This is a genomic window from Lentzea sp., from assembly GCF_035525475.1.
GTDB lineage: Bacteria > Actinomycetota > Actinomycetes > Mycobacteriales > Pseudonocardiaceae > Lentzea.
Genome location: NZ_DATLEC010000108.1, coordinates 1 through 40995 on the forward strand (window position 1 = coordinate 1; position 40995 = coordinate 40995).

The window sequence follows — 40995 nt, forward strand, 5'->3', positions numbered from 1 at the left end:
ACACCGTCGGGCGAACGAGAACGCAGAACCTGTCCGGGACCGCGCTGGTGGGTCTTGAGCTCATCCAGCACGGTCTCGATCTCCCAGCGCTGGCAGTACAACGCCGCCAGCTCGCGTGCCGGGGCCCTGCGGTGGTCGAGGATCGTGGTGATCAGCCGGTAGGGCGCGCCGTGTCCGTTGCGGCCGGGATCGTCCAATGTGTACTCGACCACCCGCACCGTCACCGGATCGGCGCGCCGACACTGGTCGCCGGTGGCCACGATTTCCGACAGGTACGACCCGTCGGGCAACTCATGACGCACCGGCAGCACGACGTTGGCGCGCACCCGCCACAACAGATCCGTCCCGTTCGCTGACGCCGCCCGGCCACCGCTGGCCGCGGAACGGGCGTTGCCCGGACGCCCGAACCGCCCGGCGTTCTCCGGCGTGTCCGGCACGTCGAAGGGCGTGCCGTCGACCGCCGGCACCCGCCAGGTCCGATACCACGACCCCCGTGTCGCCGGCTCCGCCAACGGCTTCGCGACCTGCTCGGACAACGCCTTCAACGGCACCGCACCCAGCTTGACCCGAGCCCGCGAGACCGCCGCGGTGGTCGGCACCCGCCACGGCTTGGACCACCGCCCAGCCCCTCGGTCGACAACCGCGCGACCTCTTCGTAGCCCTGCCCGGAGAACAGGCACATCGCCAGCACGAAGCAGACCACCACCCGCGGCGGCAACAACCGATCACGCTGCCCCTCCCGGCCAGTCTCCGCGATCACCCGATCCACCAACTCCAGCGGAAACGACTTGGTCAACAGGTCGATCGCGATCCGATCCGACAACCGGGCATCCGTCTCGGGCTTGACCTGTCCAGGCCGCGGCATCCAGGCACCTCCTGGACGCTCAACCCACCGAAACAACCCTTGGGTCACCGGTATTGGGTCTGGACCTGGTTTCGTCCTCCGTCGACGAACAGGTCTGATCCGGTGATGTAGCCGGCGTCGTCGGAAGCCAGGAACAGCACCGCGGCGGCGACCTCCTCCGGCCGGCCCACGCGCGCCAGCGGGATGGTCGCCGCACCGGCCCGCAGGAACTCGCGGACTTCCGGGTCGCTGCTGGTGTCGATGTAGCCGGGGCTCACCGCGTTCACCCGCACACCCCGCCCGGCCAGTTCCACAGCGAGGGTGCGAGCCAGCGCGCGGGCGCCCGCCTTCGCAGCGGAGTACACGCCGAGGCCCGGCAGGCCGGCTGTGGCGGCGATGGAGGACATCAGCACGATCGACGCGTGCTCGTTCAGCGCCGGCGCCAGCGTCTGCACCGTCAGGTAGGGCGCGCTCAGGTTCCGGGCCAGCACGTCGTCCACCTCGTCCGGGCTGACCCGGCCGAACGGGGTGTGGGCGCCGCCTCCCGCGTTGGTGAAGAGCACGTCCAGCCCTCTCCCCGCTCGCGCACCGCCGCCAGCAGCGCAGCGAGGTGGGCGGGATCGGTCGCGTCGCCGCGCACACCGGTGGCCGACGGACCGAGCTCGGCCACGGCCTCGTCCAGCGCACCGGCACGACGTCCGGTAATCAGCACGTGGGCTCCCTCGGTGACGAACCGGCGGGCCGTGGCCAAGCCGATTCCGGCCGTGCCACCGGTGATCACCGCGGTGCGGCCCTCGAGCCTGCCCACCTCAGACAGCCAGCGGCGGGTAGTCGAGGAACCCCTGGTCGGTGCCACCGTAGAAGGTCGAGTTGTCCGGCTCGTTGTACGGGCCGCGCCGTGCGATGCGCTCGCCGAGGTCCGGGTTGGCGAGCCAAGGGGCACCTAGTCCGACCATGTCGGCCCCGGCGGCGAGGCCGTCGGCGACCCGGTCGTGCGGAGCCTCCGGTTCGGCGGTCCGATGCGGGTTCAACAGCAGCACTCCCGGCCAGTACTTGCGCACCAGCGCGGTCAGGTCACGGTGGCCAGGTGACTCCGAGACGTCCAGGAAGGCCAGCCCGTCGCCGGCCAGTTCCCCCAGCAGAGCTTCGTAGAGCTCCTCGGGGTTCCCCTCGTTGATGCCCTGGATCGTGCTGGCGGGCGAGATCCGCACCGACGTCCGGTCCGCACCGGCCGCACCGGCCATCGCACGGGCGGCCTCGACGACGAACCGGATCCGGTTCTCCGTGCTCCCGCCCCACTCGTCGGAGCGCAGGTTCGAGTCCTGGCACAGGAACTGCTGCGGCAGGTAGCCGTTCGCCGCGTGCAGCTGCACGCCGTCGAAGCCTGCGGAGACCGCCAGCGAGGAGGCCGTCGCGAAGTCCTGGAGCGTAGCCCGGATGTCGTCACCGGTCATGGCCGCGGGCACCGGGTGGTCCTTCATGCCGTCGAGCGTGAAGGTCTGGCCGGGTGCCGCCACCGCCGAGGGTGCGTGGCCGTCCAGCCCGCCCCGCATGCTCGGGTGCCCGGTGCGTCCACCGTGGAAGAGCTGCAGGTGGATGGTGCCGCCGGCCTCGTGCACGGCGTCGGTGACCTGCCGCCAGCTCTCGGCCTGCTCGGGCGTCGCGATGCCCGGTGTGGTCGGGTATGCCTTGCCGCGCAGGCTGATCTGGGTGGCCTCGGTGACGATCAGGCCGGCACCGGCGCGCTGCCGGTAGTACTCGGCGATCGAAGCGGTGGCCAGCCCCTCCTCGGTGGCCCGGCTGCGGGTCATCGGGGCCATGGCGAGGCGGTTGCGGACGGTCGTGGCACCGACCCGGAGGGGCGAGAAAGCATTGGTATCACTCATGTCCCCAGCTTCAGCCGGAGGCGCTCGCTTGCCAACTGGCCGGTAACGGACTTACTGTGGGTAAGTGACCAGGTCAACCGCAGCAAACCCCCAGGTGATCGACTCGTCCGGCTGCGAGGTCGCCGGCGAGATCATGAGCTTCGTCTCACGACGCTGGACCTCGGCGATCATGCTGGCCGGCGGCAGGGGCGCGCGGCGGTTCAGCGAGTACCGGCGCATGGTCGACGGCATCTCCGAACGCATGCTGTCGGTCCGCCTGAGCGAGCTCGAACAGCACGGTCTGGTGCGCCGCGAGGTGGTGCCGAGCATGCCGGTGCAGGTGCTGTACCACCTGACCGATCGGGGCCGGAGGCTGCTCAGCGCGGTGGACGCCATTACCCGCTGGGCGCACGACGCGGGCTGAGGCGCGGAAAGCGGGCCGGATGAGCGACGTTCGTCGTCGCAGCCGCCGTGACGCTCACCACCGAGAGTCAGACTCGCTGCCTGAAGTCCGACCGCCGGGAGACACGAACCAGGCCGCATCGGTCGATCGAGAAGCAGGAATGCGGCACAGCGAGGTGCAAGCATCAAGGTGACCGTCCGGGAATGCTTCGCCAGCCTGAACACAGAATTGAACAGCGATGGACTCTCGCCCGGATGTCGGGCGAGATGGCTCGCCGTGCTGATTTTCGTACCCCTCCACAAAGGACATGCAGGTCGCCCGGGATGAACGCGTCTCATCGCGTCTCGTTTGGCTGGCCCAAGATCACGGCTGGGGCACCATTGCCGCGAAATGACGTCGACATCGGGGGGTCCGATGAAAAGATCGATCGCTGTCCTGCTGACCGCCTTGGTGACGCTGGGGGCAGCTCCGGCGGCCGAAGCGACCAGCTCGACCTCTCTGGTGGTGCTCGGCGATTCATATGCCTCGGGCACCGGAGCGGGGTCCTACCAGGACGGGACCGCCGGCAACTGCTGGCGCAGCGACAACTCCTACGGTGAACAGGTGGCCGCTCGCCTGCGCGCTGCCGGCAGGCTCAGCTCGTTCACCAATGTGAGCTGCAGTGGCGCGGCCACCGCGGATCTCACACGGCGGTTCAAGGAGCGTCCGGCCCAATTGGACGCTCTCAAGCGGAGCACGAACCTGGTGCTGCTCACCGTCGGCACCAACGACATCGACTACGCGGCGTACGGCGGCACCTGCGTTCAGGCCGACTGCACGGGCGCTCCGACCGAGGCGATCCTCGCGAAGCTGCCGCAGATGGCCGGCAACGTCACGGGTCTGCTCACCGAGATCCACAAGCGCAGTCCGCACGCGCGGGTCGTCGTCGTGGGCTACGGCCGTCAGGTGTCCTCTTCGGACGAACTGCCGGCCATCCCGCTCGATCCCATCTGCGGTGAAGCCGTCCTCTCCGCAGCGGAACGCCGCGAGGGCAACCAGGTGACCGACGGCATCGATGCCGCCTTGCGTCATGCCGTGGCCAAGGCGCGCTTCCGGGGCGTCAACGCCGAGTACGCCAGCCCGTTCTCCCGGCCCGGCACGTTCGACGGTCACGCCCTGTGCGAAGCCGACACCCCGTTCCTGCGCGGGTTCGACGCGCTGGCGCCGGGTCAGGAAGGGCAGGAGGCCGTCTTCCACCCGAACCAGCGAGGACAGACGGCACTGTCCTCGCTCGTCCGGATCTAGCCGCCGAGGCGGTTGCTTCTCCTGATGGGGTGAAGCAACCGCCTCGGCGACGGACGAGGGTTGTGGCCGGCAGTCCGATCCAGGCACCAGCGCTCGGCAGGTGGGGCCGCCACTGGCTCACTGCGTGCAGGGCACCACGACAGAGGGCTTCAACGCCGAACCGCGAGATTCGTCAGCGCCGCGCTGGTCGAGCACAATGCCGTGCACCGCGATGAGCAACCAGCCGCGAACCGATCCCTTGCTGCCGTTCAGCACGTCCGGACTGCGCCACGCCCTGATGAACACCTCTTGGACGATCTCCTCCGCCGCCGCGCGACTACCGCACAGCCGGGTCGCGTAAGCCAGCGCCGCTCGGCCGTGTTCCGCGAAGAGCCAACGGATGAGCGCCTCGTCGACCAAGTCCCGTCCGCGGTTCATCGCCTCTACTTCCACACTTTTCCCGCAGCCGACCTGGCTCGGTATCTCCTGACTACTCCCTTCTCCGGCCGCAAATCCACCGCTGGCTTCGAGAAGACACCTGGGCCCCCGTTTCCGTTCCCGTTCAAGCGGAGAGCTGGGTCACTTCCGCCTGCTCAGGCAGTGTTGGGATCGGCGGTGGCGACGCTGGTGACGGAGAAATGAAGATCCACAAGACTGCCCCCTCACCGAACAGTCCACAGGCAGCGCCCGCGATCCCATCAACTTGTTCCGGAGCGGGTTCACGCCAGGCGGCTTGATTCCGGCATCACCGAAACCCGGAGCCATCAATGCGTGTTCTGTTCACGGTCGTGCCCGCTGTCGGGCACCTGTACCCGACTCTGCCGCTCGCCCGCCTTCCGCGGCACGGAAGAGTCGACCTCTCCCACGTGAACGGTGACATGCCGCCGGGCACGGAGGCGGAGCTCTTCGCCGGGGTTCGGGTGGACATGGCTTTCGACGACACCTCTGCCCGCCAGCGATGCAGCTCGACGAGTGGCAGAAGCCCGAGGGATGGCTGCCGATGCGACCGGAGGCGCATCATGCGCCCGAAAGGGCGGCACCGACGCCCTCCCAGACCGATCGGAGCGAACCGGAACGCCCACGGGTTCTGCTGACCTTCGGCACGCTGTACGGCGGCCCCGAGGCGCTGTCACCACTGATCGAGGAGAGCGTGGCACTCGACGTCGACCTGCGCGTGACCGTCGGAATCTCGGCTGTCGCGGAGGACTTCGACGTCGACCGGACTCGGGTCGCCTTCGAGCCGTTCACACCGATCTCGGAGCTGCTGTCCGGAGTAGACGTAGTCGTCTGCCATGCCGGGGCCGGTACCACGTACGCGGCTTTGTCCGCGGGCATCCCCCTCGTCCTGCTACCGCAGGGCGCGGACCAGTTCTCCGTCGCCGACCGAGCCGTGGCAGTCGGGCCGCGGTGCGGCTGCTGCCACGAGAGACGACCCCGGACAGGCTTCGACAGGCGATCGCCACCGTCTTGGCCGAGTCCCGCTATCGCGAGGCCGCGGCCGAGGTGGCCGGGGACATCGCGGGCATGCCGGCGGCAGCGGTCGCCGAGTCCATCGCGATGATCGTGAGCTGAACCCGCGGCATCCACATCGGCCAGGCGCCACCGGGGGCCTCGGACATTGGGGTGGAGCCGGTTCTCTCTGTGCACAGCGGACGAGTGCGACGGAGTCCGTTGGGCCGGGCTGAGAATTGCCCGGCCCAACGGCTCAGCCCGGCCCGCGTCCCAGAACCGGACCGGTCCAGCCTGGGACGGCCGACCACCAGCACGACATGATTGAAAACCCAGCACGACAACAATCCGCGGTCGAGCAGATCACTGACCCGACCGGGTAAGCCGAATTCGAGCTAGTCGTCGCAGAAGGCGCCTCGTGGAGGCAGTACACCCTCGGTGAGGTAAGCCGTGATCTTCTCGGCGACGCAGTTCTGGCTCTGGCCGAGACCGGTGTGGCCCTCGCCCCGGTACGTCAGCAGGTGACCGCTGCGCAACGTCGAAGCCAGCGCGACGGAGTCCTGGTAAGGAGTGTCCGGGTCGCCGGTGTTGCCGACGACGAGGATCGGCGGTGCGCCCGCCGCGGAGAACGGACCGGCGTAGCGGGACTGCGACTTGACCGGCCACTGGGTGCAGGCGGTGGCGTGCGCGTGGTCGTAGTTCGGCACCGCGTACGCGAGCGCAGGCCCTGTCAACGGCGCCACGCGTGACGCGATGGCAAGTCGCGCCTCGAGCTGTCCGCGTGGGAACACCCGGTCCGCGCATTCCACCGCCGTGTTCGCGGAGAGGAACGCCACCTCCGGCACGGAGAGGAGGAACCCCGTGCGGTTCTGGGCATCGACCAGGTCCGTGGCCAGGAGGGGCCACCCCTGCACGCCCGAACCCAGCGAAGCCTGCACGTTGTAGGTCAACGTGGCGCCGTTGCCGACGAACCTGCCGTTCTCGACAACAGGATCCGCGTCCAGCGCGTTCTGCAGTCTCACGAACGCGGAGCGCGGATCACCGCCGCCGAACTCGCACTTGGTGGCCACGCACCAGTCGAAGAACCGGCCGAGCGCCGACTCCACAGCCCGGTACTGGGCGAGGTCGTACTCGTAAGGCCGATTCGCATAGGTGTGCGGGTCATACGCGCCGTCCAACGCGAGCACGCGGATGTTTTTCGGGAACAGGTTGGCGTACACCGTGCCGATGAAGGTGCCGTACGACAGACCGAGGTAGTTGAGCTTCCGGTCACCGACGGCCTGCCGCAACAGGTCCATGTCCCGCGCGACGTACTCGGTACCCACGAACGGCAACAGCTTTGAGCTCTGCCGCGCGCACGCGTCCACGAACGCCTTGCCGGTTCGCAGCGCGTTGTCGAACGAGCCGCCGCGCGGCCTGGCAGCTGCCTTCGCCCACTCCGCCGCGTACTCGTCCTGGGTCTGGCAGGCGAGCGGCTGACTGCGCCCGACCCCTCGCGGGTCGAAGCCGACGATGTCGAACCGTTCGCGCAACTCCGCGGGCCCGTCGGTGCCGACGAAGCGCACGAGGCCGTCAACGGTGCCACCAGGGCCACCGGGATTGACGAACAGCGACCCGATGCGCCGGGAGGGGTCGGTGGCGGGCTTGCGCGTCATGCCCAGCTCAATCGTCTCGCCGGACGGCTTCCGGTGGTCGAGCGGCACCTCTGCCGTCGCACACTCGAATCCGTCACCGCAGTCCGACCAGGTCAACGACGGCACCTCCGCTGCGTGAGCAGCCGGCGCACCGCCGATCAGCAGCAGGCCCGCGAGTGCGGACATCACTATTTTCACGATCTGTCCTCATGAGTTGTCGAGACAACGCCTTCACATCTCACTTCGGCACCGAGCGGTGCTGTGCGGTGAGAAATTCGTGCGAATCCAGGCCGGCCGGTCATGCCGATGCGAAGAAGTCCGCCTCGATGACGCCGCTCGTCCGACGCGCCATCTCGGCAGAGAAGGCGAGAGCGGCGTCCAGCGGGCGGTGGTGGATCGCGGCTCCGGTGATCAGGCCGTCGCTGTTCCTGGTGAGGACGGTGACACCCCGCATCGCGACCCCGCCCAACCCCGCCGCGTCCCACTCGAGATACGTGCGGTCGCCGACGGAGACCTGGCTGGTGAAGGTCAGCGACTCGTAGATGCCGCTGGCCACCTCCAGCACACGTGCGACCCGATCGCGTCCCTCGACCGGGCGCCGCAGGACGCTCGCCTCCAGGACGACGTCCTCCGCGAAGGCGGCGCCGAACGCGGTGGACGACCGCGTTTCGAAAGCACTGGTCCAATCCGACTGCGGGACGCCTGGTGCCTCGTTCTCCTCATTCACCGCTTTTTCCTCACTGACGACCGGTCAGAATGCCCGCACATGGCCGCACGTCGAGCTCCGAGAAGCTGCGGTAGCTCCTTGCAAGCGCGAAGCCACCTCAGACGATGTCGTGCTCGATCACGCCCACGCCGTCGATGTCGAGACGCAGCGAGTCCCCTGTTTCCAGCCATCGGCCGATCTCCATGCCGGAGCCGCCGACGAAGGTGCCCGTGGCGAACAGCTCACCGGGGAGGAGCTGCTCGTCCGCTGACGCGTGGGCGAGCATTTCACCGAGAGACCAACGCGGCCGGGTCGCGTCTGGACTCGCAACTATTTCGCCGTTGATCGACACTCTCGCCCGCAGATCAGTCCAGTGTGGAACCACCTCCGCGGCGGTCACCGCCGTACCGGACAACGACGTGACGAAGTGTTTCGCCTTCTGCGGGCCGAAGCCGCTGTTCATCTCCGGGATCTGGACATCCCTGGCGCTGAAGTCGCACAGGACGACGAACGCGGAGATCGCCTGCTCGGCCTCGGCGGGCGACGCGTTGAACAACGGGCTGCGCAACACGAAGGCGAGCTCCAGCTCGTAGTCCAGCGCCTTCGTGTACTGAGGCGTCCGCACGGCGGTCCCGCTCGGCACGATGGTGGCGGCGTTGCTCATGTAGTAGACAGGCTGCTTGTACCACAACGGTTTGGGGCGGAACGCCGGGAAGACCGAGCGGGTGATGGTCTCGTACACCTGAGCCAGCCTCGACACACCGCGCCGATAACGCCTGACGTAACCACGGGCCGCGCCGATGTTGTGCTGCTCGTAGAGCATGAAGTCCCGGAAGGACAACGGCTGGAACGGCAGCACGAGATCTCCTTCGACGGCGCCGTGGGCGAGCGCTCGCTCCGCCTCCCACGACGGCGAGAAGGCGGACCGGAACCCGAACACCGCTGCCGCGTCACCGGCCTTCCACTCGTCACCGGGTCGCTCCCTGGTTTCGACCACGATCGACTCTTCCGCGGCAAGACGACGTCGAATCTGCATTGAACCTTCTTGAACGAAGTGATCGTCTGAGACGCTGCGAGGCTTGCCCGTGGTCGTGGCGTCTGCCGCAACAGCCCCCGCGACAGCCTCCCCGCACACTATGGATCTTCGTTCGGCGCATCACCTCGTGGATGACCGCAACGTGCATCAAGAGGCGCAGTTGTTGGCCTGCATGGGCCCCGGGAACGGTCATTCGCCGGCACCCGGCCACCGGACGGTCACCCCCGAGCCCGCGACTCCACCCCGGTGAACTCCTCGGCCAACAGGACCCGGTTCCTGTCCCGCACGTTGACCAGGTCGGTCACGACGCCGGCGTCCTCCAGCTCCGTGATGATCACGTCGAAGATCCTGACGCTCTCCATGAACCAGGCCGATTCCGGCAGGCCACCGCCCAGCATCGCGTCAATGGCATCCAGCAGCGACTGGAGGCGATCGCCGTACAGCGTCCACAACTTCTTGTCGTTCCTGAAGTTCGCCGCGAGGAACGAGCGCATCCGCGTGAACGCTTCTCGCTGAGCCGAAACGGCACGATCGTGGCGGCCTGCCAGGAAGAGAGACCGGGCGAGCACGAACATCGACAAGCTGATCGTCTCGCTCAGGAAGGTGGCGTGGAGACCACCGGAGATCTCGATCTCGCGGAGGAGCTCGATCTCCCGCTCCGTGGTCTCGGCAGCCTTCTCGTACTCGCCCAGGCAGGCCTGTGCGTCAGCCAGGAGGTCCAGGCTGAAGGAGAGCCGGACGACGGAGGTGGTGCCGTCGTCGAAGTCGGGGATCTTTTCGAGGACGTCGATCGCCTCTCTGTATTCTCCCGACCTCATCTTCGCGGCGGCGATGATCATCAAGACGGTGCATTCCGCGGAACGTGGCCCGGCTTCCCGGAACAGCGCGCTCGCCTGCGCGGCATGCGCGAGTCCGAGCTCGACCTGGCCAGTGGAGACGAGATCACCTGACAGCTGCAGATGCGCGTAGGCCTGAGCGCGGCGGTCCCGGCTCGACCTCAACGCGTCCACGGCCGCGTCCAGGTGCCTCACCGCGAGCTCCGTCTGCCCGGTCCGGGATGCCACGCGAGCCAGACAGCGCCGGGCGTGACCGGCACCGAGGTCGTCACCGGCTCGCTCCGCCCCGCGCAGCGCGACCTCGTTGATCCTGAGCATGGAGGTCCACAGGCCGTTCCAGTCGAGGTAGAAGCGGAGGTTCCAGGCGATCCGCCAGCAGTGCCCCTCGAACCCGGACTTCTCAGCGAGATCTACCAGGGCCATCAGGGTGCTCTGCTCCGCCGCGAACATCTCGAGAGCCGACCGGCAGTCGGAAACGAGCCTGGGTGACACCCCCGGCGCCAGTCGCGGCAAGTCCGGCAAGTCCTGAACGGACGACAGCAACGCGGTCGCGCCGCGAGTCACCACGAGGTGGTGGTCGAGCAGCCTGCGGCGCGCGGCCTGGTGTTCCTGGGCGTTGTCGGTGTCGGCGAGCAGTTCGGCGCTGTAGTCGCGCAGGAGGTCGTGCCAGCCGAACCGGCCAGGGCGGTCTTCCACGACCAGGCCGACCGCGATCAGCTCACGCACCAAGACCTGCACGCGAGGCAGTGGCAGTCCGATCAGACTCGCAGCGGCGGCGGTGCTGGTGTGGCTCAGGGGCAGCACGGCGAGAAGCCGGAACAACCTCGCCGCCTCCCGGCTCAACGCGTGGTAGGACCACGACAACACCGAACGGACGTCACTGCGAGGTTCGTCGGCGGCGAGGAAGTCCAAGCCGCGCTCCGCGTGATCGGTCAGCTCGCGGGACAGGTCGGACAAGCTCAGTGCCGGGTTCGTCGCGATCCTCGCGCTCGCCACGGCGAGAGCCAGCGGCAGATGTGCGCATGCCTGCGCGATCGACCGCACAGCCGCAGGTTCTGCCGCGACCCGGCGTTCCCCGAGCCGGGCTGCCATCAGCGCCACCGACTCCGACGTGGTCAGCAGGTGCATCTTCATCGTGCGCGCACCGGTCGACGCCACCAGTCCGGTCAGCTCGGACCTGCTGGTCACCATCACCAGGCACTGCGGTGATCCCGGCAGCACGGGCAGCGCCTGCCGGCTGTCCCTGGCGTTGTCGAGGACCACCAGCACACGGCGATCGGCCAGCACACCGCGGTACAGCGCGGCGAGTCCGTCCACCCCGTCCGGCCGTCCTGCTCTCGGCACCCCCAGACCGTCCAGCAACTCACTCAGAACGTCCACGGGCTGCCGGGTCGAGCCATCCGCGTCGAAGCCCCGCAAGTTCACGTACAGCTGCCCGTCGGGGAACCGCGAAGCGACCTGGTTCGCCCACCGGACAGCGAACGTCGTCTTTCCCACCCCTGCCGTACCGTGCACCACGATCGCCGGCGGCAGGGGGTCCTCGTCCAACCACGAGTCGAGTTCGCGCAGCTCGAGTTCACGACCGGTGAAAACCCCCAACGGCAACGGCAACTGCGCCGGATGCGCCCATCTCGGCACCGCTGCGGGCTCGGAAGCGCTGTCCGGTAGCAGAGCCGGATCAGCCCGCAGGATCCGCTGGTGCAGCTCCTGCAGGGCCGGCCCGGGGTCGACCCCCAGCTCATCTCGCAACGTCACACGCAATCGCTCATACGCCACCACCGCCTCAGCAGGACGACCAGACTGGTACAACGCACGCATCAACAACCCGTGTGACCGCTCACGAAACGGCTCCGCCTCCACGATCGCACGAAGACGCTCCGCCACCTCTGCGTGACCACCACGGTCGAGCTCCAGCTCCGCCAGCGACTCCACCGCCTGAACACGCAACTGCACCACACGACGTCGTTGTCCCTCAGCCCACGCGCCTTCCATTCCCGCGAGAGGCTCGTCGCGCCACTCGCCCAACGCCGCGCGCAACAACTCCAGGCGACGGCCGGGATCGTCCGCGGCGTCCGCGGCCCGCACAGCGCTCCGGAAGCGACCGATGTCCACCTGCCCGGTGGCGAGCCTCAGCCGGTAGCCACCTCCTGCCGATCCCAGGACGGCCTCACCGGACTCGTCGGCGCCGAGAATCCGCCGCAGTCGGTGAACGTACGTGCGCACCGTCCCGCGCGCCGCCGGCGGAGGCTCCTCACCCCACAGCGCCGCGATCATGTCGGCGACGGGCACCACCCGCCCTTCGGCCAGCAGCAGAACCGCCAGCGCGAGTTTTTGTTGAGGAGAGCCGAGATCGAGGTCGGCACCGTCCCGCCGAGCTCCTACCGCGCTCAGGAGGGTGAACGTCAAACCGGGAAAGTCAGGAATGAGCTCCTCGGCGCCGGCGGGCGGGAGATGTGCCATGCGGCGATGCTATCGACCGGAGCGGATCCGCTCGCGCCACTCCCGTTGAGACGAAGACACGACCACCGGGGTGGCGCGGCATCAGTTGGACGTCGCGTTGCGCAACGCCTGCAGCTCAGACCGAAGACCGCGGATCTCGGCGAGGACGTCCATCGTCACTTCGAACTCGTCACGGCCCTGCTCCGCGCGTTCTTCGCTCATCTGGCTCTCCATGGCGCTCACCGCGACTGCGATGAAGAGGTTCAGCACGGTGAAGGACGTGACGACGACAAATCCGACGAAGAACACCCACGCGAGCGGCTGCTGCTCCATGACCGCGCGCGAGACGTCAGACCAGGCATCGCCGGTCATGACCTGGAACAGGGTGAACAGCGAGTCGCCGAGGTCCCCGAAGTGCTCCGGCGCCACATCGCTGAAGAGCTTCGTCGCGATGATCGCCGACACGTACAACACCAGTGACAGCAGAGCGGTGATGGACGCCATGCCCGGCAACGCGCTCAGCAAGGCGGCCACGACCCGCCTCATGCTGGGCACCACGGACACCAGTCGCAACACCCGGATGACCCTCAGCGCTCGCAGCACCGAGAACGCGCCCGACGCCGCCGGCAGCAGGGTGACGGCGACGACCACGGTGTCGAACCAGTTCCACGGATCGCGGAAGAAGTCCGTGCCGTACGCCCAGAACCGGAGTACGAGCTCCACGACGAATACCACCAGCGCCATGCGATCGACCACGTGCAGCACATGACCGAACGAGGCAACCAGCTCCGGTGACGTCTCCGCTCCCAGCACGAGTGCGTTGGCCACGATCAACGTGGTGATCACCTTGGTGAACCACGGGTCGGTGACCAGGACGCGAAGCCTCGCATTGGGGAACACCGAGCAGCTCCTTCGTTCAAGCCGTCCCCGTGGTGGATCCGGGGATTCGGCGCCTGATCATTCTGCGGGCCCTTCGAATTCGAGAGGGACCACGATGTGCGGACGCGCCATGTTCGGAGCACCTTCTGCCACACAAGGGAATCAGGGCATTGACTCGTGGGCGGATGCGCTCGAACCAGCACGGCCGCGACGAGGAGGAAGCCCCGGCCGTACGCTGCTATCGGCTCGGCCGTGGTCAACGTCGATGCCGGGTTGCCGGATGAGATGCCGGCAGATGAGCGTCCACACCGAACAGTTTCTCGCACAACGTGCCCCGACTGTTCTCCTCCCTGAGCAGGCCGCGCTTCCTCAGTTCCGGCGGGAGGAGGTCGGCAACGTCGTCGAAGGTGTCCGGCCGGCCCGGTCGATCACCACCCGCGACAGCTGAGAAGCCCGGCGCACTCACAACCCGCCCGAGACCGATCGCGAGAGGAAAGCGGTCGGCGCCTTCATGCGGCGGCGAAGACAGGACGTCGGGACAGCGTCATCCGCCGGCAGCGCCCGTCTCAGCGGCGCGAGCGCTGATCGCGTCCAGAAGGAGGAGGTTTCCAGCGCGCAGCTCGACGATCAACCGGAGACTTCCTCGATGTGCCAACGCGGCAGCCAGGTCGTCGACTGCTCGAAGACTGTCCGCGAACCACTGGTGGTCGATCCTGTCCTGCGCGAGAACGCGCTCCAGCCTTGCGAACGCGGTTCTCTCCGGGGTTTCCTCCGAGTGCTGGAACAAAGCGGAAGCATGGTGCCTGAGAAGCATCGAGTAGAACCCGCTCAATGCTTCCCGGTGCACTGTCAGGGCCCTGTCGATCTCGCCGGCCATGTACAGCATGCGAGCCAGCAGGAAGCTGTCCTGCACGAACTGTTCCTCGAAGTAGTAGGGGAAGTTCGCCCAGTCGGCACCGGTCTTCTCCAGGGCCAGCTTCAGCGAGAGCTCGCGCATCTCGGCTGCCTTGTGGTACTCGGCCAGACCTTCATGAGCCACCGCCAGATGGTCGATGGTGTTGAACATCCTCATCATCGAGCCGGTCTCGTAGTCCGATTCCAAGGCTCCACGGAGGGTTTCGACAACCTCGGCGTAACGTCCGGTCTTGCTGTACGCGTACGCGATGAGGTCCCGCAACTCGCCCTTCTGCGTGTGGGAGCCGGTGGCCTGGAACAAGGTGCGCGCCTGCTCGACCTGTTCGAGCGCTGCGTCGACCTGATCGGTGTGGATCAGCCATTTGGCTGCCTGTACGCGTGTGTAGCCTTCGGCTTGGCGATCACCGCATCTGCTGAACGACTCGATCGCGGTCTGCAAATGCGCTTCCGCTGTCCCCGTGTTCCTGAGCATCGCGGCAGCGCGAGCCAGGCATCGGTGCGCGTAGCCCATCCCCCGGTCGTCGCCGGCCGTCGTCGCGCGGGCCAGGGCGATCTCGTTGATCGAGATCATTTCCTTCCACAGGAGCGCTTCGTCGATGTAGTAGCGCATGTACCAGGCAAGTTGCCAGTAGCTCGCTGGGACACCGTGCGCGGCGGCGAAGTCGAACAGGGAGAGCAGTGTGCTGTGCTCGGACGCGAACATGCTGAAGGCCGACTGGAGGTCGTCGACGGTGTGCGCGGTCACTCCGGGAGTGATCTGGGGAAGTTCCGGCAGGTCGTCGGTGGGCACCAGCTGCAGCGACGCGCTTCTGGTCAGGATGAGGTAGTGGTCCAGCAGGCGCCGGCACGCTGCTCGCTGTTCGTCGGCGCCTACGGTCTCCGCCAGGAGCTCGGCGGCGTAGTCCCCGAGCAGGTCGTGCCAGCTGAAGTGGTTGGGCTGGTCCTCGTTGATCAGGCACAGAGTGCTCAGTTCGCGCAGCACCGCCCTGGCGCGGGTCACCGAGATCGCGGCGAGGCTCGCCATCACCGGTGTGGTGGTCCGGCTCAGCGGCAGCAGGGCGAGCAGTGTGAACGTCCGCGCGGCTTCCGGGCTCAGAGCGCGGTAGGACCACGACAGCACCGAGCGCACGTCGCTGTGCGGGTCGTCGGTGGTCAGGAAGTCCAGTCCGGGTTCGACGTCGTTGACGAGCTGCGACGCGATGCCGGACAGCTCCAGCCTGGGATTGCTCGCGATCCGGGCACTGGCGACGGCGAGTGCCAGCGGGAGGTGGGCACACGCGCCGGCGATCGCCCGGACCGCGGGGAGTTCTCGTTGCACGCGCTGCTCACCGAGCCTATGCGTCATCAACGCCACCGACTCCTCCATGTCGAGCAACCCCATCCTGATCGAGTACGCGCCCGTTGACGCGACCAGCGAGGTCAGCTCCCTCCTGCTGGTGATCACCACCATGCAGCCGGGCGCCGCTGACAGCAGGGGTGTCACCTGCTTGCTGTCCCTCGCGTTGTCCAGCACCAGGAGCACCCGGCGCTCGGCGAGAACGCTGCGGTATCGCGCGATCAGGCCGTTCATGTCGGTGGACGTGTTCGCAGGGGACGGGTCCAGCGCGTCCAGCAGCTCCCGCAGCACTTCGACCGGCTCCCGGGCAGCGCCTTCGCTCTCGAATCCGCGCAGGTTCACGAAGAACCGACCGTCCGGGAAGGACGATGCGACCCGGTTGGCCCACTGCACCACGAACGTGGTCTTGCCGACCCCCGCGGTTCCGTGCACCACGACCGTCTTCGAGGCTGTCGAGTCGCTCAGAAACGAGTTGAGCTCGGCCAGCTCGGCGTCCCGGCCGGCGAACACCGCCAGCGACGCCGGCATCGGCGCTGAACGAACCGGTGCCGGCGAAGAGCGCTCGGCCTTTGACGACAGCGCCGGATCCGCGCGCAGCACCCTGGCGTGCAACTCGCGCAAAGCGGGACTCGGATCGGTGCCGAGCTCGTCGCGCAGTGCGACGCGGAGCCTCTCGTACACGGTGAGAGCTTCGGCGGATCGCCCCTCATGGCACAACACGCGCATGAGCAGCTCGTGCACGCGCTCGCGCAAGGGCTCCGCCTCCGCGACCGCGGTCAACTGGTTCAGGACGTCGACCCGCCCACCAAGGACCAGCTGTTGCTCGGACAGCAACTCGACAGTGCGCACAGCGAGCTGACCAAGGCGACGACGCTCCGCGTCGGCCCATTCACCGGGAACTCCCCGCAGCGGCTCGTCTCCCAGCTCGCCGACAGCCGCCTGCAACAACGTGACCGCCCGCCGGGGGTCGTGCGCGGACGCGGCCGCCTCCGCCGCCCGGACCGAACTCAGAAACCGGCTCAGGTCGAGTTGGTCGGTCGCGAGCACCAGCTGGTAGCCGTTTTCGTCCGATCGCAGTACCGCCTGATCCGGACGGGTGTCGTCATCCAGGAGTTTGCGCAGCCGGTAGACGTAGGTGCGCACGGTTCCCCTGGCCGAGAGAGGCGCGTCATCGCCCCAGATCGCGCGGATGATCTCAGGTACCTGGACCAGCCGTCCTCCCGCCAGGAGAAGAACCGACAGAGTGAGCCGTTGCTGCGGTGACCCGAGATCGATCTCGGTTTCGTCCCGCGAAGCCCGCACCATGCCGAACACGGTGAACGCCAGACCCGGCCGGCGAGCAGCGACCTCGTCAGCGGGGCGTCGAGCAAGGGGCCACATGCGCACGATCATATGTCCGCAAAGGAGGTTCAGCGTGCGGGAGCCGGGGTGTGTTCACCTGACCCGAGGTGTCTTTTGCGCGCCTTGCCGGTAAGCACGCCGACGGCTTCGCATTCGATTGTCCGGGCGGACGTTCACGTTCGGGCTCGCGACAGCTCGCCCGCTGAAATTTCACCATCGCGGAGACGGTCGAGACCACGAAGGGTTACCGGGACTTCAGCGCACGTTGCTCGGGGAAGGTCCAGCCGAAGCGGATCGCGACCAGACGCAGCAGCGTGGTCACGACCACGCAGACAAGACCCGCGATCGGGACCGGCGTGCCGAGCTCGGCCAGCACGACGAGCATGCCGGCCCCGCCTCCGGCCGCGACCGCGTAGAGGGTGCCGACCTGGAGGAAGGAGATCGGCAGACTCAGGATGACGTCGCGCAGCATCCCGCCACCGATGGCACCGATGACGCCCGCGACGAGCGCGCCGGCCTCACCGGTGCCGAGCGACAGCGCCTTCGAGGCCCCGATGGCGCCGAACAGTCCCATGACGACCGCGTCGAGTCCGGTGATCAGCCAGTCGACCCGGGCGAGGACTGGTTGCAGCGCCATGCCGAGGATCGCCGACGCGCCGGCCACCAGCAGGTACCAGTTCTTCCAGAGCACGACGGGCGGCTGGTTGAGCACGATGTCGCGCAGCAGGCTGCCTCCGAGCGAGACGGCGAGTCCTATGACGACAACGCCCAGCACGTCGATGCGACGATGCCGCTCCCCCGCGGCGAACAGGGCGCCCTGGAGGCCGCCCAGTCCCGCGGCCAGAAGCTCGATCCACAGCGCCACCTGGAACGGCATGACGGCCATGCTGCTCACACTCCGGAGTTCGGGACCGGCTCGCGCGTGGTGCGAGCCGGCCCAGGACGAGACAGCCGCGTGTCAGCCGTTGCCGATGGCGTTCCGCGCGGCGGTGACGATGACATCGGCGACGGTGCCGGACTGCGTCGCGTACAGGGCGTGGCTCGCCGAGACGTTGGTGATCTCCGCACCGATGCGCTTGGCCATGTGCTGCAACATCGCCTGGTCGAACGCCCTGTCCTCGGTCGCGATGACGGCCCAGCTCGGCTTGTCGCGCCAGGCGGCGTTCTTCACCGGCTCCGAGAAGACCGACATGTTGATGGGCACCTGCGAGTCGCGGAGGAAGGCGGCTTCGGCGTCGCTGGTGTCCGCCGCGAAGCCGGCCTTGAACTTGTCGCGGTTGATGAAGCCGTACCCGTCCTCGCCGATGTCGATGACGAAGTCCGGTGTCGGAGCGAATCCTTCGTACTGCTGGGCGGTCGTCTCGCCCGCGTCGGGCGCCAGCGCCGACACGTAGACCAGCCCGGCGACCTTCGGGTGAACTCCGGCCTCGGTGATGACCGTGCCACCCCAGGAGTGGCCGACGAGAATCGCCGGGCCGTCCTGCAGGTCGAGCGCGCGAGTGGTCGCCGCGACGTCGTCCTCCAGCGAGGTGAGCGGGTTCTGCACGATCGTGACCCGGTAGCCCTGACCGGTCAGCTGGTCGTACACACCCCGCCACCCCGAGCCGTCAGCGAAGGCGCCGTGCACCAGCACGACGTTCTTGATCTCTTGACCGGTGCTGGTCATGAGCTTGTCCTTCCGTAGGCCGCACCGGCGTCGCCGGAGCGGATCGAGTGGAGCAGCGGCCGTGACGGACCGTCAGCCGCACCGCGGTGCCGGATGGTCACTAATATATTGGATATTACATATCGGATCGACGTCGGTCGACCTCTCACCTCGCCCCTGGGCGAACTTCCACCAGGAGTTCGAAGACACCCTTTGACCAGGCCTTCAGCAGTGGATGCAGCAGAACACGCGCAGGAACGGCCGAATATCGGCTTGGGCCCCAAGGCACCTAAGTGCCCGACTTCGAGCACTGCGAGGGCACAGATCGGCCCTGTCGGCGCGGCTACCGACACAGCCCGTCCGCTGTAGATGACTGGGTGCTACGACGCGTTCGTGCCCCGGTCGGCCGTCTTCGGCGCGACCGCCGGTGTGACCGATGACGATCCTGCGCCTTCTCGAACCCATCTCCGCCTGTTCGGCCTGACACGGCACGAACAGCACGTACGTGGCCGCGGCCACTCGTTCAGGTGGTCCACCTGATGCCGCTACCGGGGACAGGGCGGTAGACGAGGCGGGTCCCGGTGCGCAGCGATGCGCGGAGGTGCGCACCCGCGAGCGGAGCCACGGCCTCGATCCTCACGAGCGCGGTCTGCAGCGCCCGCGTCGCGTTGACGCGCGCACGTTCCATCTCATCCGTACGCGCGCGGGAACGGCCTCCCAGCCCCGTGTTTCGCCGCAGCTCGGCGAGAAGCGCGGTGCGTTCGGCCGTGAGTGCCGCCGAGCGGTCCGTGTCCCCGGCCCGGTCGGCCGCGTCCAACTGCTCGTCGAGCGTGGTGAGGTGTTGCCGGTACGAGGTGCGGCCGATGGCGTCGAGCACGGTGTCGCGCACCGGCGCGGGAGGCACCGGGCCTCCCGAGACGAGGTCCAGCGCCTCGATCTCATGACCAGGCGACGTGAGGAGCGCCCGGAGGTACGACATACCGCGGGTGTGACGCAGCCGGGCTCGCTCGGCGCCGGCTTCCAGCCGCCAGTCGTCCCCGTCGCGGAGGAAGTGCCAGGTGCCGGCGGGCGGGGCGAGCGATGCCACGAAGCCGTCGAGTCCGAGGCGTTCCGCGATCGACCGGGCCATCGCGCGGTCGTCCGCGGCTGACCGCGCGTCCTCGTCGGCACCGCGAGCGGTCAACGCGTCCGCACGAGCGGCCAACGTGTGCGCGAGCCACGGCAGCGCACCGATCCTCTGCTCCAGTTCCACAGCGCTGTCGAGCAGCGTCACGGCCTCGTTCGAAAGCCCCAAGCGCAGCGCCAGCAGTGCCAGGTAGTCGTCGACCGGGCCGGTGACGATGCTGGCGCCGCCCCTGACCACCAGCCGGCCGGTGTACGGCTTCAAAGCCGTGTACAGGGCCTGGGCGGCTTCCGGATCGCCGACCCGGGCGGCCACCACGGACAGGTCCGCGACGGCGCCGAGCCAGCGAGGACCCGACCCCGCCAGCACGGTGGGCAGCATCCGCTCCAGTTCGAGGCCCGCTTCGACGGGCGAACCCGTCAGCACGAGCAGCCGTGCCGTCATCGCTTCGTAGAAGTGTCCCGGCAGCCGCCTGGCCACCGTCTGCCACGGAGCGACGAGTCCTGCGAGGTCACCCCGCAGCAGGGCGATCGCGCTGCGCAGGCTGCCGACCAGCCGTTCGGTGTCGGAGAGGCCGATGCGTTGCCCGCGCGTCGAGGCCTCCTGAACGAGCACCTCCGCTTCAGCGAACCGCCCGCGCATCGTCGCGAGCACCGCCTGACGCGCGAGCACGACGACGGCTGCTTCGGCGTTGCCCGCTTGCTCCGCAGCGCGTGCGTACGTCGTCAACGCGGCCTCGGCCCCGTCGGTCCTGCCCAGCTCCATCAGCGCGACGAACCGCCAGAACAGGCCGCGCAGCTCGGTTTCGCCGTCGCCGGCCAGACGCGCCTGGTCCACGATCTCCGAAGCGATCTCGAGGCGCTCATCGGCCGCGGCCGGATCCCACAGAGCGTGCAGCCTCGAATCGAGGACGTCCGCGATCGTGCCGGCATCGCCGACCTCCCGTGCCAGGGAGAGCGCCTCGTCGGAGAGCTCGCACCGGCGCGCGGCGGCGGAGGCGTCGCCCAGCAGCTCCCGCGCCAGCCGGGCGAGAACCCGCGCGCGGACCGTGGGCACGGCAGGCTTCGCGGCCGCGGCCTCCAGCAACCGGATCAGGCCCAGGTCGGCTTCGAGGAATCCGGCTCGCGACCGGGCCGTCAACGCCAGGTGCGCAACCGGATCAGCGTCAGCGCCGAGACCGGCGAGATGGCGTGCCAGTTCGAGGACGCGGCCGGGAAGACCTCCTGACGCGAGCCAGAGGGCGTGCACGGCGTTTTCGGGCAGCGTCGGCACGAGAGCGCCCAGCTCGTGCTCGGCCAGCCCACCGAGCCTGATCTCCGGGGGCACGCCGACGGGATCCGACGCGGTGACGAGCACGGCCACCCCGGCCTGGGCCTGAGATGCGAGCCGACGAGCGACCTCCGCCGTGTCCTGACGGGCGAGTTCGAGGTCCTCGACGATCAGCAACCCGGGTTCGCCACCATCCGGTGCGCCGGACGCCATCACCTCAACGGCCCTGGCGGTACGCACGACCCGAAGTCCTCTGGCTCGTGCGCGGTCCGCGGCGGCGTCCGCGATCGCCGTCCTGCCGGAACCGGGCGGGCCGCTGATGACGAGATGGCCGCCGCGCCCGGCAGCGGCGAGGTCGAGCAACTGGTCCACCGCGGCCACTTCGCTCAGGCGCCCGCTCAAAACCATGGGGTCAGGGTACATACGACTCGGCAGTCCTATTCGGACCTTCGGATGCACGACGTGATGTGGGCAACGCACAACATGTGCGGTGAAGGGTTACGCCACACATATGACCCCGAGAGAACGGATGTCATGATGAGCAAGACCCAGGAAGTCGTCCTCGCCGGACTGGCCGCGGAGGTCCGCGGCGCACCGGGCGAACGACACCCCTTGGTGCTGATCCACGGACTCGCCTCGGACCGGCGTCAGTGGGAGCCGCTTCTGGGCGCGTTGGAAGCCGTGGATCCCGAACGGCACGTCCTGGTCATCGACCTGCCAGGACACGGCGGCTCGGCACGCCGTCCGTCCTACCGCCTGGACGACGTGGTGAACCAGATCCACGAGGCGGTGACGGCGGCCGGGCTCGACGCGCCCGTCCTGGTGGGACATTCGATCGGTGGCGTGATCGCCACCGCGTACGCGGCGAGGCACCCGGCAGCCGCCGTCGTCAACCTCGACCAACCGCTCCTGGCCGGGCCGTTCAGGGACTTGCTGCTGCGGGAGGAGGCGACACTGCGCGGCCCCGCGTACGGGGAGGTCTGGGCCAGGCTCCTCGAGAGCATGGGGGTGTACCGGCTCCCTGCCGCGGCGCGCGAGCTGATCAGCCCGATGGAGTCGGCTCGCCAGGACCAGCTGCTCGGATACTGGGAGGAGCTGATGACCGTCCCCGCGGAGGAGCACGCGCGCTCGCGGACGGCCGAGATCGAGGCCATCCGCTCGCGCGGGGTGGCCTACCACCACGTCGCCGCGTCCGAACTGGCGCCGGCCTACCGCAACTGGCTGGAGACCGTCCTGCCGCAGGTCGACATCACAGTGCTGGACGGCGGAGGACACTTCCCGCAGCTGGTGCACGCCGAAGAGGTGGCGGAGATCGTCGCCTCGCTGTGAACGCCCGGATGCGGACGTGAAGGTGGCCCCGAACCGCGCCCGCACGGCGTTCGGCACCAGGCTGCTGAACATCGTTCCGATGCTGATGTCCTCAAGAGTGCTCCCGAAGCCGGCAGGGCTCCGCCGCCGCCCAGGCTCGACCCCGCGATGGACGCCGTCGAAGTTCCGCGGAAACCACCGAGGCCAGCCAGAAATGGCGGAACCTGCTTCGTGATCAACAGCAATCGCTTCGGCACAGGCCGCGGCCTGATGGATCACCAGGACGCCAAGGTGCCTTTTCATGTCATCCACGTGTGGAGCCGGTCGCACAACAGGCCGGCGCTGCCGCGGCCGAACCGGTCGTCCTCCATCTCCGACCGGTTCTCGCCGCACGCGGATCACGTCACCGGCGGCATCGGCGGACCGGTGGTGCCGAGCTGCTCCGAGGACACGATCTGGGGAACGGGCCAGGTGACTCCGGCCGGCGGCCACTGCTGTCCCGTCCTGGCGAGGAAGTCGGCCGGCGGCTGGTACAGGGGCGGCTGGAGACCGTCCGGGATCAGGCTCGTCCAGTTCACGCCCGCCTTGCGCTCCTGGAACTCCTGCTTCATCCCGTCGAGCAGCGCCGGCTGGGTGATCAGGTCGACCGCTGCCGCCGCCAGGTAGCGGGCCGCGGAAAGCAGCCCTTGATGCGCGATGTTCGTCGCCGCGGTCGCCGTGACGTTCCAGTTGTGGTTGGGAAGGTTCGGCGGGAACGTGGTCGCGAGCAGCACCGCGGTCGGTGCCTGCCAGCTGACGTCGGCGGTGTCGGTGGCGAGACCACCCGTGTAACCGGCGGCCGGCGGCGTCAGCGGCGCGATCGTCGTCGGCAGTCCGGTTTCCGGCTTGCCCAGGGACTTCTGCAACGCCTTGGCCAGCGCCTGGTCCTCGGCGGTGAACGCGGGCGGGCCGATCGTGAGCATGTTGTCGTACAGCAGTTCGGCACCCCTCTTGTTGGCGAGGAGGTTCCACGTGCCGGAGTGGAACTTGTGCACCAGGCGGGTCTGGCTGGCCTGTGCGGCGGCCTTCGCGCACTCCACGATCTTGTCGTACAGCACCTTCGCGCGCTCCGGGCTGCCTTCCCGGACGAAGTACCAGATGGAGCACATGTCCGGCGTGACGTTGGGCGCGCCTCCCCCGTTGATGACGGAGTAGTGGAACCGACCGGAAGGAGCGACGTTCTTCTCCCGCAGGTACTCCGACATGGTCGCCATCAGCAACGCGCCGTCGAGTCCGCTGCGGTTGCCCAACGGCACACCACCGTGCCCTGAAGCGCCGAGGAACGTGAAGGTGGCCGACATGAGCGCACTGGTCGTGTTCCAGAAGGGCACGGTCGTGTTGAAGGGGTGCCAGTCGAGGAAAGCGTCCAAGCCGTTGTAGACGCCGGCCTTCACCGCGTACGCCTTGCCGACGAGCTGCTCTTCCCCCGTCGACCCGAACAGCTTGACGGTCGCCTTCAAACGGTGCGTCCGGATCGCCTGCGCCACAGCGATAGCCGCCGCGGTGGACCCGGCTCCCAGAGCGTTGTGGGCGTCGCCGTGCCCCGGGCCGTAGGTCGGGCCGTAGGCGTCGTAGTTGTAGACCAGTGGATCGTGATTGGCGACGCCCGCCTTCTGGGACAGGTTGGGCAAAGCGTCGTACTCGGCGTTGAACCCGATCACCGGGCCGCCTGATCCGTAGGTGGCCACGAAGGCCGCGGGGAACTTGGCGGATCCCCATTCGACGGTGAACCCGTTGGCCCGCAGGAGGTCCGCGGTGGCCAGGGCGGAGTTCCACTCGCGCAGCGACAGCTCCGCGAGCTGCCAGATCTCGTCGTTCAGACCGGTGATCACGGAGCGGTTGGCGTTGATCCAGGCCAGCGCCGTGTCCTTGGCCGGACTGGTCTTGGCCAGACCGCGCGGCGGCTCGTAGGACGAGGCCGAGACGCCGGTGCGTTCGTCATGGCCCAAAGTCGCCGCCAGCACCGGGTCCGCCGCCAGCACCTGCGCCGTGGTGGCGGTCGCGCCCAGGCCGAACATCTTGAGCATGCGCCTGCGGCCGATTCCTTGTTCGTTCGTCACGAAGGACAACTACCGTTCAGCAACTGGGATGCACCACGGCTTCACGAGCTGTCGACACCTTTCGGCCGGATAGTGTGCACCCCGGTCCACGGCAAGTGCCGCTCCCGCAGTCTCATTCCTCTTTCGAGGAGCGGTACTCGTCAAAGGTGACCACACCCTTCAACACGTCGTGGATGGTCAGTTCCGGAACTTTTTCCACCGGCACGGTGAGAGTCGTGCTGTCTTGCATCACGGCGTTCATGAATTCCATCGGATTCTCCCCGTACAGTGCGTTTCGCCGATACACGCTCCCCCCGCACCGGCCGGTTCGACGGTCGGCCGAAACGGTCGGTGCAATGCCCGGAAGTGCCAGACGTCCTGTCTTCGGGGTCACTCTTCGAGCAAGCCGGGCCGCAGAACAGTCGACCAGCGGTGAACTTGCTACCTTGGCGCGTCCAGCCTGCGTCGAACCGCACTGCGGACGCTCGGGACAAGCTGTCGTGTTCACAGGTCTTCTTGGTGTTGGAGGTAGCGGTCAGGTGCTCACAGGCCGGGTCATCAGGTTCGACGACACTCGGGGATTCGGTTTCATCGCACAGGAGAACGCAAGCGGGCAGCAGGACGTCTTCCTCCACGTGAACGGTCTCGTCGACGGGTCCAGCTCCGTCGCCACCGGCGCGCGTGTCGCCTTCCAGGTGATGCAGGGCCAGCGCGGCCCGAAGGCATATGACGTCAGGGTCATCGGTGACGACGAGGCGCCCCCGACGGACCACGCGAGCGAGCAGCGCCCCGTTCCGGACCTGCCGGAAGGGGACATGTGCGACGTCCTCACCCGCGCCGAGCTCACCGCGGAACTGACGGAGCTCCTGCTGGCCGAGGCACCTTCGTTGACCGGCGCGCAGATCGTCGACGTCCGCGCCGCGCTGCTGACACTCGCCAAGTCGCACGACTGGGTGATCGACTGAGTCCTGTCAGGACGCCGGACGGGCTGAGCTCCGGCTCCGGCACGCGTCAGGTCGCGCGCCTGCGGGCAACGCGCCGGTAAGCGCGCTTGGCACCGTCCTGAGCCGGCCAGTCCGGCGTGGTGCCGTGCGCGACGACAGCCTGTGCCGCATCAGGCCGTCGTCGCGCACGGCGGCGGACGGGACGGCTCGTCCCCGCTGCGGGAACGTCACCGCCCTCCCGTTCTACGGCCCGCTCCCTCGCCGGAGAATCCGGGGAGGAAGCGGGCAGGGGTCGCGCCGGGGGTGGAGTGGGGACAGGCCGCGTCGGCGGCGGCTTCGGAACCGGACGAGGCGCCGCCCGCACTGGTCGCGCCGATGCATCCTGTCCAGCAGTCTCGGCGACAACGGTCGCGGACGACGGTTCGGACGTCTGAGAACCGGCTGCGGCGGTGCTCTCCGCGTTTCGCGGGCCCTCCACCACGGTGGCCGGCCTCTTCGTCCTCCGTTCGGGCAACGCCGTCGCGGAGGCTGCCAATACCTCTCCCACCGCGCGGACAGTCACCTTGGGACGGTGGTAGCTCGACTGCTGGTAGTGCGCGGCTTGCCGGTGGAACTTGCGGCCACCGTTCAGCGGGCGCTGCCGAACGAGATGGGCGAAGAGCGGGTCGACTTCCTGCGAGTAGTCGTGCTCGGGACACGGACCACGCCAAGCACATCCCCGTACGCCGCACTGCGGCAGGGCGTCCTCAGACGCCGGCTCGTGGTCGACCGCGGACGTGCGAGCTTCGGTTACGGTGTCACCCACACCGCCCATACGAGCCGGATCCCTCCGCGGTGTCAACGCATCTTCCCCTGGCGACCCGACATCTGGCACCAAGGTGCACTCGTGCACGGTCAGCATCGAGAAGACCCCGGACTGTCCTTTTCAGACAGCATGGTGCAACTTCCCCGCGTGGCCCCGGTGCCCGCGCGGGCACAACTTCGCGCCTCTTCCCCGCGAAATGTCCGCGGCCCCGCTCCTCGGCGTTCTACTTGGCCTGGGACAACTCCGTTCGCTCTTCCGGAAGGCCGTTCGATGATCTGCTGGGACCGATGCGGTCAATCCGGTTATGTCGGCGTCTTCAGCAGGCACGAGATCACCGTGCTCGACAGCTACGTCACCGGGTTGCTCGACCTGATCGAGCACCGCACCGCCTCGTACGCCGCTATCGCTGTCGGAGCGGGTCGCGAAGTGCACGTGCCGACTGCGGCGGCCGAAGACCCGAGGATCATCGCGATCCTCGAGGACGAGGTGGGCGTGGACGAGCCGGACTGGGTGCTCACGATCAGCGAAGGACCGTGCCTCTTCCGGGCGCGGGACCTGCTCGCCCTCATGCGGTCCACGATGCCCGGCGGCGACAGCGTGGTGCACCTCCGGTCCAGGGACGAGGCAGACGCCTGGCTGCAGTGCGTCCAGTACTTCCTGTCGTCGATCACCGGCGCGGCCGACCTGGAGGGCAGGGTGAAGGGAAAGAACGTGATTCCGACCGTCACCTGGCTGTCCGAGGTGTCCAGCACGTTGCGCCTGGCCGTCGCACGCACCGTCACGGTGTGACTCGGCCCCCGGCCAGGAGTCCCACCGAGCTGCCGCGTCTTCGGCGTCACGACGCCGTCACATCCAGAAGAACAGTGAGAAGGTAAATGATCAACAGGGCTTCCGGCTCGATCGCCGCGTTGGGCATCAGCGCACTGGCGGTGCTGGGCTCCGCCACGGTCGCGAGCGCACACACCCCGGTGCTCTCCGCGTCCTGCGTCGCGGACAAGGCGGTGATCGCCGTGCAACTCACGGACTACAACGCCGGGAAGGACAACGAATTGATCGTCACGGACAACGGCGCCGAGCTCGTGTCCGCGAACTTCGGTTCCAGTCACCGGTTCCAGCGAGAGCTCGACGGTGCGGCGGGCCACCGGCTGGTCGTGGAGGTGAAGGCGTGGGACGACCCTGATTCCGAGCAGGGGTGGTCCTTCACGAAGACGTTGGACGTGCCGCAGTGCGTCAAGGTCACCACGACCGCGCCGCCGGTGCAGACGACCACGCCGGCGCCGACCCCGTCTTCCCCGACACCGAGCCAGGTGGTCACTTCGCCGACGTCGTCGGAGCCGGTGTCCCAGCTGGTCGGCGATGAGACTCCGGCGGAACCTCTTGCCGCGACGGGCGCCTCGCCGCTGTGGTTGCTGGTGGGCGGTGCAGCACTGCTCGGCGCGGGTGGCGCGGCCTTGTTCGTGGCACGCCGCCGCAGGGCCTGAGCACGACCGGACCAGCCATCCCGCCTGGCGGGCGCGTGGATTCGCGCACCGGAGTGAATCCACGCGCCCGTCAGTTCGTCGCGCACGAACCTGATCGGCGGCAGCACCGCTGCCCTCGCCCTACGGCCCGATCACTTGCAGGAAAGCATCAGACACCGACGAGCGAGCTGTACGCGTTCAGTGCGGGCTGGCCGCCCAGGTGGGCGTAGAGAACAGTGGAGTCGCGGTCGATCTCGCCGGAGGACACCAGGTGGATCAGGCCGGCGAGCGACTTGCCCTCGTAGACCGGGTCGGTGATCATGCCTTCGAGGCTCGCACCGAGACGCATGGCGTCCACTGTGGACTCGTCCGCGAGTCCGTACACGCCCGCGTGGAAGCGGTCGTCCAGCAGGACGTCCTCGTCGGCCACGCTCACACCGCGCAGGGCAGCCGTGTTGCGGGCGATGCGGGTGACCTGCGCCAGGGTCTCGGCCGGCTTCGCGGAGGCGTCGATGCCGAGCACGCGGCGACGCGGGTCTCCCGCGAAACCCGCGACCATGCCCGCCTGAGTGCTGCCGGTGACCGAGCAGACGACGATCGTGTCGAAGAAGACCCCGAGGGCCGCCTCCTGTTCCCGGACCTCGTCGGCCCACGAGGCGAAGCCCATGCCGCCCAGCGGGTGGTCCGACGCCCCGGCCGGGATCGGGTAGGGCTTGCCACCGGCGGCCCGGACCTCCTCGATCGCCTGTTCCCACGCCGGTTTGGCGCCGATGCCGAACTCGGCGGTCACGAGGCGGACGTCGGCTCCCATCATGCGGCTCAGCAGGATGTTGCCCACGCGGTCGCTGCCCACGTCGGACCAGTCGACCCAGCTCTCCTGCACCAGCACGGCCTTCAGGCCCGCCCTGGCCGCGGCGGCCGCCACCTGACGGGTGTGGTTGGACTGGACACCACCGATCGACACCAGCGTGTCGCACCCCTGCTCCAGCGCGTCGGCGACCAGGTACTCGAGCTTGCGGGTCTTGTTGCCGCCGTAGGCGAGGCCGGAGTTGCAGTCCTCGCGCTTCGCCCACACCGCGGCGCCACCGAGGTGGGTCGTCAGGCGGTCCAGGCGGTGAACCGGCGAGGGGCCGAACAACAACGGGAACTTCTTCACAGCTCCTCCAGCAAGGTGCTCCAGTTCTCGTCCACCAGGCGGGCCGCCAGCTGGCCGTCACGCTGTTCACAGGCCTCGATGATCTGCTGGTGCTGCACCACGGAGTGGCGCGCGGCAGGCGAGGAGAAACGCTGGTGTTCCACCCGGCGCACGATGGGGGTGAAGCGGTCGATCGTCGCCTCGATCGCCGAGTTGCCGCAGCGAAGCACTGCCACGGCGTGGAACTGGTCGTCCGCCGCCAGTGCCGCGACGGCGTCGTTCGCGTCGAGCGCCTGGGCGAACGCGTCGTTCGCCGCCCGCATCGCGGCCAGGTCGTCGGGCGTCGTCTCCTGCGCGGCCAGGCCCGCGGCGAGTGAGTGCATCGCCTGCACGACGATCAGGGCGTCGCGAACCGGCTGCGCGGTCAGCGCGGTCACCCTGGTGTAGCTGTGGGGCTTGCTCTCGACGAGGCCTTCGTCGGCCAGCTTGGCCAGCGCCTCTCTGACCGGAGTACGGGACAGGCCGAGCTTGCCCGCCAGCTCCGCGTCCTTGATGGCGGCGCCCGGCTCCAGTTCACCGCGCACGATCGCAGCCCGAATCTCTGCGACGGCACGCTCCCTGAGCGACCCATATCCAATATATTGCATATCGGGAGAGTAGGCCGCGAACGGCCGCTCCGCAACGGAACTCACGCATGTGGTAGCTCGGCGTAGTTCGCCGCAACCCCTTCCAGTTCACCGGTTCAAGAACGACAGCCACTGCCGATCAAGGTCGTGGCGTCGAGTTGTGCCAGGCCTTCGTCGCGCAACGAGGCGAGGTAGAGCTCGCGCACGGTGTCCAACGCGGGCGCGGGCACCTTCGCCAGCGCACCGCGGAACCCGGACCCGGCGATGACCAGCCACGCCACCTCGGGAGTCATCGTCAGCGCCAGCCGGTTCACCACGACCTCGACGTCGGTGAGGCCCCGTTCCCGCAGCCAGGCCGCGTACCTGTCCACCTGGTTGATCTGCTCGACCGGATGGGGCGCGCGGGGCTGCGGCGGCGGGGCGCCCATGGCCTCGGCGATCGCGCGGCGCAGGTGCCGGTCGGCTGCCAGCATCGCTCCGTCACGCCAGATCGTGAAGACCACCCGGCCACCGGGGCGCGCCAGGCTGATCAGGTGCTCGGTTCCGGCCGCCATGTCGGGGAAGTAGGAGATGCCGAGTGCCGACTGCACCACGTCGTAACCGCCGGCGGTCCAGGAGGTCACGTCAGCGCGGTGGGCACGGAGCTGAGGCAGGTCCTTGGACAGCCACCACAGCTCGCCGATCATCGGCTCGGAGAGGTCGACGGCGTCGACGAGACCGCGGCGGCCGACGAGCCGGGCAGCCGGGATCGCCGAGGCACCGGTTCCGCAGCAGGCGTCGAGAACGCGCTCACCCGGCCGGAGATCGGCCACCGAGACCGCCACGGCCCCGATCGGATCCCACAGATGGCGTCCCAAGGCCGTGAAGTCCGCGGCCGCGGCGTCGAACGCTCCGTGGAGCCCGGTCCGCCCAACACCTCTCACGCTTTCCTCGCTGTTCAACTACGTCGTCCTGTGTGGACCACGAATGCCGAGCGCTGCCGTCGGCCACGCAGGACCGATCCTGCCAAGAGCCCTTGAAAGACCTTCTCCCGAAGACAAGCACATGCCCGAGGGCAAATGCGGGAACCGCAGGCGCACTGCACCTACGAGCAGCGATATTGGGGTCCCTCGGTGCAACGAAAGGGGCCAGACAATGCTCGGCCGAGGATTTCACCGCCAATCCCGCCCTCCGGGCCGGATGTACACGAATGGCGGATTCAGCCGCTCCCGCGGCGCTTCCTGCCCACGACGATCAGGGTCTTCGTGCCGATCACCCGGCCGCCGTGCCGCATCCTGTCGATCACGTCCCGCAGGTGGGCGATGCCGTTCAGCCGCACCCGCGCCAGGGCATCGGGATCACCCGCGACGGTCAGGATCTCCTGGATCTCGGGGATCTGCATCAACGCGTCCGTCGCTTCCTCGACGATGACGTCGCCGGCGAACCGGAGCTCCACGAAGGCCTCCAGTCCCGCGCCGAGCTTGCCGTGGTCGACGAGTGCCGTGTAGCCGGCGATCACACCGAGTCTCTCCAGCCGGTCGATGCGCCTCTTCACCGGAGCCGCCGACAGGCTGACGCGATCGGCGATGTCCACAACGGATCGACGTCCGTCCTCGACCAGCAGCGCGAGGATGGCACGGTCGAGATCGTCGAGTGCGCCGGAGTCAGCCACGCGGGAATGGTAGCCAGCCGCGCAGTTTTCCAGCAGCGCAAAGGGTGGGAGGGGAACGAAAAAGGCGTCGTCCGCGCAGAAGCACGCGTGATCCTTGCAGCCGCCGAACTCCGTTGTTCCACTTCCTCCCGGCAATCCCGACATCATCACCAGGACGGCAGATGACCACGTTCAGCCCCGCCCCGCACATCGGTGACGACACGACGATCGACCTGGAAGTGCTCCGCGTCGTGGAGCAGCGGGTGCTGTGGCTGTCGACCGCGATCGTGGACCACGCCAACCGGGTCCGCCCCAACTCCTCCGGCATGAAGGTCGGCGGGCACCAGGCGTCCAGCGCGTCCATCGCCGCCATCATGACCGCTCTGTGGTTCGAGCACCTGCGGCCGCAGGACCGGGTCTCGGTCAAACCCCACGCCTCCCCGGTGCTGCACGCCATCGAGTACCTGCTCGGACAGCTCGACGAGGAGCACCTCACGACGCTGCGCTCCTTCGGAGGCTTGCAGAGCTACCCGTCGCGCACCAAGGACCCGGTTCCCGCCGACTACTCCACCGGATCGGTCGGCATCGGGGCGACCGCGCCGATCTGGGGCGCGCTGTCGCGGCGCTACGTCGGCAGCCACTTCGCCGAGCAGCCGAGGGGACGCCAGTACTCGCTGGTCGGCGACGCCGAACTGGACGAGGGCGCGTGCTGGGAGGCGGTCCTCGACCCGATGGTCTCCGAACTCGGCGAGATCGTGTGGATCGTCGACTTCAACCGCCAGTCGCTCGACCGGGTCCTGCCGGTGGTGGGTGCCGACCGCATGCAGGCGCTCTTCACCGCCGCCGGTTGGCAGGTCATCACCGTCAAGTACGGCGCCGCGCTGGAGGAGCTGTTCACCCGCCCCGGCGGAGCCGCTCTGCGGGACCGCCTCGACACGATGACCAACCCGGAGTACCAGCGCCTGCTGCGCCACGCACCGGACAGGCTGCGGGCCGTGCTCCCCGGCACCGGGCCGGACGCGAGCCTGATCACGTCGCTCCTGGGCGGGATCGACGACGCCCGCCTCGCCGAGGCGGTCCGCGGCCTGGGCGGTCACGACCACGCCGCGCTGCGCGCCGCGTTCCAGGCGATCGACGACTCGCGGCCCACGGTGATCATCGCCTACACCGTCAAGGGCAACGGCCTGCCCACCGCGGGCCACCCGCAGAACCACTCGGCGCTGTTGAGCGGTGCGCAGATCGAGGAACTCGCTGCCCGCTGCGGGGTGTCCACCGATCAGCCGTGGCAGCGGTTCACCGCCGGCACCGCGGCCGGCGACCTGTGCGTCCGCGCCGCGCAGCGGTTGCTCCGCGATCCCGTTCACCTCATCCCTCCGCCCGCCGTGCCGGCCGACCTCGGCCGCACCCCGGCCGGAACCGCCACGACGCAGTCCGCGCTCGGCCGGACGCTGCTGGACCTGAACCGCGCCTCGCCCGAGGCAGGTGCCCGCGTCGTCACGGTCTCCCCCGACGTCAGCTCCAGCACGAACCTCGGCGGCTGGGTCAACAAGGCCGGCATCTGGGCGACGAGCGAGCGCGTCAACTGGTTCCACGACGATGACGAGACGATCCTGCACTGGCGCGAACGCCCGTCCGGGCGTCACATCGAACTCGGGATCGCCGAGACGAACCTGGTCGGGCTGCTCGGCGAACTGGGCGCCACGTGGAGCCGGTGGGGACAGCCGCTCCTGCCCATCGGCGTGCTGTACGACCCGTTCGTCACACGCGCGCTCGAACCGTGGTCGTTCGGCGTCTACGCGGGTGGGCAGTCGATCCTGGTGGGAACGCCCTCCGGGGTCACGCTCGCTCCCGAGGGCGGGGCGCACCAGTCCGTCATCACGCCGTCCATCGGCGTCGAGCAGCCGGGCTGCACCACGTGGGAACCCGCCTTCGCCCTCGACACCGAGTGGTGCCTGCTCGCCGCTCTCGGACAGCTCGGCCGTCCCGGTGGGACATCGGCCTACCTGCGCCTGTCAACGCGTCCCGTCGACCAGTCCCTGGCGGCGGTCCCGGCGGACGGGGCGGCACGAGAACGACGTCGGCGCCAGGTGGTCGCGGGCGGGTATGCGCTGCGTCGCGCGTCAGGTGCGCCGGACGTGGTCATCGCGGCCATGGGCGCGCTCGTCCCGGAAGCGCTGCGGTCGGCTGCCCGCCTCGGCGATCTCGGCGTCACCGCGGACGTCCTCTGCCTCACGAGTCCCGACCTGCTGTTCCGGGCCGTCCTGGCGCGCAGCGGGCGGGGTGACGCGCCGACGTGGATCCTGGACGTCCTCTTCCCCGCCGACCGCGCGGCACCCCTCGTCACCGTGCTGGACGGGCACCCGCACACCCTCGCCTTCCTCGCCGGGCTGACCAGGCGGGGCGCGGTCCACCTCGGCGTCACGGAGTTCGGGCAGTCCGGTGACCTCGAGAGCGTGCACCGCGCTCACGGCCTGGACACCGACAGCATCGTCGCCGCGGCGCTCGACGTGACTCAGGTGGTGTGATCGCGCACCGCTCCGCCTGACAGCGTGCCGGGACAGTCCTCAGCCCGTGAGCCGGATGCGGTACGTCCTGTGCCAGTTCTTGCCCGTGACCAGGAACTCGCCGGTGCCGGGGACGGCGGCGATGCCGTTCAGGATCTCGTCCCCGGACCCACGCGGTCGCAACGAACCGAGGTCCGCACCAGCCGTCACCTCGCCACTGGCCGGATCGATCCGGACGATCTCCGCGGATTCCCACAGGTTCGCCCACACAGCACCATCGACGCACTCGAGCTCCTCGACGTCCTCCACCGGTTCCCCGCCCCGAGTGACGTCCACGGTTCCGATGACGGCGAAGGTGACCGGATCCCGGAACGTCAGCTTCGCGGTGCCGTCACTCATGACCAGCCGCGTGCCGTCGTGGCAAAGACCCCAGCCTTCGCCGGTGTAAGCGACTCGGTTGATCTCCGCCAGAGTGGTCAGATCACGACGGATCGCCGCGCCGTCCTGCCAGGTCAGCTGCCAGATCCGGTCGTCGACGACCGTGATGCCGCTTCCGCGCAACGGGGCCACCAGCCCCGCTTTCCGCAGCACTTCTCCGGTTCGGTAGTCCACCGTGCGCACGGATGAGCCGCCCCTCGATCCAGCGCTCTCGAAGAGGACGCCGTCGTGCATTTCGAGCCCTTGCGTGAAAGCGTCCGGATCACGGGGAAATTCTGCGAGCACCTCGACCTTCATGGTCGTTTCCGCTCGCACGGGAAGAGGGGTTCCCCCGGTGGAGCACCCGCAGAGGGCTGTCAACGCGATTGCGAGGAAGTGTTTTCTCACGGTGCAGGTGACGGCGCGAAAGCGTCAGCCGCGAAGCTGAAAAGGCGGACACGGCGCACGGACCTGATCACGTTCAGCCCTCTCCTTCCTGGCGACGTCCCCGCTGCGGCGACGTCCACGACCTGGCACGACACCGGGCCTCGGCAGTATTGGAGTGCGACGGCCGGAGATCAAGGACCTCTTCTGCGGACGGCACGAAGGGGCAAGATCAAGGGATCGCCATGCCCATCCACCCCACCGAAGGCCATCACCTCGCTCTGCGGCGACCAGCCCGGGCGGACATGAAAAAAGGCGCGAAGAGGTCCGACCCACAACGAAACAGCACCCGGCCGTTGAAGTCGGGGAACGTCGAGATCAGCATGACCACCAGCCGCCGCGAGGAATCACGCGATCGATGACGAGGACGCTGACGTGAACGAGTTCGAAGACCTCCTGCTCGATCTCGAGCGGAATCTGACGAGATCCGGTCACACAATTCCCCTGCCGGAGCTGTTCGAGCTCAGAATGGCGGCTGCCACGGCCCACGAGCTCATGGCCGCGACGGAACGCGGCGACACCACAGCTGCCGAATTCCACGCGGGACTTCTCGAACACCACGTCCGCGGCGCACACGCACTGCGGTTCCACGTCCGCGAGCACCAGGACACGACGTGCACCGAAAGGGAACCGGACTGAGCGCTCCAGGCCACCGGTCCGCGGGCTACGGTCTCACTTGGCGAGAGGTTCTGACCTGCGCCTTCGGCGCGTCGACGGCAACGTTGACGCGTCGTTGACACGATGTCGACAGGCACTTGTTTGTCTGGCAACGCGGTGAAGCGCCGCAGTTGGACGAAAGGCCTCCATCGTGAGCATCTGCACCGTCACCGAAAACCCCGTGTCCCGGGCGTCCGATCGCGTCCAGGTCGCGGTGCACGTCCACGACCACGTGGTCGCGAGCGAACTGGTGCCGCAACTCGCCCTGTCGCCGGAACTCAAGATCGCGGCAGGCACGGACAGCGAGATGGCGGACGTCGCACTCGTGTTCGCCGAGAACGTCACCGACTCGCTGATCGACGAGCTCGCGATGGTGTCCCACCGGGCACTCAACCCGTCGCAGCGCACCGTGCTGGTCGCCGGGCCCCTGCGCGAGCGCCATCTCGCCCAGATCTTCGCCGCGGGTGTCGTGGCGATCCTTCCGAGGAAGGACATCACCCCGCGTCAGGTCGCTCACGCGCTCATCGCGACGTCGCACGGCCGCGCGGTCCTCCCGGAGAAGCTCACCCGGTGGCTCGCGGACGAGATCCGCTTCCTGCAGACCAACCTCCTCGTGACCCAGGGCCTCGCCGCCGGCGGGCTCACCACCCGGGAGGTCGAAGTGCTCAAGCTGATCGCGCAGGGCGACGACACCGCCCAGATCGCCCAGCAGCTCAACTACTCCGAGCGCACCATCAAGAAGATCATGCAGGAGGTCATGAGCCGCCTGAAGCTCCGCAACCGGGCGCACGCCGTCTCCTACGCCCTCCGCGTGGGCGCCATCTGATCAGCCCCCGTCGCACGGCAGCGATCGCACGCATCGTGCTTCTCAACCATCCGGCGCCGTGCCAGGTGCCGTGACCGAAGGCGGCGATGCAGCCGCAGCGAACCGTCGTGACGCGACAGATGAGGAAAGAGATGAACACCCCCAAGACCGTGCTCAACGCCGGGGAGTACCTGTTCGGCCAGTCCCTGGTCTCGCCCAACGGGGCCTACGCCCTCGAAAACCGCGCCGACGGAGCACTGGTGCTGCGGGACAACCTCGCCTCCCGGGATCTCTGGCAGATCGGTGAGGGCGGTTCGGAACGGGTGTTGCTCGACCTGCTGACCGAAGGACTCCTGGTGCTCCGGACCTTCTCGGGAATTCCCCTGTGGTCGTCGGGGCGGATCGACCGCCGGGCGTCCGCCGCGCTGGTGCGGGACGACGGCCGCCTCGTCCTCGTCGACGCCGACGGCAACCAGCGCTGGAGCCGGGATCCGGCGGACGCGGCGGTCTTGGCGTGCTCGCCGCCCGCGCGCGGTGACCGCTTGAGCAGGGGCGAGGTGTTGGTGGGTTCGATCGTGTCACCCAACGGGTGGTACGAGCTGTCCCAGACTCCCAACGGAAGGTGTGTGCTGCGCAGCACCCCCGAATCGCCCGGCGGGGCACGCGGTGTGTGGTCGTGCTGGATCGGGGCACCTGGAGCCGTGCTCTCACTCGCGCAGGACGGCGTGCTGCGCGCCGGTACCGACTCCACCGTCCTGCAGAGGTGGACGGGCAGGATGCGGTTGGACCCGTCGTCGGTCGTGGTGTCCGAAGTGGTCGTGCGGGACGTCGGCGACGTGGTGCTGGTGGGCGAGGACGGCAGCGAGATCGACGTCACCGGGACGGCCGCCGAGGAGGCCCGGCTGGCCGAGAACGACGACGAGTTCGACCTCAGGGAGGCCGAGCAGAGCACCAGGCCGCCGCGGCCCGCGGGCAGCGGAATGACGACGGACTGGTTCGACTCCCTGGATCTCTCCGTCTTCTTCACGATCACGTGGGTGCAGGGGATCGACGGGCGGGAGGCGTTGTCGCGCCTGGGCGTCGAGGCGGAGGCGATCACACCGATGACCTACGACGAAGCCGTCTCCACCGACTCCTCCGACCACGACGGGATGGTGAGCCGCGCTCTCGCGGTGCCAGTGGGCGGCTGGGTCGCGGTGATCGAGCCGCACGGGTTCCAGGGCGTGTACCGGGCGTCCGAGATGTCGGCGGGAACGCAGGTCATCGTCTACCACCAAGGCATGGACGGCACTCACCTCGCGTGGCACCGCAACGGCGAGCGGCTCGCGGTGTACTCCGAGGACGACTACTTCGAACTGGCAGACGGCAAACCTGCTCCCGAGGGCCTGGACCCGAGCGCCTTCGTGCCCTTCATGGCGCAAGTCGGACTGGGCGTGTACCGCGACGAGGACGAGGAAGAGAGCGAGTTCCTGCCTCCTCCCCTGGAGGTCGCCTGCCTCGCCGCCGGCGTCGTGCCCGAGCCGGAGCACTTCGCGGGAACGCACCCGGGCGCGATCTCCGCTGAGCTGTGAACACGTCGTGCACCGATCAGAACGCCCAGAGGAAATCGCCGTGGACGAACTCGGTCATGGACCTCGTCAGAACTCCAAGATGTACGCGGTGGACTACCAACTCCTGATGGCGTGGCCCGCACGCCAGAGCGGCGCGTCCATCGTCCTTCCGCTGCCCACCGGGTGGATCGGGATCACCACGTCGGCGGAGGTCGGCCGTGCCGCCCGCGCACACCCCGTGCTGAGTGGTTCGTGCGGACCTGTTCTCGTGGTTCCCGGCGATCCGGTTCACTGGGTCTTCCTGGCCGAGGCGGGCTCGGACCCGCTGGCGGTGTCGCTCGCACCGCCCGGCGTGGGCTTGTTGCGTCCTCCGCACGAGGTGCTGCTGCCGCCGAGCGAAACCGGGTTCGGCCGAGTCCGGTGGGCGAACCCGCCCTTGGCAAACCAGCGTTGGCTTCCCACCTCCACGAGCGTGCTCAGGGCGATCCACGAGGTTCTGCGGCGTCAATGGCGCTTCCCGGACGGACGAAGCCTGCCCAGCACGGGAAGTCCTGGAGCGGCGATGACACCCGCTGAACACCCGGTTCAGCGGCCAGTCGTGAACTTCCCATAAGGAAGCGTTAAGAGTTCCTGCTCCATCATGGCGATCGACGCCGGCCGAAGAGGAGGAAGACTCGTGAAGCGGACCGTCGTGGGAGTGCTCTCCCCCGATCCCCTCCTTCACGCCGGCGTGACGGCCCTGCTCCGCGACTGCCAGACGATCGAGACGGTTCCGGACGAGCTGCTCCACGACGCCGAGGTGCTGGTGGTGGCGCAGGAACGCATGTCCACCGGTTACCTGCGCACCCTGCAGGACGAGCCCGGCTCGACGACACCGATCGTCCTCGTGGTCCGCGAAATGCGCGAGCCGCAGTTGCTGAGCGCCGTTGAGCGCGGTGTGAGGGCGATCGTGCCGATGACCGAGTCCATCGTGGACGAACTCGCCGAGGCGATTCGTTCTGTGGCCTCGGGATCGGTCGTCATCCCCCAGGACCTCCTCTCTCCCCTGCTGGCTGAGGTGAGGCGGCTGGAGGAGAAGGTGCTGCGCCCTCGCGGTCTCACCAGTTCCGGCCTGACGCAGCGCGAGATCGACGTGCTGGTGATGATCGCGGAAGGCAGGGAGACCGCCGACATAGCCGACGCGCTGTGGTTCTCCCAACGCACGGTGAAGAACATCGTCCAGGGCATGCTCATCCGGCTGGAGCTCCGCAACCGGGCGCACGCCGTCGCCTACGCGACGCAGATGGGCGTGATCTGACCCATGATCACGCCGGCACCACGAGCTTCACCCCGATGCCACGAACGGTGTGCAGGTGACGCGGGTCCGCGGCAGTCTCGCCGAGTTTGCGGCGCAGCCACGACATGTGCACGTCGATCGTCTGATCGCTTGCGTTGTTGCCCCACACGCTCTCACTGAGCTCACGCCTGCTCACAACGCGGTTCGGCCGCTCCGCGAGGTAGACCAGCAGGTCGAACTCGCGGCGGGTGAGTTCGAGTCGTTCGCCGCGGAACCACGCGCTCCGTTCGAGCGAGTCGATTCGCAACGCTCCCGCGTTGATGACACCGTTCCCGGTCATGACCGATGTGGACGTCCGCCGCAGCAACGCGTTCATGCGCGCCACCAGGTTTTCCGCGGAGAAGGGTTTGACGACGTAGTCATCAGCGCCGGCGTTGAGCAGCTGCACCATGGAGGCCTCGCCGCGACGAGCTGTCACGACGATCACCGGAACCTCGCTGACGCCGCGAATCATGCGCAAGGCGGCGGCGCCGTCCAGATCGGGCAGCCCCAGGTCGAGCAGCACGATGTCGACCGGACGAGCAGCGGTCTCCCTCAAAGCCTCCGCCGCGGTGCCCACGGCCACAACGGAGTACTGCCGCTCGGTCAGCGCCCTGTGCAAGGCAGCTCTGATGGCCTCGTCGTCTTCAACGAGCAGAACGGAGTGCATAGCGGCCTCACATGCCGTGGTCGATGCCGATCGGCATCCGGTGCGAACAGTGCGTGGCGTGATAGTGCCCGGGGTGAAGGCGGAAGACCGCCCTGGTGGCGAACCTGTGCAACAAGGTGAAGAAATCGGTGTCCGCAGGGGGAAGACGCGTGAGCGGAAGATGGTCCCGAAGTGATTCGTGTGCGACTGGCACAAGCAGATCCGGTGGTGAGCGCGGGGGTGACGAGCTGGCTGGGCTCCGATCCCCGCATCGCCATCTCCGATGCCGAAGGTTTTCCCGCGGACGTGCACGTCGCCGTCGCGAGCCTGGTGGACCAGGCCCTGCTGGCCGAGCTCGGAGCCGGTGCGCGACGTGATGGCGCGGTCGTGGTGCTCGTTCTCGACAACATGCCCGACGCCGCGGTCGCGAAAGCGGTGCGAGCGGGGGTGGTGGGCCTCGTGCCTCGTGCGGCGATGAGCCGCGATCGCCTGGTCGACGAGGTCGTCATGGCGGCGGATGCTCGCGAACGCGGTGAACGCACGACCGGGGAGATGCTGGCGGACGCGTTGTGCCTCGCGCGGTCGGCCGCTCCCGACCGCCCTCTGCCCCTCCTGGACGACCGGGACGGTGAGCTGCTGCGGCTGCTCTCGCTGGGGTGGAACTCCGAGGAGATCGCGCGCCGGACCTCGCTGTCACCTCGAACGGTGGTCGCGCGCGTGGACCGGGTGCTCAGGAAATGCGGTGCGCGCAACCGATGTGAGGCGATCGCCCGTGCCGCGCAGGTCGGACTTCTCTGATCTTCTCGGCCGGCTGCCGCGCTCCCGGCAGGAGCGCGACAGCCGGGGGTCACCGCGAGAGCAGCTGGGCGCAGCGGATCAGGCCCAGGTGCGAGTACGCCTGCGGGTGGTTGCCCAGCGAGCGCTCGGCGACCGGGTCGTACTCCTCGGGCAGCAGGCCGGTGGGGCCGGCTGCGGCGACGATCTGGCCGAAGAGCTCCTCGGCCTCGGTGCGGCGGCCGGTGAGCAGGTAGGCCTCGATCATCCACGCCGCGCACAGGTGGAAGCCGCCCTCGCCGCCGGGAAGGCCGTCATCACGCCGGTAGCGGTAGACGGTGCTGCCCGACCTGAGCTCGGCCTCGATCGCGGTGACGGTGGACTGGAAGCGCTCGTCGGCCGGGTCGATGAGTCCGGACAGGCCGACGAACAGGGAGGCGGCGTCCAGGTCGTCGCCGTCGTAGGCCGTGGTGAACGACTGCGCCACATCGCTCCAGCCCTTCTCCAGCACATCGGTGGCGATGGTGTCGCGCAGCGGCACCCAGGACGGGTCGAGCTCCCGGCCGAACTGCTCGCCGAGCTTGATCGCGCGGTCGATGGTCAGCCAGCACATGACCTTGGAGTACACGTGGTGGCGCGGCGCGTGCCGCTCCTCCCAGATGCCGTGGTCGGGTTCGTGCCAGCGCCGCGAGACGGCCTCGGCCATCGCCTGGACCATCGCCCAGTCGGCGTCCGAGAGCGACCCGCGTGCGGTGGCCAGCTGGACCACGAGGTCGACGACGGGGCCGAACACGTCGAGCTGCACCTGCTGGTTGGCGAGGTTGCCGACGCGTACCGGGCGCGAGCCCGCGTAGCCGGGGAGCGTGTCGATCACTGCCTCGGCGCCCAGCTGGGTGCCCTGCAGCGTGTAC

At 68.6% G+C, this 40995-nt stretch carries 39 protein-coding genes and 1 pseudogene; 16 read left to right on the plus strand and 24 right to left on the minus strand.

Annotated elements, in window-relative coordinates; all coding sequences use genetic code 11:
- From VM306_RS19115 to VM306_RS19130, 5 genes are all read right to left on the minus strand, one after another.
- Positions 1 to 599, minus strand: a 599-nt coding sequence (locus VM306_RS19115; protein ID WP_325516787.1) for a transposase, incomplete at its 3' end; no start/stop codon positions are given.
- Entirely contained in the window at positions 542 to 865 is a 324-nt protein-coding gene (locus VM306_RS41395) for a transposase domain-containing protein (RefSeq protein WP_414672413.1), read from the minus strand. The genes VM306_RS41395 and VM306_RS19115, both read right to left, overlap by 58 nt.
- Positions 866 to 909: 44 nt before the next feature.
- The gene (locus tag VM306_RS19120; protein WP_325516789.1) at positions 910 to 1407 is read right to left on the minus strand and encodes an SDR family NAD(P)-dependent oxidoreductase; all 498 of its coding nucleotides are present in this window, start codon (positions 1405 to 1407) and stop codon (positions 910 to 912) included.
- On the minus strand, positions 1317 to 1652 hold the full coding sequence (locus VM306_RS19125) for an SDR family NAD(P)-dependent oxidoreductase (protein ID WP_325516791.1): 336 nt from the start codon (positions 1650 to 1652) through the stop codon (positions 1317 to 1319). Before VM306_RS19125 ends, VM306_RS19120 begins: the two co-directional genes overlap by 91 nt.
- 1 nt (position 1653) lies before the next feature.
- Positions 1654 to 2730 (minus strand): alkene reductase, encoded by a 1077-nt coding sequence (locus tag VM306_RS19130; protein ID WP_325516792.1) that lies wholly within the window; start codon positions 2728 to 2730, stop codon positions 1654 to 1656.
- 64 nt (positions 2731 to 2794) lie between these two features.
- Between VM306_RS19130 and VM306_RS19135 the strand changes: the two genes are divergently transcribed.
- Positions 2795 to 3133: a helix-turn-helix domain-containing protein gene (locus VM306_RS19135; RefSeq protein WP_325516794.1), complete on the plus strand. Its 339-nt coding sequence runs from the start codon at positions 2795 to 2797 to the stop codon at positions 3131 to 3133.
- A gap of 393 nt (positions 3134 to 3526) precedes the next feature.
- Entirely contained in the window at positions 3527 to 4396 is an 870-nt protein-coding gene (locus VM306_RS19140) for an SGNH/GDSL hydrolase family protein (protein WP_325516796.1), read from the plus strand.
- 117 nt (positions 4397 to 4513) lie between these two features.
- Here the strand turns inward: VM306_RS19140 and VM306_RS19145 are convergent, their stop codons facing one another.
- Positions 4514 to 4813, minus strand: a complete 300-nt coding sequence (locus VM306_RS19145) for a sigma factor (protein WP_414672414.1) — start codon at positions 4811 to 4813, stop codon at positions 4514 to 4516.
- A 562-nt stretch (positions 4814 to 5375) separates the two neighbouring features.
- On the opposite strand from VM306_RS19145, the pseudogene VM306_RS41400 reads away from it, so the two are divergent.
- Both VM306_RS41400 and VM306_RS19150 read left to right on the plus strand, forming a co-directional pair.
- Positions 5376 to 5765 (plus strand): annotated as a pseudogene (locus tag VM306_RS41400) (glycosyltransferase); the annotation flags it as partial.
- 17 nt (positions 5766 to 5782) lie between these two features.
- Positions 5783 to 5947, plus strand: coding sequence for a hypothetical protein (locus tag VM306_RS19150; RefSeq protein WP_325516798.1), 165 nt, complete (start codon positions 5783 to 5785; stop codon positions 5945 to 5947).
- 272 nt (positions 5948 to 6219) lie between these two features.
- Here the strand turns inward: VM306_RS19150 and VM306_RS19155 are convergent, their stop codons facing one another.
- The 5 genes from VM306_RS19155 to VM306_RS19175 form a co-directional block, all read right to left on the minus strand.
- A complete protein-coding gene (locus VM306_RS19155) occupies positions 6220 to 7656 on the minus strand; it encodes an alpha/beta hydrolase (RefSeq protein WP_325516800.1) in 1437 nt (478 codons plus the stop codon).
- A 100-nt stretch (positions 7657 to 7756) separates the two neighbouring features.
- The gene (locus VM306_RS19160; RefSeq protein ID WP_325516802.1) at positions 7757 to 8185 is read right to left on the minus strand and encodes a nuclear transport factor 2 family protein; all 429 of its coding nucleotides are present in this window, start codon (positions 8183 to 8185) and stop codon (positions 7757 to 7759) included.
- A 97-nt stretch (positions 8186 to 8282) separates the two neighbouring features.
- On the minus strand, positions 8283 to 9200 hold the full coding sequence (locus VM306_RS19165; RefSeq protein ID WP_325516804.1) for a fumarylacetoacetate hydrolase family protein: 918 nt from the start codon (positions 9198 to 9200) through the stop codon (positions 8283 to 8285).
- 218 nt (positions 9201 to 9418) lie between these two features.
- A complete protein-coding gene (locus VM306_RS19170) occupies positions 9419 to 12496 on the minus strand; it encodes an AfsR/SARP family transcriptional regulator (protein WP_325516806.1) in 3078 nt (1025 codons plus the stop codon).
- 81 nt (positions 12497 to 12577) lie between these two features.
- Positions 12578 to 13375: an ion transporter gene (locus tag VM306_RS19175; protein ID WP_325516809.1), complete on the minus strand. Its 798-nt coding sequence runs from the start codon at positions 13373 to 13375 to the stop codon at positions 12578 to 12580.
- Positions 13376 to 13649: 274 nt separating this feature from the next.
- Here VM306_RS19175 and VM306_RS19180 point away from each other — a divergent pair, with 274 nt between their 5' ends.
- Complete coding sequence (locus VM306_RS19180; RefSeq protein ID WP_325516811.1) at positions 13650 to 13802, plus strand: hypothetical protein; 153 nt, start codon at positions 13650 to 13652, stop codon at positions 13800 to 13802.
- Positions 13803 to 13898: 96 nt separating this feature from the next.
- Here VM306_RS19180 and VM306_RS19185 read toward each other — a convergent pair whose 3' ends face one another.
- From VM306_RS19185 to VM306_RS19200, 4 genes are all read right to left on the minus strand, one after another.
- A complete protein-coding gene (locus VM306_RS19185; protein ID WP_325516813.1) occupies positions 13899 to 16985 on the minus strand; it encodes an AfsR/SARP family transcriptional regulator in 3087 nt (1028 codons plus the stop codon).
- 205 nt (positions 16986 to 17190) lie between these two features.
- Positions 17191 to 17823, minus strand: a complete 633-nt coding sequence (locus tag VM306_RS19190) for a trimeric intracellular cation channel family protein (protein ID WP_325516815.1) — start codon at positions 17821 to 17823, stop codon at positions 17191 to 17193.
- A gap of 81 nt (positions 17824 to 17904) precedes the next feature.
- Positions 17905 to 18612 carry an alpha/beta hydrolase gene (locus tag VM306_RS19195; protein WP_325516816.1) on the minus strand — a complete coding sequence of 236 codons (708 nt, stop codon included), beginning with the start codon at positions 18610 to 18612 and terminating at the stop codon, positions 17905 to 17907.
- A 502-nt stretch (positions 18613 to 19114) separates the two neighbouring features.
- The gene (locus VM306_RS19200; protein WP_325516818.1) at positions 19115 to 21391 is read right to left on the minus strand and encodes a hypothetical protein; all 2277 of its coding nucleotides are present in this window, start codon (positions 21389 to 21391) and stop codon (positions 19115 to 19117) included.
- 129 nt (positions 21392 to 21520) lie between these two features.
- On the opposite strand from VM306_RS19200, the gene VM306_RS19205 reads away from it, so the two are divergent.
- Positions 21521 to 22312: an alpha/beta hydrolase gene (locus VM306_RS19205; protein WP_325516820.1), complete on the plus strand. Its 792-nt coding sequence runs from the start codon at positions 21521 to 21523 to the stop codon at positions 22310 to 22312.
- Between the two features lie 377 nt (positions 22313 to 22689).
- Here the strand turns inward: VM306_RS19205 and VM306_RS19210 are convergent, their stop codons facing one another.
- Both VM306_RS19210 and VM306_RS19215 read right to left on the minus strand, forming a co-directional pair.
- Positions 22690 to 24390, minus strand: a complete 1701-nt coding sequence (locus tag VM306_RS19210) for a peptidase dimerization domain-containing protein (protein ID WP_325516822.1) — start codon at positions 24388 to 24390, stop codon at positions 22690 to 22692.
- A gap of 112 nt (positions 24391 to 24502) precedes the next feature.
- Positions 24503 to 24640 (minus strand): hypothetical protein, encoded by a 138-nt coding sequence (locus VM306_RS19215; RefSeq protein ID WP_325516824.1) that lies wholly within the window; start codon positions 24638 to 24640, stop codon positions 24503 to 24505.
- Positions 24641 to 24908: 268 nt separating this feature from the next.
- Here VM306_RS19215 and VM306_RS19220 point away from each other — a divergent pair, with 268 nt between their 5' ends.
- The 3 genes from VM306_RS19220 to VM306_RS19230 all read left to right on the plus strand — a co-directional run bounded on the left by VM306_RS19220 (position 24909) and on the right by VM306_RS19230 (position 27599).
- The gene (locus VM306_RS19220; RefSeq protein WP_325516826.1) at positions 24909 to 25334 is read left to right on the plus strand and encodes a cold-shock protein; all 426 of its coding nucleotides are present in this window, start codon (positions 24909 to 24911) and stop codon (positions 25332 to 25334) included.
- 1054 nt (positions 25335 to 26388) lie between these two features.
- A complete protein-coding gene (locus VM306_RS19225) occupies positions 26389 to 26907 on the plus strand; it encodes a hypothetical protein (RefSeq protein ID WP_325516828.1) in 519 nt (172 codons plus the stop codon).
- Between the two features lie 86 nt (positions 26908 to 26993).
- Positions 26994 to 27599 carry an LPXTG cell wall anchor domain-containing protein gene (locus tag VM306_RS19230; RefSeq protein ID WP_325516830.1) on the plus strand — a complete coding sequence of 202 codons (606 nt, stop codon included), beginning with the start codon at positions 26994 to 26996 and terminating at the stop codon, positions 27597 to 27599.
- A 148-nt stretch (positions 27600 to 27747) separates the two neighbouring features.
- Here the strand turns inward: VM306_RS19230 and VM306_RS19235 are convergent, their stop codons facing one another.
- From VM306_RS19235 to VM306_RS19250, 4 genes are all read right to left on the minus strand, one after another.
- Complete coding sequence (locus VM306_RS19235; protein WP_325516832.1) at positions 27748 to 28734, minus strand: 1-aminocyclopropane-1-carboxylate deaminase; 987 nt, start codon at positions 28732 to 28734, stop codon at positions 27748 to 27750.
- Entirely contained in the window at positions 28731 to 29360 is a 630-nt protein-coding gene (locus tag VM306_RS19240; RefSeq protein ID WP_325516858.1) for a GntR family transcriptional regulator, read from the minus strand. The genes VM306_RS19235 and VM306_RS19240 overlap by 4 nt, the downstream gene beginning before the upstream one ends.
- Positions 29361 to 29455: 95 nt before the next feature.
- Positions 29456 to 30163, minus strand: a complete 708-nt coding sequence (locus VM306_RS19245; protein ID WP_325516834.1) for a class I SAM-dependent methyltransferase — start codon at positions 30161 to 30163, stop codon at positions 29456 to 29458.
- Between the two features lie 374 nt (positions 30164 to 30537).
- On the minus strand, positions 30538 to 30990 hold the full coding sequence (locus tag VM306_RS19250; RefSeq protein ID WP_325516836.1) for an Lrp/AsnC family transcriptional regulator: 453 nt from the start codon (positions 30988 to 30990) through the stop codon (positions 30538 to 30540).
- A 161-nt stretch (positions 30991 to 31151) separates the two neighbouring features.
- Between VM306_RS19250 and VM306_RS19255 the strand changes: the two genes are divergently transcribed.
- Positions 31152 to 33494, plus strand: a complete 2343-nt coding sequence (locus tag VM306_RS19255) for a transketolase-like TK C-terminal-containing protein (RefSeq protein ID WP_325516838.1) — start codon at positions 31152 to 31154, stop codon at positions 33492 to 33494.
- Between the two features lie 39 nt (positions 33495 to 33533).
- Here VM306_RS19255 and VM306_RS19260 read toward each other — a convergent pair whose 3' ends face one another.
- Entirely contained in the window at positions 33534 to 34298 is a 765-nt protein-coding gene (locus VM306_RS19260; RefSeq protein WP_325516840.1) for a glutaminyl-peptide cyclotransferase, read from the minus strand.
- A 411-nt stretch (positions 34299 to 34709) separates the two neighbouring features.
- On the opposite strand from VM306_RS19260, the gene VM306_RS19265 reads away from it, so the two are divergent.
- From VM306_RS19265 to VM306_RS19285, 5 genes are all read left to right on the plus strand, one after another.
- Positions 34710 to 34973 carry a hypothetical protein gene (locus VM306_RS19265; protein WP_325516842.1) on the plus strand — a complete coding sequence of 88 codons (264 nt, stop codon included), beginning with the start codon at positions 34710 to 34712 and terminating at the stop codon, positions 34971 to 34973.
- 169 nt (positions 34974 to 35142) lie between these two features.
- Positions 35143 to 35817 (plus strand): response regulator transcription factor, encoded by a 675-nt coding sequence (locus tag VM306_RS19270; RefSeq protein ID WP_325516844.1) that lies wholly within the window; start codon positions 35143 to 35145, stop codon positions 35815 to 35817.
- Between the two features lie 131 nt (positions 35818 to 35948).
- Positions 35949 to 37367 carry a DUF6461 domain-containing protein gene (locus VM306_RS19275; protein WP_325516846.1) on the plus strand — a complete coding sequence of 473 codons (1419 nt, stop codon included), beginning with the start codon at positions 35949 to 35951 and terminating at the stop codon, positions 37365 to 37367.
- An 88-nt stretch (positions 37368 to 37455) separates the two neighbouring features.
- The gene (locus tag VM306_RS19280) at positions 37456 to 37959 is read left to right on the plus strand and encodes a hypothetical protein (protein ID WP_325516848.1); all 504 of its coding nucleotides are present in this window, start codon (positions 37456 to 37458) and stop codon (positions 37957 to 37959) included.
- A gap of 63 nt (positions 37960 to 38022) precedes the next feature.
- Complete coding sequence (locus VM306_RS19285) at positions 38023 to 38643, plus strand: response regulator transcription factor (RefSeq protein WP_325516850.1); 621 nt, start codon at positions 38023 to 38025, stop codon at positions 38641 to 38643.
- Positions 38644 to 38650: 7 nt separating this feature from the next.
- Here VM306_RS19285 and VM306_RS19290 read toward each other — a convergent pair whose 3' ends face one another.
- Entirely contained in the window at positions 38651 to 39331 is a 681-nt protein-coding gene (locus VM306_RS19290; RefSeq protein WP_325516852.1) for a response regulator transcription factor, read from the minus strand.
- 207 nt (positions 39332 to 39538) lie between these two features.
- Here VM306_RS19290 and VM306_RS19295 point away from each other — a divergent pair, with 207 nt between their 5' ends.
- Positions 39539 to 40108: a helix-turn-helix transcriptional regulator gene (locus VM306_RS19295; protein ID WP_325516854.1), complete on the plus strand. Its 570-nt coding sequence runs from the start codon at positions 39539 to 39541 to the stop codon at positions 40106 to 40108.
- A gap of 49 nt (positions 40109 to 40157) precedes the next feature.
- On the opposite strand, the gene VM306_RS19300 is transcribed toward VM306_RS19295, so the two are convergent.
- Positions 40158 to 40995, minus strand: an 838-nt coding sequence (locus tag VM306_RS19300; RefSeq protein ID WP_325516856.1) for a glycoside hydrolase family 15 protein, incomplete at its 5' end; no start/stop codon positions are given.

Coding starts and splice junctions, on each gene's coding strand:
- VM306_RS41395 (WP_414672413.1), bottom strand. CDS start 865: ATGCCGCGGCCTGGACAGGTCAAGCCCGAGACGGATGCCCGGTTGTCG.
- VM306_RS19130 (WP_325516792.1), bottom strand. CDS start 2,730: ATGAGTGATACCAATGCTTTCTCGCCCCTCCGGGTCGGTGCCACGACC.
- VM306_RS19140 (WP_325516796.1), top strand. CDS start 3,527: ATGAAAAGATCGATCGCTGTCCTGCTGACCGCCTTGGTGACGCTGGGG.
- VM306_RS19145 (WP_414672414.1), bottom strand. CDS start 4,813: ATGAACCGCGGACGGGACTTGGTCGACGAGGCGCTCATCCGTTGGCTC.
- VM306_RS19165 (WP_325516804.1), bottom strand. CDS start 9,200: ATGCAGATTCGACGTCGTCTTGCCGCGGAAGAGTCGATCGTGGTCGAA.
- VM306_RS19170 (WP_325516806.1), bottom strand. CDS start 12,496: ATGGCACATCTCCCGCCCGCCGGCGCCGAGGAGCTCATTCCTGACTTT.
- VM306_RS19180 (WP_325516811.1), top strand. CDS start 13,650: ATGAGCGTCCACACCGAACAGTTTCTCGCACAACGTGCCCCGACTGTT.
- VM306_RS19185 (WP_325516813.1), bottom strand. CDS start 16,985: ATGTGGCCCCTTGCTCGACGCCCCGCTGACGAGGTCGCTGCTCGCCGG.
- VM306_RS19190 (WP_325516815.1), bottom strand. CDS start 17,823: ATGCCGTTCCAGGTGGCGCTGTGGATCGAGCTTCTGGCCGCGGGACTG.
- VM306_RS19195 (WP_325516816.1), bottom strand. CDS start 18,612: ATGACCAGCACCGGTCAAGAGATCAAGAACGTCGTGCTGGTGCACGGC.
- VM306_RS19200 (WP_325516818.1), bottom strand. CDS start 21,391: ATGGTTTTGAGCGGGCGCCTGAGCGAAGTGGCCGCGGTGGACCAGTTG.
- VM306_RS19205 (WP_325516820.1), top strand. CDS start 21,521: ATGAGCAAGACCCAGGAAGTCGTCCTCGCCGGACTGGCCGCGGAGGTC.
- VM306_RS19215 (WP_325516824.1), bottom strand. CDS start 24,640: ATGGAATTCATGAACGCCGTGATGCAAGACAGCACGACTCTCACCGTG.
- VM306_RS19225 (WP_325516828.1), top strand. CDS start 26,389: ATGATCTGCTGGGACCGATGCGGTCAATCCGGTTATGTCGGCGTCTTC.
- VM306_RS19230 (WP_325516830.1), top strand. CDS start 26,994: ATGATCAACAGGGCTTCCGGCTCGATCGCCGCGTTGGGCATCAGCGCA.
- VM306_RS19240 (WP_325516858.1), bottom strand. CDS start 29,360: ATGCAATATATTGGATATGGGTCGCTCAGGGAGCGTGCCGTCGCAGAG.
- VM306_RS19255 (WP_325516838.1), top strand. CDS start 31,152: ATGACCACGTTCAGCCCCGCCCCGCACATCGGTGACGACACGACGATC.
- VM306_RS19275 (WP_325516846.1), top strand. CDS start 35,949: ATGAACACCCCCAAGACCGTGCTCAACGCCGGGGAGTACCTGTTCGGC.
- VM306_RS19290 (WP_325516852.1), bottom strand. CDS start 39,331: ATGCACTCCGTTCTGCTCGTTGAAGACGACGAGGCCATCAGAGCTGCC.